This window comes from Helicobacter pametensis ATCC 51478, assembly GCF_000518225.1.
Classification (GTDB): Bacteria; Campylobacterota; Campylobacteria; order Campylobacterales; family Helicobacteraceae; genus Helicobacter_G; species Helicobacter_G pametensis.
In genome coordinates, this window is the sequence record NZ_JADE01000007.1 from 57,672 (window position 1) to 112,351 (window position 54,680).

Genomic DNA, 54,680 nt, shown 5'->3' on the forward strand with positions numbered 1-54,680 from the left:
TGACTGGAGATACGCTTTGTTCTGAAAAAGATCCTGTGATTTTGGAGAGAATGGAATTCCCTGAGCCTGTGATTCACATTGCAGTCGAGCCAAAAACAAAAGCAGATCAAGAGAAAATGGCTGTGGCTCTTGGAAAGTTGGCTGAAGAGGATCCAAGCTTTAGAGTAAGTACACATGAGGAAACTGGTCAAACTCTGATCGGAGGAATGGGTGAACTTCATCTTGAGATCATTGTGGATCGCTTGAAGAGAGAATTTAAGGTTGAGGCAGAGATTGGACAGCCTCAAGTTGCATTCCGCGAGACGATTAGAAGTGCCGTTGAACAAGAGTGCAAATATGCTAAGCAATCTGGTGGTCGCGGACAATATGGTCATGTGTTTATTAAACTAGAGCCAAAAGAAGCAGGAAGTGGCTATGAGTTTGTGAATGATATTTCTGGAGGGGTGATTCCAAAAGAATACATTCCTGCAGTTGATAAGGGAATCCAAGAGGCAATGCAAAATGGAGTTTTGGCAGGTTATCCTGTAGTGGATTTCAAAATCACACTTTTTGATGGAAGTTATCATGATGTTGATAGCTCTGAGATGGCATTTAAGATCGCGGGATCAATGGCATTTAAAGATGCTTGTCGCAAAGCTAACCCAGTACTTCTTGAGCCAATGATGAAGGTAGAAGTTGAAGTGCCAGAGGAATATATGGGAGATGTGATTGGAGATCTCAATCGACGAAGAGGACAAATCAACTCAATGGATGATCGAATGGGTCTCAAGATCGTCAATGCTTTTGTTCCACTTGCAGAAATGTTTGGATACTCCACAGATCTTCGATCAGCCACTCAGGGTCGTGGAACATATACGATGGAGTTTGATCATTATGGTGAGGTTCCATCTAATATTGCAAAAGAAATCACGGAGCAAAGAAAAGGGTAACCCCCTTTTCTCTATTTAATCCCTTCTTTTTTAATTTTTCTCATATTCTTTAAATCCCCCCCCCCTTTTTTTTTATAGTCATAATTGCTCACATCATTTTTTCACAAAACCTTGGCTAAATAGATTTTCATTATCTATCTTGATTTTCCATAAAAGAGTGGGAGAGATCCTTGGGATCACTATTTGGTGTTGAGTGTAAATGCATCAGAAAGCGTAGTTTGAGTTTGTATTTATCAAGTGTGATGAGGAGAATTTCTAGACATTGATGATAGAGGGGGGAGATGTCATTGTGTGGGTAATGAAGAGCGCACATCATGAGATTATGCAGGAGATGACAGATGCTCCCATCAAGCAAGATCCCGATACTTGGATGAGTAATGCTTTTGGCCACACAGCTTGCATTGATTGAATCAATGAGATTAAATAGATCTATTTTGGAGTGGATAGGAGAGAGTAGGGTTTGTTTGATTTCTTCGATGAAATGATGAGCATCTTGCAAAAATTGCTTGCAATCGGGGGTGTTGAGTTGAGGAGTGAAACATTGTTTGAGTTGTTTGATGGCTTGTTGTTTGTCTTTGAGTTTAAGATCAAATTCTGATGGTTTGATACTCCTAGCGCCTTGGATGTATGCCCCTTCTCCAAGATTGAGCACAAAATTGGGTTTAAAATGAGAGATGGCTAAACTCATCATCTCTATAGATAGAGCAAAGATTGAGGTGGAATAGACTTTTTTGCTCTGATTTCCTTTGACTTCAAACGCATCCTTTGGGATTTGTGTTCCCTCTTGTCCATAGAAGCTTCCTTTGGCATGCTTACTTTGTCCTTGGATATATCCGCAATCTAGCCCACACAAAATCACATCACTTCCCAAAGCACAAGCAAGTGCTACTCCAGCATTGCCTACAAAAGGAGAACTAAGCTCAAGCACAAAAGAGGGGAGAAGATATGCTCCAGCACTTCCTCCTCGCATAAATAAAAAATGTTCTTTGGCTAGAGAGAATGCTTTGGGATTGAGCATATTGCCTGCAATGAGTGGAGTATCTTTGAGTGGGGCATCCAATAAAACATCATAGAGATAATCAATGCGCTCAATTTCGATCTGAAAATCAGGTAGGATCTCGTGATTTTTGAGTACCTTGAGCGCTGTTCCGCAGCTAAAAATAATCATTTTCTCTTGGTTTTGTCGGATAAATGGTAAGAGAGAATCAAGACTTGATCCATTGCCAACGACGCAAATTGGTATATCAATACGCTTGGGGGATGTGAGTGTGGGCGGTAGAAATGTAAGATTTTTGAGGGTATTTTGAAAGCCAATCATCTCATCTTCAAAACTTCCCCAACCTCTTGAGTTCTGAGCCTGCATCTCATGAATGAGTTGTTTGGCACTCTGGATCTTGGGTGAGGAGTAGAGTGAGAGCTCTAGATTGAGAAAGTTGTTTGTGATCTTGTGAGATTGAAAATAGCTTTTGATGAGATGGCGATGGATTAGATCTTGAACAAAAAGATAGCAAGAGCGCTTGGAGCATCTCTCAAAAAGTAGGGCAAAATCAACAAAAAAACAGGAGATTCTAAAGAAATCCATTTCTTCTTCAAACCACAATAAAGAATGAAAAAACATCCCCTCTTCTAGCAAGAATTGCACAAATAATCCCCCAAGAGCTCCATAAATACAGGTGCTAGGCAAAAAGAAAGAAGGAAGATGAAAGTGTGCCACTCCCCCTAATTGATCTAGCGAGTTAATCATCTGGTTGATGGCTTGACCTGTGATGGGGAAAGTGTTTTCATCCATTTTTTGGAGATAGAGATTGTTGTGTGAGATGCTCCATTTGGGGTTTTGGAGTGGTGAATTTGCGAGATCTTTGTGTGTTTGGATCAAAGTATGCACATCTTGAATCTTGGGATAAACCAAGGATTTGTTTTGTAGGTGAATGAGATTAAGTCCATGTTGATCAAAGAAAAGATTGTATTGTTTGGGGGGAAGGATGAGCTGCTCGTAGAGTTTTGGGTTGAGTGAGGAGAAGAATGAAAGATTGCTTGAAAATCTCTTTTGGAGTGTTTCTTGGATGAGGGAGGGCTCACCTCGTTCCAAAAGATCGATGAGTTTCATAAGCTGATCTCATAGAGCTTTTTACGCTCACTTGAGCTGGCAATATTGAGTTTTTGGCGATATTTTGTGATGGTGCGTCTAACGATTTTGATCCCAAATTTAGATTCGATGAGTTCAAGGATTTTGGAATCACTGAGGGGTTTTTTGCGATTTTCATTTTTGACAAGATCAAGGATAAAATCTTTAATCGCACTATTGCTAATATCCTCATCTAGCGCTGTGGAAAAGAAGCTTTTGATGGGAAAAAGTCCTCGATCACACTCTAGATATTTGTTGGAGATTGCTCTTGAAATTGTGCTTGGAGCATGCCCAAATTCATCAGCCAAGTCTTTTAGTCGCATCGGTTTGATTTCACCCCCATGAAAAAAATCATATTGGTATTCTACGATCATGAGTCCGATTTTTTGAAGAGTAGCCTTGCGCATCTCTAGTGCATCAACCAGTGATCGTGCTTCTTTGAGTTTGGATTTGATGAATTGTTCGGCATTTTTTTGAGTTAGATTGGTTTGGATTGATGAATTGATTTGAATGCTGGGTGAGGCTAGATCATTGAGTTTGACCTCGATTTTGCCCTCATCAAAATAGACAAATAAATCAGGCTTGATGTATTGCTCTTGTGCAAGATAATCAATCGCTGGAGGATTTTTGAAGCTTTTGATGACTTGCATGACTTCTTGATAAAAAGGTGAATGCTTGAATCGAAAATGATTATTGAGGTCATTTAGGATTTGGACTGCTAGGGTGTAGGATTCTTGATTGAGATCGCTTTGTTGGAGCTGAAAGGAAAAGGATTCAAAGCAATCCATCGATGCGATTCCACAGGGTTCAAGATAGGCAAAGCGCTGACGGATCTTTTCTACTTCATTGGGAGAGCAGTCGTGTTCTTGGGCTATTTGATCCAGATTACCATCAAAATATCCTTCTTCATTGAGATTTTCTATGATGCTTTGAGCGATATTTTGAGAGAGGGGAGTAGGAAAAAGAGGGGGAGAGATTTGATCTTGCAATACTTCAAATAAACTACTCTCATAGAGGCAAAAATTTTCAAAACCCTCAGGAGCACCTTTGGATTTTTTGAGAATCTTGCTTTGAGTATTTTGAGAAGTGAAATCTTGCATGGAGTGATTTTGGATCTCAGCATAGGGATTGTCTCCAAGCATTTCACTTAGTGTTTCTTCAAGCTCATCATTGGAGCTTTGCAAAATCGGAAGCCAGCTTTTGAGTGTAGTGGAAAGTTTGGTTTTGGTCGATGAGCGGAGTTTGAGACCTGATTTCATGCTTTGAAATTTTCACCCAAATAGTATTTGCGCACCAGTTCATTGTCATAAATTTCACTTGCTTTGCCACTCGTGAGAAGTGTTCCACTTTTGATCACATAGGCTCGATCGCAAACTGCAAGTGTTTCACGCACATTGTGATCAGTGATTAGCACGCCAATATCCATAGAAACAAGTTTTTCAATAATTTTTTGGATGTCAATCACAGCCAAAGGATCAACCCCAGCAAAAGGTTCATCAAGCAAGACAAATTTAGGACTTTTTACAAGGGCACGAGCGATTTCAACCCGACGCCTTTCCCCACCACTCAAACTCATCCCTTTGCGTGCGCGGATCGGTTCGATATTGAATGCACTTAGCATTTCCTCAATCATATTTTTGCGCTCTTTTTTATCCTTGATTGAGATTTCAGCACTTAGCATTAGATTCTCTTCCACGCTTAATTCTTTAAAAATACTTGATTCTTGAGGAAGATAACCAATCCCAAGATTAGAGCGCTTATGTAGGGGAAAGTGAGAGATTTCAACATCATCAAGATAGACATTTCCACTTGTGGGTTTTAAAAGTCCGCAAATCATATAGAAAGTCGTTGTTTTGCCTGCACCATTTGGTCCCAAAAGTCCGACAACTTCGCCACTTTTGACTTCCACAGAAACATCATTGACAATTTTTGTTTTTTTGATTTGTTTGCTGAGATGGACTGCTTTTAGGGTATTCATTGAGAGATCCTATAGGAGCGAGTGGCTCCAGTTTTTGAAATTGTAATGACAATCATAGCAAAACCACTTTGTTTTAGGAGGTTTTCTAGATGTTCATCCCCCCACTCAACAAAATGCCATCCCAAAGTATCTAGCATCTCAAGCAAACCAAGTTCAAGACATTCCATAAGAGACTTGCGATAGAGATCATAGTGGAAGAGGGTGTGAGTAGAGGAGGGATAGATGTTTTGGATTCCAAATGTTGGGGATGTAACTGGTGCTGAAAGCCCAATTTGTTTGGAAAGCTCTTGGACAAGAGTTGTTTTTCCGCTTGCCAAATCTCCACGCAAAAGAATGATGTGATGAGGTGAGAGCATCGGAATGAGGGCTTCAAGCGTATTTTGGAGAGAGTGGAAAATAGCCATTAGATTTTCCTAGCTGTGGAGAGATCGACTTGGAGATGTTTTTTGAGATTACCTAGAAGTGTTTGGTTTCTAGCTGCAAAATTTAGAGGAGATGGAGATGGAGATGGAGATGGAGATGGAGATGGAGATGGAGATGGAGATGGAGATGGATTGGAATCTTCTATGTGATTGGAGGATGGATTACTTTGAGATTGATCAAATCTGATGTTTGTCTGTGTCCCAAAAACCTGTAGGGCAAAGGATTTGATGAGAGGAAATTGCTCGCGCAACAAGGTTTTGTCTTCGGCACTATGAGCGAGACTTGTGAGAAGAAGAATATGATCTTCAAAGCTGATGAATTTGACATTTTTTTCAAAACATTCACCAAGGGCGTGATTGCGATCATAGAGGAGATCGACTAGGGCTTGAAATGGAGGTTTTGTTGTCTTGGATTCTGTGTGTATTTGAGGGGTATTGGGGGTTTGCAAGATAGCTTGTGAAGAGAGATTATCAGCCAATTGGTTTGGAGGGGTTTGGATATGGGAGAGCTGAGATTGTTCTAGAGATGAGATAAGGCTTTGTACATCTTTGAGCTTTGTGGCCTCCTGCATCTTAAGCAAGCTTAAAAGAAGCACAAATTCTCCATCGCTATTGAGAGAGAGCAGGGTTTTGCTCTGGGCAAGGATAGAGAAAAAGCGATTGAGCAATGTAGTATTGAATTGTTTAGAGAGTGCCTTGGCTTTAAGAAAGAGCAACATCTCATCAATCACCATTTCACATTCATACTCCTGCATAGTGTTCAAAATTTCTTGTGCACCCTGCTCATCTTTTTGCAAAATTGCAGCAAAAAAGAGTTCAAGAAGCTGAGGATCAATGATTCCCAACATCTCTGTGACTTGATTGAGGGTGATTTGATTATTGCCAAAGATGATAGCTTGCTCAAGGAGTGTGAGTGTGTCTCTAAGGCTTCCTGATCCACTGCGCGCGATGATTTGAAGCGCTTCATCTTCAAAAGGAATATTTTCCTTTTGCAAAATATAAATGATGTGCTCCAAAATATTTTTTTGAGGGATTTTTTTGAATCGAAAATGCTGTGTTCGACTTAAAATCGTCGCAGGCATCAATAATGGATCTGTGGTAGCAAGGATAAATTTTACAAATTCTGGCGGTTCTTCAAGAGTTTTAAGCAAAGCATTAAATGCTTCTTTTGTAAGCATATGTACTTCATCGATGATGAAAATCTTATAGCGTCCAAAGCTTGGTTTATATTTGGTTTGCTCAATCAGATCGCGAATATCATCGATCTTGCGATTGGAGGCAGCATCAAGCTCGATGATGTCAATATGTCGCCCCTCAAGGCTTGCTTTGCAGTTATCACAAGTGCCACAAGGAGTGCTTGTAGGCCCATGATCGCATTGTAGGGCACGCGCGAAAATACGCGCAGAGCTTGTCTTCCCACTCCCTCTAAGTCCGCTAAAAAGATAGGCATTGGAAACTTTGTTTTGATCTAGAGCTAGAGAGAGGGTTTGAGAAATGCTGTGCTGTCCGACTAGATCTTGGAATCGAGTGGGGCGATATTTGAGGGCAAGTGTCATTGGGATTCCTATAGTTTTTCTTTTATAGTTTTTCTTTGGCTTCAAAAATAAAAGTCGGAAGTGAAATTTTATACCTAATTGCAATCATTCTAATCAGAAATCCTATGCTGATTGAAATGAGCGTTGCTATCTCCTCTCCAAAAATAGGGAAAGCAAACCAATAGAGCGCACCACAAAGCATCGCGACAAAGGCATAGAGCTCTTTGCGAAAGACAAGAGGCATACTATTGCAAAACAAATCTCTCAAGATTCCACCAAAACTTCCAGTCACAACAGCTGCAATCATGGCAAGCGTGAGGTCATAACCCATCCCAATGATGATCTTGGCACCTATAGTGCTAAAAACGGCCAATCCCAGCGCATCTAGCGTAAGAAAGAGGCGTTCTAAGCGATTGATAAAATAAGCAATGCGCGTAGCAAGCAAAGAAGAAACAAGAACAACCAAGACATAATGGGGAGATTGAACCCATAGAAGTGGATGATGATCAAATAAAACATCTCTGATGCTCCCCCCACCTAAAGCTGTAGCAAAGGAGATGAAAAATACACCAAAGAGATCCATTTTGTGGCGTCCAGCAGCCAGTGCTCCACTCATAGATTCGGCAATGATTCCAATATAGAATAAAATACTAATGATCATAATTTGGCCTATCTTGCAAACTTCAAAAGTGAGTATTTTATGATATTAAAAGATAGAATTCTCACTTTTGAAATCATCAATTCAAGGAATCTAAAATGAGTGTTGTGACAAGGTTTGCTCCATCGCCTACAGGGTATCTCCATATTGGAGGATTGAGGACGGCGTTATTTAATTATTTGTATGCCAAAAACAAGGGGGGGAAATTTTTGCTCCGCATTGAAGATACGGATTTGCAAAGAAATTCTCAAGAGGCTACAGAGGCGATCTTAAAGGCTTTTCAATGGTGTGAGATGAGCCATGATGGAGAGGTGGTCTATCAAAGTCAGCGATTTGATCTCTACAAGCAGTATATCCAGCAGCTATTGGATGAGGGCAAGGCGTATTATTGCTATATGAGTAAAGAAGAGCTTGATGCTTTAAGAGAAGAGCAAAGAGCCAATAAGCTTCCTCCACGCTATGACAATCGCTATCGTGATTTTAAGGGCACCCCTCCAAGTGGGATTGAGCCTGTGGTGAGAATCAAAACTCCACTAGAGGGTGTGATTGCCTTTGAGGATGGAGTAAAGGGGCGCATTGAAATTGCAGCCAAAGAAGTAGATGATTTTATCATTGCAAGAAGTGATGGGAGTCCTACTTATAATTTTGTTGTAGCGATTGATGATGCTTTGATGGGGGTGACTGATGTTATTCGTGGGGATGATCATACGACAAATACTCCTAAGCAAATTGTGGTGTATGAGGCTCTTGGATTTAAGATTCCTAAGTTTTTTCATGTGCCAATGATTCTCAATCCTGAGGGCAAAAAGCTAAGCAAGCGCGATGGTGCTACAGATGTGATGGAATACAAGGCTATGGGATATTTGCATGAGGCATTGCTTAATTTTCTTGTGCGTTTGGGATGGAGTTATGGAGATCAGGAGATTTTTTCGATGCAAGAGATGATCAAGCTTTTTTCTCCCAATGATCTCAATAAATCAGCAAGCTGCTACAATCAATCCAAGCTTGATTGGCTCAATAATCACTATATCCGCCAGATGGACAATCAAGCATTGAAGGCAATGCTTGTTGATTTTGGTTGCAAGATTGAGTTGTGTAGTGAAAAGCTTGAAGTGCTTTTTGAAGCGCTTAAAGAGCGCAACTATACACTTGTGGCATTTGCCAAAGGAGTGCAAGAGGTGCTTCAAACTCCATCAAATTATGATGAAAAGATGTTTTCTAGATTGAATCCCCAAGTTTTGCTCAATGTTGAAACTTTTATCAAAAGCTTGGATTCACATTTGGGTGTGAGTGAGATTGAGGCAAGAAGTAAAGCTTTTATGCATGAGCACAATCTCAAGGCTGGAGAGTTTTTGCAACCCTTGCGCTTAGCGATCTTGGGTAAAGGAGGGGGGATTGGAATGGCAGAAGCGATCTTTGCTGTGGGAGTTGAGGAGTGTCTAAGACGCGTAAATTTTCTTAAAAAATCTTTTCAATCATAAAATTTTATTTATTATTTAAGAATTATTCCTACTATTGTCTTGTGGATTTTTTCCCAAGAACAATAGATAAGGAAGAATTATGAAGAAAACTTTGATTGCCGCAGGGTTAGCGTTGGCTTTGAGTCTTGGAGCCGGTGAGTACAAGGTGGATCCAGCTCACTCAAGTGTTGAATTTAAGGTGAAGCATCTTTTGGTCAGCAATGTTGGGGGAAGTTTTAAGAATTTTGATGGGAAGATTGATCTTGATCCAAAGAGCAAAAAGATCAATTTTTTGGAAGGTGAGATCAATATCGGCTCTATCAATACAGAAAATCAAAAGCGTGATGATCATCTAAGATCCCCTGATTTCTTTGATGCACAAAAAAATCCCAAAGGTCATTTCAAGATGACACAGCAAGATGGTGATAAGATTTATGGAATCTTAACGCTCAATGGTGTAAGTAAGGAAGTTGAGTTTGGTATCGATATAAGTGATGCAATCATTCATCCAAAAACTAAGAAAAATATCGTTGGACTTGAACTTGAGGGTGAGATCAAACGCAAAGACTTTGGAATTGGCGCAAATACTCCAGATAGCATTGTCAGTGATAAAGTAAAAATCTCAATCAATCTTGAGCTGATTGCACAATAAGTGATTAAAAAAAGGGGGTGATATTTCTTGCAAGCTTTTGAGCTTAAAATTCTCCACAAACTTGCCAAATCTTTTGAATCGATAATCAAAAGATAATCTGACTAGAATTAAGCTTGATGTGTGATGGTGAAAAAGAGTCGCCCCCAAATGGAGCGACTTACATTAGTGGAGATCTTTCCAGATTTTTCTCTTCCAAAGGTAGGCTAGGATTGCCATGATGAGTGAGAAGATAATGAGCTTGATTCCTAGAGATTCACGCTCTTGCTTTTTGCTATCAGCAATGCTTTCCATATAGGCTAGCACTTGATCTTCAGCCTGTTGAGTTAGTCCAAGACGAGGCATTGAAGCTCCCGGTAGCATCTTTTGTGGATCATTGATAAAGAGTGAGAGATAGTGCTCACCTTTGCTGCGATACATTGTCGAAAGATCTGGTGCAGGTGCTCCAAGATAGGATTGAACAAGTGGAGCTGGTGTTGCGACCTTGATCCCCTTGATTCCATTGATGCCATCGTATTTGATGTCATGACATCTAGAACATGCATCGATAAAGACTTCACGATCTGTCATACTTTGGGGAGCAATGGATTTAAAATAGGCAACAATATCTGCAATCTCTTGATCATCAAGACTTCCAGCAATTGAGCTCATTTGATATGTATCTTCTTTGCCTTTGAGTTTTTCATGCAGCATAGTGGCTTTGAGGGGATCTTTTAGGAATGCTGTGAGGAATTCTGGAGCATAGAGATATCCCATCGTATCAAGATCTGGTCCCATTACCATCTCTGCATTTCTAGCTTTGAGCTCATTTTCTGGAGTTTTCGCATTGTGACATGCTGAACAATTGTTCTCAACAAGTGTTTTACCTTTCTTTGCATCTCCTGTAAGAGAGACTTGAAGCTCTTTGAGATCAGAGTATTTGTAATCTGCTGGAGCTTTTGGCGGGTTAAATATCGAGTGAGCCAGTGGCTCAACTCCCCAATAAATCACACCAACGATGATGGCCAAAAGCGCCAAAATTTTAATTTCTTTCATTACTTAACTCCTCCTACTTTTTTCTCATTTTTTGTAATAAATGGAAGGATGATAAAAAGTGCGACAAACACGCTTGAGGCAATGAATCCAATCCAAATATTTACCCCCTCTGGTGGAAGTTTCCCATAAATTGTCAAAACAATCATATCAATGAGGAGAATGACAAACCATGCAAAAAATGCTGGTCTCTTGTGGGCTGGAGCAACGACTGGGCTTCGATCAAGGAAAGGCAAAATGAAGAAAATCACATTGGCAAGTCCAAACATTGCAAGCCCAAAATCTGCACTAAAGAAAAAGCCCCTCAAAATTTCATAACTCCACAAGAAATACCACTCAGGATAAATATGTGCTGGAGTTTTGAGATTGTTTGCAGGATCAAAGTTGATTGGATCGAGTGCAAAGTTGAAGTTAAAGCATGCAAGATAGAAAAAGAGTGCTAGGAAACAGAAGACAACAAAAATATCTTTGGAAAGGAAAACTGGCCAAAAAGGAATGACTTTTGATTCTCTTTTTTTGCCCTCAAGATATTTCTGAGCCTCTGCCTCAAAATCCAATTCTTCACCCTCAGCATTATTAACATGAGGAACTCTAAGACTATAGAAATGTAGAGCAATAACAGCAATGATAAGTACAGGAAGCAAGCAGACATGAAGCATAAAAAATCGTGTCAAGGTTGCATCAGCTACACTGTAATCTCCTCTAATCCACTCAACAACATCAGGACCAATGAAGGGGATTCCACCAAAAAGATTTGTGATAACAACAGCAGCCCAATAGCTCATCTGCCCCCATGGAAGCATATAACCACTAAATGCTTCTGCTGAAAAAAGCACAAAAAGAAGCATTCCCGTGATCCAAATCATCTCTCTTCCACGCTTATAAGATCCATAATAGATTCCAACAAACATGTGAATATAGATAATCAAAAACACCATACTCGCACTGACTGCATGGATATTTCTCCAAAGCCATCCATAGGCAACCTCTGTCATAATCGTGTAATTGACACTATCAAAAGCAAGATGAACATCAGGTTTGTAATACATCAGAAGGAATAATCCAGAGACAAAAAGCATCCCAAACAATACAAGTAGAACGACACCCATCGCCCAAAGGAAATTGATGTTTTTGGGAATCCAATATTCTGTCATTAAGACTTTTGTTAGGCTTTTGATTGCAAGTCTTTGATCAAGCCAATCAATTAAGCCGTTTGCTTTTTTGATTTCAGCCATTTCTTACTCCTTCTCACTTAGTTGATTGTATTCTTCACCAGCCTCGCCCAAAAGAAGCTTCTTGCCATTTTCGATGACTTTGAAAGGTGGGATTGTCATAGGTTTTGGAGGAGGGGTGCCCACAGCATTGATTCCAGAAGAGTTGAATTTCCCTCCATGGCATGCACAATGAAATTCTTTTTTGCCCGAATCATATCCGGGGATACATCCAAGGTGAGTGCAGATTTGCACACCAACTGTATAGATAGAATCACCAATCTTAAAATTTCTTTTTCCCAAAAATTTTTGGGCATCTGCATCATCTTGTGCCATTTTTAAGATATAAACAGGTTTCTTTCTCCACTCTGTTGTCATAAGTTCGCCATCTTTGAGTGAGGAAATATCCACTGTTGTGAATCCAGCAGATACGACGCTTGGGAGAGGATCCCAAGTTTTCTTCATGGCTACTAGTGAAGCAATGGCCCCAATAGCCGCTCCTCCACCAAGAGCCATACCGATAAAATCTCTTCTCTTATTCATCTTTGATGCTCCTTTTGTGATGTTTTTGTCTTGAGTGACAAAACCAAAAATTATAGTCAAAAAGCTTGCGAGCTATGGTGTAAAGGTGCAAATTTGACTTTATTGTGTGGAGCTCAATATAATTTGAGCTTTGATCCAAAATTGAGATTAGGAGGAGAGAATTGCGTATCAAGCGGGATTGGAGCAAGGTGAAGGATAGGCTTGTTGGATTTTTGAGAGATGAGGTTGAGAAAAGAGGCTTTGAGCGTGTGGTGCTTGGATTGAGCGGGGGTTTGGATAGTGCAGTTGTTGCTTTTTTGTCTAATGTAGCATTTGGTAAAAGTGCCAAAGCTCTCTTGATGCCATCAACTAAAAGTTCTCCAAAAAATTTAGAGGATGCTTGGAAGCTTGCTGAGATGCTCTGTATGCCTTGTGAATTGATTCCCCTAGAGCCTTATGAGCAGATCTTTGGGTCTTATGAGGGGATGGATCGCGTGCGATATGGCAATTTTTGTGCAAGGATTAGGATGATGCTTTTATATGATGTTTCTCAACGCGAGAGGGCATTGGTGATTGGGACAAGCAATAAGAGTGAGAGAATCTTGGGATATGGCACAATTTATGGGGATATGGCATGTGCAATCAATCCTATTGGAGATTTGTTTAAAAGTGAAATTTTTGAGTTTGCAGCCTATCTTGGAATACCTCAAGCAATCATCTCCAAAAAACCAAGTGCAGATTTGTATGAGGGGCAAAGCGATGAGGATGAGCTAGGCTTTACTTATGAGCAGATTGATGCACTTTTGTGTGAGATTGAAGGTTTTTCATCTCTTGATGAAAAACTTATTCCTCCTCATATTACAGATAGATTCCCTCAAACTTTTTTGAAAGAAATTTTTGCTAGGATAGAGCGAAATCGCTTTAAAACACAGGCTGTAAAGATTTATCAATTGGAGAATGAATAGATGAAGAAAAATATTCCTTTCTATTTAGAATCATTGAAAGAGGAAGATCTTGCATGTTTGACTGAAACAATTCGTGATCGTTCGGTTTTGAGCGAGCATCCTGAGATTATGTTTGGAGATAGAGAAAATTGTGTAGAGCGTTATGAAGATGAAGTGATCAAACTGACAGGAGCTAAGCATGCAGTGGCTGTTCATGCAGATTATGCGGCTTTGCTTATTGCCTTTCGTGTCCTTGGTCTGAAGCGCAATCATCGCGTCATTTGTTCAATTTATTGCCATCCTTTTGTGCCTGCTTGTATTCGCCTCTTTGATGCAGAGCCTTTGTTTGTAGATATTGATCCTCAAACTTTGGCAATGTTGCCTAGGCAATGTGAAGAATTGCTCTCTGGAGGGGAGAGGATTAGAGCGATCGTCGTTTCTCATCTTGGTGGGAATCTTGTTGATATGCGACCCTTTCACGCCTTAAAGGAGCAATATGGGATTGGCGTGATTGAGGATTTGAGTTATTGTTTGGGATTGAGAGATGAGAGGGGGGTGCATGCGGGGATTGATTTTCAAACTGATTTTGCGATCGTGTCTCATTTTGGTGGATTGACAAGAAGACTTTTTGGTATCGGGATGCTTTTAAGCAATAACACAGAATTTGCCAAACGATGTCGGAATCTTAGATATCACTCGATTGTTAAAGAAGCAACCAATAATGGATTTTTCTATGACATAACAGAATTGAGCTCTGATTATAATGCCAATGCCCTCTCTGCCCATATTGCCTTGATCAAAGTCAAAAGGACAGAGCAGATTCTGCGCCGAAGAGAAGAGATTGAGCGATATTGTTTTGAAGAATTGAAAGATTTTGAAAATATAGAGTTTTTAAATCAAGAGAGGGTGAGCACTCATGCACTTTTGCCTATTTTCTTCAAAAAAGATCGTGATAGAATCGCAGATCGTTTGTTTGAGTATGGGATTGAGGCACGCTTACCTTATGTGCCATTTAATCTTTTGAGCTTTCATCAAAACAAAAGTTTTCTCAAAGTCACGCAGTTTCCAAATGCTGTAGGGGTTTATCAGCGTGTGATGTGCTTGCCATGCTATGATGGTTTGAGTGATGAGAGCGTGCAATATATGGTGGATGTGATGAAGCAAATCTTAAATGATGGGATGGATTAGTGCGTTTTATTGAAACTTATTTTTATAAGCCTACATGGTGGCAAAAGATTATTATCTTTTTTCTGCTTCCTCTCTCTTGTTTTTATTGTCTTATTGCGTTTTTGAAAAGAAAGCTTGCCCCACGCATCGATTTTGGATTACCGGTTGTGAGTGTAGGGAATCTTGTCGTGGGAGGGAGTGGAAAAACTCCTTTTATCATTGAAATTGCAAGACTATATCCACATAAAAAAATTGCAGTTGTTTCAAGGGGATATAAGCGCACAAGCAAGGGTTTGATCATCGTCTCTCAAGAGGGCAAAATTTTGTGCTCTCAAGAAGAGGCTGGAGATGAGCCCTATTTGATCGCCAAAAGTCTTCCGTATGTAAGTGTGATTGTAAGCAAGAGACGCAAAGAAGCTATATTGAAGGCTAAGGAGATGGGTTGTGATGCTGTGTTTTTAGATGATGGATTTCGCTTTAGCTTCAAAAAACTCAATATTGTGCTCAAACCCAAGCTTGAGCCCTATTATCCTTTTTGTCTTCCTAGTGGAATGTATCGCGAGTGGAGGGGGTCTTATGGAGAGGCAGATGTGATTGTGCAAGAAGGTGTGGACTATACAAGAGAGGTGAGTATCAGAGATGAGAGTGAGCGGATGTTGCTTCTTACTGCTATTGCCAATCCCTCAAGATTAGATGAGTTTTTGCCATCTGTTGTGGGGAAGGTGTATTATGCTGATCATGCACGCTTTGATCTTTCTGAGCTTAGAGCGAAAATGCAGGAATTTAATGCGACAAGTTTGCTTGTGACTTCTAAGGATTTGGTCAAACTGGAGGGATCTGGGATTCCATTGAGTGTTTTGGAGCTTCGCTTGCAGATTCAAGATGGAATCATCTGTCAAATCAAAGAATATATTGAAGGAGGATGGAATGCTTAGGATTGGAGATCAAGCACCTTGTTTTGTATTGCCAAATCAAGATGGGATTGAGGTGGGACTCAAAGATTTGCTTGGAAGAATTTTGATTCTTTATTTTTATCCTAAGGATAATACCTCAGGTTGCACACTTGAAGCTCAAGACTTTAGTACATTTCATGATGAGTTTGACACTCTTGGAGCCAGTGTGGTGGGGATAAGTCCAGATAGTATTAAAAGTCATAAGAATTTTATAGAGAAGAAGAAGTTGAGTTTGATGCTTTTAAGCGATGCAGATAAAGTGGTGGCTTCAAAATATGGAGCATTTGGTGAGAAAAAACTTTATGGAAAGCTTTATCAAGGAATCATCCGATCAACTTTTGTGATCAATCCTTATGGAGAGATTGTGCAGGCTTTTTATAATGTCAAAGCAAGGGGGCATGCTCAGAAAGTTTTGGAGTTTTTGCAAGGTTACAAGGTATGAAATAAAAAGAGAATGGGGGGGGGTTAGAGTATGACCCCTCCACCAAGCACACAATCTCCCTGATAGATGACAAGTGCTTGTCCTTTGGCTACACCAAAAACATCTTCATCTAGCATAGCAGTGATCATTCCATCTTGGAGAGTAACCTTTGCTTTGGTTTTATTGCTGCGATATCTGATCTTGACTTCATATTCACCATCTTGAAAATGATCCAAGCTCTTATTGAGTGCTTTGACTTCCTTGATCGCAAGCTGATCTTTGGTTCCTACAGTGATTTCATTTTTTTGTGGATTGATTCCTAGGACATAGTGAGGTTCTAGGGCACCTTTGATGCTAAAGCCCTTGCGCTTACCAATTGTGTATTGCATATAGCCTTTGTGTTGGCCAATTGCATTGCCTTCTAGATCGCGAACGATGCCAGTTTGATCGACTTGAAGTGTTTTTTTGAGGATATCAATATAGCTTGTTTCTACAAAGCAGATTTCTTGTGATTCTTTGTAAGTCTCAAGACTTCCAAGCCAAGGCATGGCTTCAAAAGCTTCTTTTTTGACATCATTTTTGAAATAATCCCCTAGTGGAAAGATGAGCGAATCAATTGCCTGCTGTGAGATGGCATACAAGAAATAACTCTGATCCTTGCTGGGATCCTTGGCTTCTCTAATGCGTTTGATGCCATTTATTTCTTGGATGCGAGCATAGTGACCTGTTGCGATTTTTTCACATCCAAGTTCAAGTGCTTTTTGTAGTGCAAGTCCAAATTTCATCAAAGGATTGCAAAGTGCGCAAGGATTGGGTGTCTCACCCCTTTGATAAGAGAGAATAAATTCATCATAAACTTTTTCTTTGAATTCTTTTTGGGCATCAATGACTTGAAATTCAAACCCAAGATTTTGAGAAACTTTGATGCAGTTTTGGATAAAGATTTGATGTTTTTCTTCTTTGTCGTGAAGTTTGAGATAGATTCCAAGGACTTCATGTCCAGCTTGTTTAAGCAAATAAGCGCAATATGAGCTATCCACCCCTCCACTCATTAGTAGTGCAATTTTCATAGTGATTGATCCTTCATGTTTTTTGGAGTTAAAATTTCTTTAACTCCAAATTCTACAAATAAAACCCCCAATCATGCAAGTGATTATTTTATAATCGTGGGTTTGATTCGTATTTTAGCATCAAGGATAAATTATGGCGGATTTGGTTGTAGGGCTACAGTGGGGAGATGAGGGGAAAGGAAAAGTTGTTGATCTTTTGGCAAAGCATTATGACATTGTCGTGCGCTATCAGGGGGGACACAATGCTGGACATACAATTGTGGTAGATGGCAAAAAGATTGCTTTGCACTTACTTCCCTCAGGTGTGCTCTATCCGCATTGTCAAAATGTGATTGGAAATGGCGTGGTGATTGAGCCACATTCATTGATGAGGGAAATTGAGCAATTTGGAGCAGATTCGCTTAAGGGGCGATTATTTATCAGTGATCGTGCACATGTGATTTTACCTCTTCATGCTAGATTGGATGTATTGCGTGAAAAGCTAAAGGGCAAAGAGGCAATCGGAACAACAGGCAAGGGGATAGGCCCAAGTTATGCAGATAAAGTTTCAAGGATTGGGGTTAGGATGGGGGAGTTGAAGGATTTTTCTCAACTCAAAAACAAAATGCAATTTGCCTATAAAGAATTGCAGATTCTAGCTCAAGCGATGGGGGAAGAGATTGAAAGTTTGGATGAGGTAGTTGGCTCACTTTATGAGGTGAGTCAAACATTGCTCCCATTTGTGTGCGATAGTGTGCATTTTTTGTGGGAAGCACAAAATCAGAAAAAAAAGATTTTGCTTGAGGGTGCTCAAGGAAGTATGCTTGATTTAGATCATGGGACCTATCCCTTTGTGACAAGTTCGACAACAATTAGTGCTGGAGCTTGTAGTGGAACTGGAATCAATGTCAGAGAGATTGGAGAAGTGATTGGGATTGCTAAGGCTTACTGCACACGCGTAGGGAATGGACCCTTTCCGAGTGAAGAATTTGGAGATGTGGGAACTTTGATCCAAAACAAAGGTGGAGAGTTTGGCACAACAACTGGGCGCTCTAGACGCTGTGGGTGGTTTGATGCGGTTGCTTTGCGTTATGCGTGTAAACTCAATGGTTGCACGCAGATTGCCTTAATGAAGCTTGATGTATTGGATGGATTTGAAGAAATCAAGGTTTGTACGCATTATGAATATCGTGGAGAAAAGATTGATTATATTCCTTATGATTATCAAGAGGTTAAGCCTATCTATCAGAGTTTTAAGGGATGGAGTCAGACCTATGGTGTTCGCAGCAGAGATGCACTCCCTCAAGAAGCAAAAGATTATATTGAAGCTTTGGAGCATTTGGTGGGTGTGAGAATCTCAATCATTTCCACAAGTCCAGATCGTGAGGATGCGATTCTTTGAAAACAAAATTTGATGATTTGATCAAGGTGAGTGAGCAAAAGATCAGGTTAGCCGATCAGATGATCGCAGCTTTGATGCAAAGGATTGCAGAGTGTGAGGAAAGGGTTGCTGATTTGTTGCATCAAATGCAGGAAATTGATCTGCCAAAAGAGGGGAGCTTGGCATTGTTTTGTGAGTTTAATCAGAAAAAAAAGTCTTGCCTAGATTGGATTGAAATGATTTATGAAGAGATTGCCACGATTAAGCAAGAAAAGAAACAGAGGGAAGCGGAGCGTATGGGTTATCAAATTGAGTTAGAGAAATTGCGCTTTTTGCAACAAAAAGAACTCAAAGCAGTGTTGGAAACCCTCAAAAAGAAAGAGCAAAGAGTGCTTGATGAAATCGCGTCTGTGCGGGCTTATCAAATCAAAGGAGAAAGCATTTGAAAAAAATTGGATTGATTCTGGTAGCTAGTGTGTTGCTTATAGGTCAAGAGGTCAAAGATCAGGGACTTGATGATGATAAAAGCCTTGAGTGTAATTTGATTTTTGAATCAAGAAAAGAAGAAATTGCTGCCGAACTTCGCAAGCTTGAAGAGCAGCAACAGTCTTTGATGATTTTGCAGAATGCGACTGAGGGCGTGCTCAAAGAGCGACAAGAGGCACTTGAAGAGAAATATCAAGAGTTTGAGGCTCAAAAAAAGGCCTTTGAAGAACAAGAAAAAGAGCGACAAGAAGAGTGGAAAAAGCAAGAGGATGCACTTCAGCAAGAACATGAGAAAAAGAAAAAAGAGCTTACTGATCTCATTCAAAAAAATGAAGAAATCCTTCAAGAGATTCGTGGTGAGAGGAAAAATAAGCTTGCAGAAACCTATAGCAAAATGCGAGATTCTAAGGCTGCTCAGATTTTGGAATCAATGCCTATTGCTGATGCTGTGGAGATTCTGGGTAGTATGGAGACAAAGGTTGTGGGTAAGATTTTGGCCAAAATGGATGCACAAAAGGCTGGTGAAATCACCTTGGCAATCCAAAGGGGGGAGAAAGAAGATGCGTTACCTCAAGCTCCAAAACAGTGAATGTGTTATAATTGACAAAACCTCACAACAAAGGAAGTAAAATGAAAGTTTTAGTGATTCAAGGTCCAAATCTCAATATTCTTGGACATCGCGATCCTCGCATTTATGGAAATGTTACATTAGAGCAAATTCATCAAAATATGCAAGAAATGGCAAAGCAAAATGAGGTGGAGCTTGAGTTTTTTCAAAGTAATTTTGAAGGTGAGATTATTGATAAGTTGCAAGAGTGTATTGGAGGGGAATATCAAGGGGTGATTATCAATCCAGCAGCATATGCTCATACTTCTATTGCGATTGCAGATGCAATGGCCTCTTGTGGAGTTCCTTGTGTGGAAGTGCATTTGAGCAATGTGTTTGCAAGAGAAGATTATCGAAGTAAAAGCTATACGGGTGCTGCCAGTGCTGGAGTGATTTCAGGTTTTGGTGCTTTTGGCTATCACTTGGCACTCATTTCGCTCTTTCAAATCATGAAAGAGATCAAAGCTTTGGCTGATGCACAGCAGAAACAACAAGCTTAATTCTCCATATTTTTTCAGCACAAGGAGCGCTCGATATGGTGAGTGCTCCTTTTTATGTAATGATTCTCTGATAAGGATGATTGATCAAACTAATGGGGATAAATATTCTTTATTCCTAGCTGTTGGCATAAATTTTTGGCTACAAACAAAGAAAGGGCTTTGTATCCAAATCCACAGATTTGTGTGTGAGTTGGGTCTTGTATTGAGTTTGAAGTGTCTTGGTGTATCTGGAGAAATAAAATGCAATAATCAAAGAGTTGGAGCAAAATGAGGAAGCTAGTCTTAACGCGCTTTTTTCCTTATACGACTTCTTCACCTAAGCGATTAAGAAATTGTTTTATGCTTGGCATTGGGGGGAATCTTGGAGATTGTCTGAAGCGTTTTGAATCATTGTTTTGTAAAATTATTAAAGATTCTCGCTTTGTTGTTCTCTCCACATCTCCCATTTATCGTAATCCTGCCTTTGGCTATGTTCATCAGGAAGATTTTTGGAATGCTACAATGCAGGTATCCACCAATTGTGGGGTGGTTGAGGTGTTTAGGATGATTTTTTATTGGGAGAGATGTTTTGGACGCGGAAGAAAGAGAGAGTTTAAAAATGCGCCACGCACATTGGATGTGGATTTGTTGTGGTTTAATGAAATGAGACTTGAGCGTAGATATCTAAATTTGCCCCATCCTCAATGGAGCAAAAGGGAATCGGTTTTGATTCCATTGCAGTATCAAAACATTCTTTAGGAGGAGAGATGAAGCTTTTTACTTACACAGGAGAAACGCCTGATGAGGCTTTGAGACAGGCAAAAAGTGTGCATGGATCAGATCCTTTTATCTTGAAATCTCGTGAGATTCGCAAGAAAACTTTGTCTCAGAAAGGACTCTATGAAATCGTGATTGCTGTAGAGGAAGAAGAGGAGCCAAAGCAAGAAAATACGATCAAGAAACGCCTTGATGAAATCGCGCAAAAAAACTTTGAGAAAAAGAAGCAAGACAAGATTAGTCTAAGTCAAGAGATGAATGAAACAATCCGCCAAATTTCTGAGATCGCTGGTGTTAAAGGTGGCGCAAATCCTTATATCACTCAAAAACCAAAAACTCAAATCAATGATCAAGAGGAGCTCAAAGCAATCAAAAAGGAGATTGAGCAAATCGATGATCGTTTAAAGTTGATTCAGAGCATGTTTTGGGATGAAAAGCGTCCAATGCGCTCAAGCCCCAATATCCCTCAAGAATTTGCAGAAATTTATAGGATTGCCAAAAATAGTGGGATTGATCGAGAAAGACTTGATGCATTGATGGAGCTAACTTTGGAGTTGATGCCATTGCAGATGAGATCCAATTCGATTACAGTGAAGAGATATTTTCGAGAAGTTTTGCGCAAAATGATTGCATGCCGTAGTGAAAATCTTTCAAGAGCAACAAAAAATATTTTGATGTTTGTGGGACCCACAGGCGTGGGCAAAACGACGACTTTGGCTAAACTCGCTGCGCGCTATTCTTTGATGCTTGATAAGCGCCATAAGGTGGGGGTAATCACTCTTGATTCTTATAAAATTGCAGCCATGGAGCAGCTTATGACCTATGCAAGAATGATGCGTTTGGGGATTGAGCGTGTGGATGATCCAAGCGAACTTGAGGGAGCAATCGAGCGTCTTAAATATTGTGATTTTATTTTGATTGACACAGCAGGTCATTCCCAATATGACAAACAAAAGCTTGAGATGCTCAAATCCTATGTGCAGAATGATTTTCATATTGAAGTCAGTTTGGTGCTTTCTGCTGGGACTAAATATGAAGATCTTAAGGATATTTATCATTCTTTTAGTGCTGTAGAGATTGATAATCTTATTTTTAGCAAGTTGGATGAGAGTCGTAGTTTTGGGAACATTTTTTCCTTAGCATGTGATATCAAAAAACCAATTAGCTATTTTTCAATCGGACAAAGTGTGCCAAATGATTTGCTTGTTGCAAGCAATGATTTTTTGGTGGATTGTCTGCTTGATGGGTTTAAGAAACCACAAAAGGATAACAAGTGAAGAATCAGGCAACAGAACTTATTGAGCTTATTGGCCAACAAGGGAGCAAAAAGAATACAGAGATCATTGCAATCACAAGTGGAAAGGGAGGAGTAGGCAAATCTAGCATCAGTGCTAACCTATCCTATACCCTATGCAAGATGGGCTATAAGGTCGCTGTGTTTGATGCGGATATTGGCTTGGCTAATCTTGATTTGATTTTTGGTGTGAAGGCACACAAAACAATTCTCAATGTTCTCAAAGGAGAATGTGAGCTCAAAAATATAATCATCCCCATTGAGAGCGGACTGTATCTTATCCCTGGAGATAGTGGGGATGAGATTTTTAATTATATTTCTGAAGATTCTGTGGCAAGACTTGTGGGAGAGAGCGAGATTTTGAGTGATTTGGATTTTTTGATCATTGATACAGGTGCAGGGATTGGAGGTATCACACAAAAATTCTTAGAATCAAGTGATACTTTGATTGTTGTCACGATGCCTGATCCTAGCGCGATTACTGATGCCTATGCAGCAATCAAAGTCAATGCCAAAACACGCAATCAAATTTATATGATTCTTAATATGGTGAAAACTTCAAAAGAGGCAGAAAATGTCTATCTCAAGATGAAACAAATTGCCTATAAAAATATGGAAAATCTATCACTTGAGCTTTTGGGATATGTGCCACTTTCATCTAGTATCTCATCAGCTACACGCGGACGCACATTGTTTGCTAGAGTGGATCCAGGAGATGGGGCTTCATCTCAGCTTCGAAATATTGCAAATAAGATTCTCCAAAAGAGGGAACGAAAAGTGCTGTCAAGTAAAGAAAGTGGTTTTGGAAGTTTCTTTCAAAGGTTGTTGAAATATCTATAAGGATGGTGGATGACATCAGAGAATTTTATTGGATTATCAGTTGTATCAGGTTTCTTTGTGGGGTTGATTTTCGCACTCATTGGAATCAACGAGCCTGAATTTATTATCCTTTTTACACTTGTTGTCACCGCTGTGTTTTATTTGATCGTGATCTCTGGAATCTCGCTTTTCAATTGGTTTGTTGGTTTTGAAAATCGGAGATTTAATAAAAATCAGCTAGAGGATAATCTAGAGTATTATGTCTCACAGTTCAAAAAGAGAGAAGAAGAGCTTGTTCGCGTTCTAGACTACATTAAGCGCATTGAGCTTGGACAGGAAGAGAAGGAGAAGCAATCTCTATCATGAAGCACGCGCAAAATGGCTATAGTCAAAACTTGAAATATTCTCAAGATGAGCTTGCATTGCAGTATTTGCCCGCTGTGAGGGCTATGGCTCATCGCCTCAAGGAGCGTTTGCCAAGTTCTGTTGATTTTGTGGATTTGGTTTCAATTGGAGCTGAAGAACTTATCAAAGTGGCGAGGCGTTATGATAGCAGTATCAATGATTCATTTTGGGGATTTGCCAAGATTCGCATCAATGGAGCGATGTTGGATTATTTGCGCAATCTTGATGTGCTATCCCGCTCTTCTAGAAAGCTTATTAAAGCAATCGATGCGGAAGTGAGCAAATATCTCAATGAGTATGATGAGGAGCCAAGTGATGAGTATTTGGCTGAGATTTTGGGTGAAGATATAGAAAAAATTAGAGAAGCTAAAATCGCATCTGATATCTATACACTGGTTCCTATTGATGAGCAATATAATGCAATTCAATCCGATAGTGTTTCGCTAAGAATTGAGAAAGAAGATTTGATAGAGCAGATTGAGAAGGTGTTATCTACTCTTTCAGAAAGAGAGCAGTTGATTGTCCAGCTTTATTATTTTGAAGAGCTAAGCTTGGGAGAAATCTCAGAGATTTTAAACATCACCGAATCTCGAATCTCACAAATCAATAAAGAGGTGATCAAAAAAGTGCGCTTAAGGTTGGGAGAAGTCCATGGCTGATATTTTGAGTCAAGAAGAAATTGATGCCCTGCTGGCTGTTGTCGATGGAGAAGAAGAGCAAGAGATCAAGCCCAAATATGACAATGTGATTCTGTATGATTTCAAACGACCCAATCGTGTTAGCAAAGAGCAATTGAGGGCTTTTAGAGGGATTCATGACAAACTTGCTCGATCGCTTTCTTCACAAATTTCTTCTGTGATGCGCTCAATTGTAGAGATCAGTTTGCACAGTGTTGATCAAATGACTTATGGCGAGTTTTTGATGAGCTTACCCAATCCGACAAGCTTTAATGTGTTTTCTATGAGACCTCTTGATGGGACAGGTGTGCTTGAGATCAATCCAAGTATTGCGTTTCCTATGATTGATCGGCTTTTGGGGGGGCGTGGAGATCCTTACAATAGTCAGCGCGAATTTAGTGGAATTGAGCTTAATTTACTTGATTCAATTCTCTATCAAGTGATTCAGAATCTCAAAGATGCATGGGCTCCTGTGACTGAAATTTATCCTGCGATTGATACCAAGGAGACAAGTGCATCCGTTGTGCAGATTGTTGCTCAAAATGAGATTGTGATCATGGTTGTGATGGAGATTGTGATTGGAGATTCGCGTGGGATGATGAATCTATGTTATCCCGTTATCTCGCTTGAGACGATTTTATCAAGGCTTGGTAGTCGTGATTTGATGCTAAGTGATACAAACACAAAAAAGAGTCGCAATAAAGAATTGCAAGCATTGATTGGGGGTTCTGGTGTCATGGTGAGTGTTGGGCTAGGCAATGCGACATTGGATCTTAAGCAGATGATAGACTTAAAGGTTGGGGATATTATTAGGCTTGATCGCCCAGCTAATGATGAGGTTGTGGTCAGTATTGATGGGCGTGAAAAATATCTTGCAGAGATCGGATTACAACGCTATCGCAAAACCGTTAAAATAAAAGAAGTGATTCGCACAGAAAAAGATGAAGTCAAGGAGATGCTTGAGCTTTTAGAAGAACAGCGCAAGATTCGTGCTGTTCAGACAAATGAAGAGGAGTAGGGAATGATGTCAGAGGAAATGAGGTTGTTTAATAGACTCTTTGTCCAAGAGAGTAGCTCAACACTGGAGGGCTTACTTGGAATCCGTCCAGAAATCTCATATGAGGATGTGGTTGGGATTGCTCAGGCTTTGCCTTATATTTTGGTGCGTATTGGTTGCAAGAGAGAGGGAGGATTAGAGGGGGAGGCTGGGCTTGCAATCCCAAGTATGCTCGCTGCACATCTTTCTGATTTGATGGTTGGAGAGGAACCCAAGGAGCGTTCTGATCTCACAGAAAATGATATAGATGCGACCAAAGAGATCGTCAATAATATTTTGGGAGCGCTATCCACGGGATTGAATGCAGATAAATTGCTTCCTTCAATACGCTTTGAGATTTTGAGTATAGAGGAGATCAAAGAAAATATTGAGCTCTCAGATTTTGTGCATGCATGGAAATATGCAATTTCGCTCAATGGGTTGCAATCTGACTTTGTGTATTTTGGTTCTTCTGCATTTTTGAGTTTGTTTGAAAAAAAAATAGAGTTGCAGACTGAAGAGGCGCAGATAGAAAATAGCGCACAAGTTGCTTCAAATGAGGAATTGAAAAATATTGAGATGCTCTTGGATGTCAAAATCAATATTCATGTACGGATTGGACAAAAAAAGATGCTTCTCAAAGATGTGATTGCGATGGATATTGGAAGTGTGATTGAGCTCAATCAGCTTGCCAATGAGCCTCTTGAGGTTTTGGTGGATAATAAGGTCATCGCTCATGGAGAAGTTGTGATTGTAGATGGAAATTTCGGAATCCAGATCACAGATATTGGAACAAAAAAAGAACGATTAGAACAAATTAAAGTTTGATAAAGGGAATTTGATGCGAAAAATGAGTCTAAGTGATATGTTATTGAAGCTACAAAATTATTGGAAGGAGCAGGGGTGCCTTGTGCTTCAGCCTTATGATATCCCAGCAGGGGCTGGGACCTTCCATCCTGCGACACTGCTTAGGAGTTTGGATAGCAAGCCATGGAGTGTGGCATATGTGGCACCAAGTCGAAGACCCACTGATGGACGCTATGGAGAGAATCCAAATCGTTTAGGGAGTTATTATCAGTTTCAAGTTTTGATTAAACCAAGCCCTGAAAATATCCAAGAGCTGTATTTGAAATCTCTTGATGTATTGGGGATTGATCGCTCTAGACATGATATTCGTTTTGTTGAAGATAATTGGGAGTCTCCAACTCTTGGGGCTTGGGGACTTGGATGGGAAGTGTGGCTTGATGGAATGGAAGTGACACAATTTACATATTTTCAGCAAGTGGGTGGACTCCCTTGTGATCCTGTAGCTGTTGAGATTACTTATGGGGTTGAGAGGCTTGCGATGTATATTCAGGGTGTAGATAATATTTTTGATATTGAATATGCCAATGATTTAGAGGTTGTGCATTATAGAGATGTGCATCTTCAGGGAGAATATGAGTTTTCCAAATATAATTTTGAGATTGCTGATGTGGAGACATTGTTTTTGATGTTTGAGCGCTCTCAAGATGAAGCAAGACGATGCTTGGATGCTGGAGTGCCTTTGCCAGCCTATGATTACACGATGCTCTCAAGTCATTTCTTTAATGTCTTAGATGCGCGCAAAGCCATCTCTGTCGCTCAAAGACAAAACTATATTTTAAAGATTCGGGATCTAGCCAAAAGATGCGCTTTGCTTTATAAAGAGCAAGAAAGTCAGAGGGAAAATAGGCTCAAAGCCTAAAACTTCTTGTATAATGCGCTCTTTGTTTCGGAGTATGGCGCAGCCTGATTAGCGCGCACCCTTGGGGTGGGTGAGGTCGTGGGTTTGAATCCCGCTACTCCGACCATCTTCTATCAATCTTCTTATGAATGACTTAGCCAGTTAAGAATATTTTGCATATTGTGTGAAGGAAAAAATTTGGAGCAATACTTAAAAATCTCCATGCATGTTTGTGCATCTGCATAAGCTCGATGAGCAATGGGTGTGTGAATACCAAGAGATTCATTGAGAAATGCTAGATTGTATTTTGGGGATTGGAGAGTTTTTTGAGCTATTTTGAGTGTGCAGAGTGTTTGATTGTATAGTCCGATTTTGAAGTATTTGAGATAAAGAAAATCCAAAAAATTGTAATCAAAATTGACATTGTGTGCCACAAGAATGCTTGTCCCCACAAAAGATCGAAATTCTTGTAAGACATGCTGGATTGGTGGGGCGTATTTAACATCATCGACTTGGATTCCTGTGATTTCTGAGATGAATGGTGGGATGTCGGTATTGTGTACCAATTGCTCAAACCGCCCCAAGATTTCACCCCTTCCATTGCATAAAATTGCTCCAATTTCAAGCAAATTACCTTTTTGAGGCAGGGCATGAGTTGTTTCAATATCAACAAAACAAAATATTTGCTCTTGCCATGTGCGATCTTTGGATCCTAGATATAGGAGAGAATTTTGGATTTGAAGATCTAGTCCAAAGCACAAAAGAAAATCAAGACAATGTTCATCCAAAGAGAGATCTTTAAGAATTTCATCTTGGCTACAAAGATTGAGAAAATGCTGAATCTCTAGAGTTTTGTTAGCAAGATTGGAAACAAAGCGTTTGCTTGGACTAGGGGGGAGTTTGGATTTGGTAGGTTTGGGCTTGAGGGATGGATCTTGGATGATGGGATGCATTAGACTTTGAGGGATTGGATGGCTTTTGCATAGTCTTTGCTTCCAAAGATATAGCTTCCAGCGACTAAAATATCGGCTCCAGCTTCTTTGAGAAGTACTGCATTGGCTTGATTGACCCCACCATCTACTTGGATGAGACATGAGGGATTGATCTGATTGATTTTTTCTTTGAGTTTTTTGATTTTCTCAAGACTTTGAGGGATGAAGCTTTGTCCGCCAAATCCAGGATTGACGCTCATGACAAGCACCATATCTAGATCTTGCAAGATAAAATCTAGAGTTTCAAGAGGGGTGTGGGGATTGAGAACTACAGAGGGTGAGATTCCCTTGCTTTTGATATAGGAGATCATACGGTGGGCATGTGGTTCTTCTTCGATATGAAAGCTCAAAAATTTTGGTTTATAAGGCACAAATAAATCCACAAAGAATCCAAGATTTTTGACCATAAGATGAATGTCTAGAGGTAAGGTTGAGATTGATGCGATTTTTTCAAGAATAATAGGTCCAAATGTAAGATTTGGCACAAAATGACCATCCATAATATCTAGATGCAAGAGATCAGCTCCAGATTTCCCAATCTTATCCAATTCTCTTTGAAGGTGCAAGAAGTCAGCGGCCAGTAAGCTTGGTGCGATTTTCATATTTTCTCCGATATTCATTGTGAGAGTAAAAGTTATAATTTTACAATTTAAGCTTAAGTGGAGGATATGAAATGCAACAAATAATCGATTGTTTTTTTTCTTTGGCGCCAAAGATTCAAGAAATGATTGCTTGTGGGGAGACTTCTTATACTTCAGAGTGCAATGCTAGTGGAGATGTTCAGCTTGCATTAGATGTGCAAAGTGATGTATTGATTGGAGAAGAGTTGGCTTCTTTGGAGTGTGTGCATTCTGTATTTTCTGAAGAGCAGAACGAGATTAGAGATGCGCATATGGGGGGAGAATTTTGCGTTGCTTATGATCCTATCGATGGATCCTCGCTGCTTGGTTCAAATCTAAGTGTTGGGACGATTTTTGGAATCTATCACAAAAGTTTTGAGGCACATCATTTGGTCGCGAGTGGTTATATCGTCTATGGACCAAGATTGGAGCTTGTACTGGCAAAGCGAGGGGAGAGTGGGGTGCGTCATTTTTGTTTTGATCCAAAAAAGAGAGAGTGGAAAGATCAGGAGATTTTGATGCTTGAAAAAAGTGGGAAGATCAATGCTACTGGGGGGACACAGAAATATTGGAGCATACAGCATAAGGCTATGGTGGAATCATTATTTGCTCAAGGATATCGCTTGAGATATTCTGGTGGAATGGTTCCTGATTTGCATCAGATATTGATCAAAAAAGGAGGGCTCTTTAGCTATCCAGCGACACAAGATGCTCCTTGTGGTAAATTGCGCAAGCTTTTTGAAGTATTTCCATTTGCCTTGATTTTTGAATGTGCTGGAGGTGAGGCGATTGATGGAAGTAAGCGATTGTTGGATCTTCCAATCTTAACATCTCATGAGAGTTGCCCCTGTTATTTTGGAAGCAAGGATGAAATCTCTCTTGTCAAAGAAAGTTTGAGGAATCTCTGATGGAAGAGCTTGAGAGATTGTTTGAAGAGAGTGGGCAAAAAGTTTTAGAGTGTCAGAAGGGGCGATTGATTGATTCTTGTTTGAAATGTCCAGAAGTTCTTGAGTGCAAAGAAAGAAAAGATTATGTGCGCAATACTTATAGGTTTTTGAATGGTGGGCAAGAGGAAGGTGGGTTTGATTTTTAGACTTTTTGTGGTGTTGATCTTTTTGATGGGGTGCAAAGATTCATATCAGTATGGCTTCTTACTATATGAAAAAGGTGAATATATCGAGGCGCTGCCTTATTTGGAGGGGGCTTGTCTGACATCAAGTTTGAAAGCTTGTATGATGACAGCCTCTGTGTATGCGCGTTTAGAGCCTAATGATATGGGTCGTCTTAAGGCTCTTAAGGCTTTAGAGCAAGCTTGTTTGTATGGTGAAAGTAGGGCTTGTGAGATTGTTGTGCATACGCATCAAAAGAAGGGCGATGCTATATTGAGGTGGCTTGATCAAGGGTGTCAGAGTGGGAATCCAAAGTTATGTTTTGAACTTGGCAAAGCTTATGTCTTGGGTCATTTTGGATCCAAAGAATCTACTTTGGCACTGAAATTTTTTGGTAAGTCATGCTATGGAGGGAATCTTGGAGGATGTCAGGCAGCACTTGAGATCCTCAAACAGGACAATCCCTACTCTCCAGAGATTGCCAAGTTTCAATCTCTCAAAGAGAAGCTTGAAGAAAAGTAATTATTGCTTGATCCCTAAGAGTGTATCAATCATTTTATCAATAGTGCTGACGACTTTTGCATTGGCAGCATAACCACTTTGAAATTTGATGAGATTGACCATTTCTTCATCCACACTGACTTGAGAGATACTCTGATGCTCTTGTTTGGCCGCTGCAAAGAGAGCAGTTTTTGTGTCAAGTGTTGTTTGGATGGCTTGTGTGTCTGTGGAGATTTCTCCTCCTAGGAGTTGATAATATTGGGTGAGTTGCATCTCTTGGAATGAATTCTTCCCTGTCTGAAAGACTAGGTCATCATATTGCATCTGCTGTATCATATTGGCAACATCTGTGTTCCCAGATGATGGGGCACCCCAAGCTCTTAGCTTTGTTGGATCTTGGACATAGCTTTCATTGATGCTGATGTTTTTGGAATTATTTCCATCAAAGAAGCGATTGATGCCAAGGGATCCTGCGAAATTGGTCCCTTTGTCTCTAATTCCGATATAAACACTATCTTGATTCTTGGCAATGATTTGGAATTTACCTGTTTGAGAGTTGAAATTGGCACTGAAATAATCATCAATATCATTGAGTGAATTTTGATCAGCATTGTCATCTGTATTGGAATTGATTTGCTGGACAACATCCTCGATGGATGTTGTGGGTGAGATTGTGATTGTTTTGACGCCAATCTCCTCTCCATCTGAATCATAAATGACGATATCAAAGCTACCTTTACGGATATTGTATTGACTATTGATGAGGGACTGATCGCGTGAGAGCTCTACAGAATTGCTCTCGATATTTTTTGTAGCGCTTTGCGCATAGATATTGTTGGTCGTCTCAATAAAAGTTCTTGCAAATGTATCGAGCATATCGATATATTTTTGCATTTTTCCTGGAGTTGTGCCATCAATTCCATCAGCATAAAGCTTGATAAGTCCTCCAATTTTTCCATCCAATAAATAGTTGGTGATATCAACAGGGTGATGATCTTGATTTTTGAAATAGACATGATTAAGTCCATTGCCTTTGTGGGATTCTTTGACTGTGAGTGGATGGAAGTTGATGCCATCGACGATATTGAATCCTCCTGCGACATTGAGAACATAGTTTTCTCCATAGTCGATATTTCTTGAGTTGATTCCAATGTCGGATTTGAGATTGGATTTGAAAACACTTCCACCAATAAGTTCTTTGAGTTGAAATTCAAGCTTATCTCTTTGGTCACGCAAATCATTCGCCTTGATAAGATCGACTTTTGATTCTTTGATACCGAGTTGTTTGTTGATATTGGCAATCTGCTCTCCGATGCGATTGACTTCTTCGATTCTTAGTGCAAGTTCTTGGCTTGTTTTTTTCTGCATACCTGCAAGATTGTCATATGCAGAATGAATACTGCGCATTAATGTCTGTGTCGCTTGGATGAGGATTTGTTTTTGTGCTGGATCACTTGTATTTTTGGAGAGATCTTTCCAGGCATTGAAGTATTGCTGTAAATCTTCATAGATTCCAACACCTTCAAGATCTGGGAAGAGAGAAGAGGTTTCTCTGAGTTTGTCAAACTGGGTTTGATAAAACTCTTTTTCTTGCGCAGCACGACCATATCGCTGGAAAATAAATTCATCATGAGCGCGCATAATGCTCTCAATTTGCACTCCACTCCCAAGATGATAAGTCCCTTTATCTAGTGGAGTTTGGGGTTTGAGAATGACCTTTTGCCTTGAGTAAAACTCATCATTGGCATTGGCAATATTATTGCCCGTTGTATCAACCATTGCTTGATGAGCTTGTAACCCCGTGTAGGATGTGTTAAGAGAAGTAAGGATCCCGCCCATTGTCAAACCTGAATAGCAAGAAAGTTTTGCTGGGGTTTGGCATAGCCGCCATATCCATTATTTTCATGCGGCACAATACGCCTAAGAAGTGAAGTGTAAAATTCACTTACAGCATGCACACTTCTAGCATATCCATTATTGAGTTCTTTGAGTTCTTTGAGTGATGTTTTGAGTGTGCTAAGAAGATCCAAAATCTCATCTTCAAGCAATGAAGAGAGTTCTTGGTCTGGATGCTGATTTTTGAGTTGAAGCATATGAGAATCGATAAGATTTTTACTCTGCTCAAATTCTTTGATCAAAGCTTCTTTGAGCGGGAGTCTTTGAAAGATTTGTTCATTTTGAGCATTGGATAGAGATTGGATATCCAATTTTGTTATATCAATGAGTTTTGAGAGTTTGCAAATAGCTTCTTTTAAATAACTAGAAAGCATCAATTTTAACCTTATTATAAAGAAATGCTTGCCTCTACTTGAGAGGACAAGTTTTCTATAGGCCAAGCAAATTAAGTGCCATTTTTTCAGATGTTTTCTTTAAATCAACCTTGTATGATCCAGATTGGATCTGATCACGAATCTCACTAATACGATCTGAGGCGACTTTTTCTTCTTTATGAGTTTCACTTATCTTTGTATCCCCAGTCTTCTCACTCTTGGGTCGAAGATAGAGATTTTTAAGTTCCACAGATCGCTCTAAGTTGTTTCTAATCATTTCTCCACCTTTAATTTTGATTGGGTCTATAATCGACATTCTTTTGATCATCTTAATGATGAATTGATTGCATTTTGAAGATTTTCGATATTTGTCACATGTTGGCTCATTTGTTCTGATGAGTTTGGGGTATGGATGCCAAGTTTTGGATCATATGCAAAAACCGCCACAACAATCATCGTGAGTACAAAACAGCAAAAGCCAATGATGGGAATCACCCATGCTTTTTGACTACTCATCGTAAATCCTTGGATTAAAGTCCCTTTCTAGACTGATTGATATAGTATCACATTGACCCAAATTTTAAATGTTTTGTAGTAAGCTTTTGACTTCAAATTGCCCTAATGGTGTGAGAATCTAGGATTTGGGATATCTAAAGAGGATGAAAAAAGTTATTTTCTTGCTTATGTTGTCTCTTCAATTGTGCTTGAGTGCAGTAGGTGAGAATCGCATCTGGCAAAGGGGTTATACCTTTTTAAATTTTTTAGAGGATTATCAAATCCCTCTACGCCTTTATTACAACCTCCCCTCTGGAGATAAGGAGCTGACAGCAGAGATCAATGCTGGAGTTGAGTATCAAATCCTCAAAGATTCTGAAGGCAAGCTGGTGCAGGCTCTTATCCCTATTGATGAGGAGATACAGATTCATATCTATAGAGATCATTATAAATATAAAATGACCTTCACTCCCATCAAAACCTTCCAAAAAGAGCAAACTCTTGCTCTTGAGATTATGGATTCGCCCCATCAAGATATTTTTAGGTTTTCTAAGGATTTGGCATTAGCAAATGAATTTCTCAATACCTATAAAAATAGTATCAATTTCAAGAGGGAGGTAATCAAGGGGGATAGATTGGCGATTATTTACACAAGAAAATATCGCTTTGGTCAATTTTTTGGAACACCTTCAATTTTGGCTTCAATGGTTGAGACAAACAAAAAACAAAATTTTCTTATCTCTTATAATGGTGGGCGTTTTTATAACCTAGAGGGCAAGGAAGTTGCTGGATTTTTATTACAGATGCCTTTGGCAAAGATTTATATCACTTCTAAATTCTCAAAAGCAAGACGCCATCCTGTGCTGAAAACGATTATCAGACCTCATTTTGGTGTGGATTTTAGAGCCAAGATTGGAACCCCAGTTTATGCTGCGGGCAGTGGTCGTGTCATCAGTGCTGGGTGGAAGGGAGGATATGGGAAGGCTGTTGAGATTTTGCATGAGGGGGGATTGAGGACATTGTATGCTCATTTGAGCAAGATTGATAGAAAAATGCGTCCAGGAATTTATGTCAGGCAGGGACAGATGATCGCAAGGAGTGGGAATACAGGATTGAGTTCTGGTCCGCATTTACATTTTGGACTCTATAAAAATAATCGCCCCATCGATCCATTGGGAAGTATTAAAACAACGCGTAGTAAGTTAGAGGGCAAGAAAAAACAAGAATTCCTTAAAAATATGCAAAGATACAAAAAACAGATTCAAGATGAGCTTGAGCAGCTAAACTCCAAAACTAGGAGCATTCAAACTCAAGGCGGAGCCGTTGAGGACACTTCTTTAGAAGATCGTTAATCAAATAAGCCATAGCAGGGAGAAGAGTGATGAAAAGATTGTTGTGTATCTTATTGTTGCCATTTTTTATTTTTGCTTTTGATGTATCCACTCTGAAGCTGACAATTACAAATGTAGATAAAAAGAAGCAAACTTTGATTTTAAAGCCAAATGATGGAGTTTTGGTTGGTGAAACGGGGATTATTGTGCATAAAATTGGACCAGGATTGATCTCAAATCTCATCACAATCACAGATGTTTCATCAGATGCGATTCATGCAACTTATGAGCGATTTAAACTTTTGGAGCAAAAATATCTTCCCACACCGATTATGGAGCCTAGGGTGGGAGATGAAGTGATTATGAGGAGTTTTTATTCGAGAGGCTTTATTGTTGCACCCAACCAAAAGCTTTATGAAGAGATCAAAGCACGCTTTCCAAAGATTCATTTTGTGAGTTCGGATTTGATGATTGCTGATGTGGGCGATAAAGGAATTGTTGATCCAAGCAAGAAAGGGTTTGGAGAGATTTGTCGTATTTATAGTGTTGGGGTATTGATGATTTATGCATCCAATGGTCTAAATATTTTGGATTGTCAAAGTTTTAAAGTGCTAGAAACTCAAGAGATGGAGAATCCAGATCCATCTAGCAAGCAATATCCTTTCTTTGCAAGAGTTGAAGCCAAGAGTTTTTGGGATTTTTTGAGGCGTAAAAAAGAATACTTTAGTGAATATAATAAGCTTTTGAATCAATGAAACATTTTTCTTGTCTTGAAGAAATTGTAGGAGTTGGTGGGGTCTATTGTGATGAAGCGCATTTGTCAGTTTATGGATTTGATAGCACGCGCTTGGAGAAGCGACCAAGTTATGTTGTTTTCCCTCAAAATGAGAATCAAATCGCACAAATTCTTAGCTATGCCAATGCCCATCTGATCCCTGTAACGCCTAGAGGTGCGGGCAGTGGTATGAGTGGGGGATGTATCAATGAGGGGATTATCTTGGCGATGCAAAAATATTTTTCTTCAATTATTCATATTGATTTGGAGAATCTTTGTGTTACTTTGCAGCCTGGTGTTATCAATGGCTATCTCAATAAGATTCTTGAGCCTCATCATTTGTTCTTTCCTCCAGATCCAGCTAGCAGTGCTTTTAGCAGTGTGGGAGGCAATATCGCAGAAAATGCTGGAGGTATGAATGCTGTGCGTTATGGGGTGAGTAAAAATCATATCTTATCTATGCGTGTTGTGTTGGGGAGTGGAGAGATTTTGCAATTGGGACATAAAACCTATAAAGATGTGGCTGGCTATGATCTTGTGGGCTTGATGTGTGGAAGTGAGGGAACACTAGGGGTGATCACAGAGATGACTTTAAAGCTTGCTCCAAAACCCAAGCATATAACTTCGGTGTTGATTTGCTTTGATGGAATCAAGGCTTTGGCTGAGGCATCTTGTGCAATTCTTGCAAGTGGTCTTTCTCCTTATGCGATGGAATTTTTGGATTCACTAATGGTTGCAGCTCTCAATCATAAATATCAGATCTATCCTGAGCAAGCCAAAGCTGTTTTGATCATCAAGTTGATGGCCAATCATTTAGATAGTTTGGAGCGAGATGTTTTGGAGCTCAGGGAGATTGCTGCGAGATTTTCACCTCTTTTGTTTATGCGCGCACAAAATCAAGATGAGGAAGAACGGATATGGTTTGGTCGCAAAAATGCCTCTCAAGCAAGTAATTTTTATGGAGTAAAAAAGCTCAACGAAGACATCACAGTGCCAAGAGGCAGTGTGGCAAAGTTTTTGCATAGAGTGGAAAAAATCAGTCAGAAATATGGCCTGACTATTGCATGCTTTGGGCATATTGGAGATGGAAATATTCACACAAATGTAATGCTTAAAAATGAGAGTGAACTTGATGTAGGGAAACAGGCTGTGAGAGAACTGTTTGCTCAAGCTATTGAGATGGGAGGGACATTGAGTGGGGAACATGGGATTGGATTGAGTAAATCATCTTTTATGCCCATGGCTTTTGGAGATTTGGAGATGAGAATTTTTAGGGAAATCAAAAAGGTCTTTGATCCAAATGGGATTTTAAATCCTCACAAAATGGGACTTTAATCCTAGAGATTATTGTAGGGCTTAGAAGAAGAATTTTTGAATCTTCAATATTTTTTCCAAGCTTCTTGTGTGATTTTTGATTTGGGGTGGTGTGAGAGAGGCATTGGAGTGTTTGAGGGTTTGTAAGATTTGAGGCTGTTTTTGATCTTATTTAAAAGATGTTTTGGGTATAATCAGCCCCTTGTTTTTGCTTAGAGACAAACTAAGAAAAAGCGAAAATTTTAGATGAAGGAAGCGCGAATGTATGCGATTTTTAAGAATGGAGGCAAGCAATACAAGGTCCAAGAAGGCAATATCGTTCTTCTTGATAAAATGAGCCTTGAGCCAAAGTCAAAAATTACTTTTGAAGAAGTATTGATTCTCGTTGATGGTGAAAATAGCAAGATTGGGACACCCTTTGTAAGTGGTGCAAAGATCGAGGCTGAAGTCATCAATGAGGGAAGAGCGAAGAAAGTTGTGACTTTTAAGAAAAGAAGAAGAAAAGACAGCAAAGTAAAGCGTGGTTTTAGACGAGATTTTACACGCGTGCGAATTTTAAAAATTGTAGGATAAGGAGAAGAGATGGCTCACAAGAAAGGTCAGGGTAGTACACAGAATAATAGAGATTCTGCTGGTCGTCGTTTAGGTGTCAAGAAATTTGGTTCTCAGTTTGTGAGAGCTGGAAATATTCTCATTCGACAAAGGGGAACGAAGGTTCATCCTGGGAATAATGTCGGAATGGGGAAAGATCATACGATTTATGCACTCATTGATGGAGTAGTAAAATTTGAACAAAAAAATAAAGACAGAAAAAAGGTTTCTGTTTATCCTGCGTAATTTATGACTTATCGCTGGCCAAAGGTTTCGGAACTTTATGGGGGGGTTGGCCAACGACGGGGGTTTGATTCTAAGCTTTATTTTTTGCGTCAGGCATTGCGATTTTGGGCGAGGTCTTTCCTTGCACGCAAGCAAATTTCTCAATTTGTTGCGCAAATTAATCAAGATCACAGATTGATTGAATTCTTTCTGGTTAATCGCGGGGGGGACTATCGCATTGTTTGTATTGATTTTGCCAATCAGAATCTCTCCAGAGCCCAAAGAATGGAACTTATCTGGGAAAATTGCCTAATTCTTTTGAAGTTTGATCACTCTATTTTTCAAAAACTAATCCAACATCAAGAAATTTTGCTTTTTTCACATGAGGATGTGCAGATTGTTTTTAAAGTGAATGGCACATTTGAAGAGGGATTTTTGGCAGTAGAGATGCAATGCAATCATCAGAGAATCTATGGTGCATCTTTTTGTATCGATCCTTCAAAGCAGGCTTTGATCATTGCTTCTATTCAGGGATTGATACAGGGAGATGAGGCACGAGAAAAGATTAAGATAATGACAAAAAAGTGTTATGGGTTAAGACCTCAAATTTGCCTTATTGAGGCTATGCGGTATATGATGGCATTTTTTGATTGTCGTATTTTATGGGGGATCTCTCAATCTGCACAGGTGCGTTTTTCTTCACGCAAGAGAGGGTATTTTGCAGATTATGATCAGTTGTGGGATGAAGTAGGCGGTGTGAGATGTGGAGATTATTTTGATATCACACAAACACAGCGTAAGGAATTAGATGAGATTCCAAGTCAGAAGCGATCGATGTATAAGAAACGCTTCGCACTTTTGGATGAGATGAGAGATGCAATTGAGCGAAAATTTGATGCGATGAGGTAGTGTATGTTTGTAGATTGTGTGGATATTTTTGTTTCTTCTGGAAAGGGCGGAGCTGGAGCAGTGAGCTTTAGAAGAGAAAAATTTGTAATCCAAGGGGGACCTGATGGTGGAGATGGAGGACGAGGGGGGAGTGTATTTTTTGAGGTTGATCCCAATAGTGACACTCTATCTCGCTTCCGTGGTGCTAAGCATTACAAGGCAGAAAATGGGCGTCCTGGAGAAGGAAAAAATAAAACTGGACGAAGTGGAGAGGATCTGATCATCAAAGTACCTGCTGGGACTCAGGTATTTGATGAGGAGAGTGGAGAGCTTTTGCTAGATCTTAAAGAGGGGAGACATCTACTTTTTGAGGGGGGTAAGGGGGGTGCTGGCAATGCAAAGTTTAAAAACTCAGTCAATCAGCGTCCCACATATGCTCAACCTGGAATTCAGGGAATCAAAGCCCATCTGCGCTTGGAGCTTAAATTAATCGCTGATGTAGGACTTGTGGGGTTTCCCAATGTGGGAAAATCAACACTCATTTCTGTATTGTCCAATGCACGCCCAGAGATTGCCAATTATGAGTTCACAACACTTGTGCCAAATTTGGGTGTTGTAGATGTTGGTGATTTTGATAGTTTTGTAATGGCTGATATTCCAGGAATTATTGATGGAGCAAGCGAGGGGCGAGGATTGGGAATTGAGTTTTTGCGTCATATTGAGAGGACAAAACTACTCTTATTTGTATTGGATCTATGTAGTTATCGATCTTTGGGTGAGCAATATGACAAATTACGCAATGAATTGAGATTGTTTTCAGATCTGCTTGCAAGCAAGCCCTTTGGGATCGCACTCAGCAAAACTGATATCGCAGTAGATTCTGCAGCACTTATGGATCAATTCTTAAAAGAGCAAGGGTTGGATAAGGTTTTGAATCTGCATCAGGGGATCTACATTCAAGAAGGGCTAACGATAGGGTATGGTCTTCAGACTTTGGAACCTTTGTTTGTGCTGCCCATTGCTTCAGCAACACAGTTCCACACACAAGAGCTCAAGACACTTCTCTCACAGGGGCTTAAATTGTGATGCGCAAAAGGATTGTGATCAAGGTTGGCACTTCTAATCTAAGCAATGGAGAAGTAATTCAGGAAAAAGAAATGTGCAAGATCGTGGAGACAATTGTCCATCTTCAAGATCGTTTTGATGTGATTTTGGTTAGCTCTGGAGCTGTTGCTAGTGGATATACACAGATTGATTTGGATAAATCTATTCTTGCTCATAAGCAAGCCCTAGCAAGTATTGGTCAACCCCTTCTTCTTGAAACATATCGCAAACTTTTTTCAAAATATGGGGTTTTAGTTGCTCAGATTTTGCTTGCAGGTCATGATTTTGATTCTAGAAAAGCGACACAAAATGTGCAAGATACAATTGATGTGCTTTTGAGCAATAAAATTGTGCCAATTATCAATGAAAATGATGCGATTGCAACGACAGAACTTGTATTTGGTGATAATGATCGATTGAGTGCACATATTGCCTATTATTTGGGTGCTGAACTTTTGGTGATCTTGAGTGATATTGATGGCTATTTTGATAAAGATCCTCATCAATGTGCTGATGCAAAACTAATCGCACATATCTCTTCTATCCCTCAAGAAAAACTTCAGGCTACCTATGATCCACATGGTCATTTTGCAACAGGTGGGATTGTGACCAAACTGATCGCTGCTGATTTTTTGATCCAGCGTGGCAGGGCGATGTTTTTGTGTAATGGTGATAAGTTGGATCATCTTGAGAGTTTCTTGCTACAAAGAATCAAAAAAAGCGGCACTTTATTTGGAGAGTTTGATGGCTAGGGTTGTGTTTTTTGGGACACCGCGCTTTGCACAAGAGGTGTTGCATATTGTTGCCTCTTCTCATGAGGTTGTATGTGTGGTTACCCAGCCTGATAAGCCATTTGGACGCAAACAAGAACTCAAAAAATCAGAGGTCAAAGAATATGCGCTTGAGCAAGGTTTGCCTATTTTGCAACCCCAAATTCTTGATGTTTCGATTCTTAAACAGCTGGAAGTATTTCAAGCAGATTTCTTTCTTGTCGTTGCATTTGGCCAAATATTTCCAAAAAGCTTTTTGGATTTTGTGCCATGCATCAATATCCATGCATCAATCTTGCCTCATTTAAGAGGTGCTTCTCCGCTCCAAGAGATGATCTTAGAAGATCAAAAATATTTTGGTGTGACGGCGATGAGGATGGAGCAGGGATTGGATTGTGGAGATATTTTGGGAATCCAGTTTTTGGAAACACAAGTTGATCTAGGATTGCATGGTTTGTCTTCAAAGCTTGCGCAAATGGGGGGAGAGCTTGCAAGTGCCGTGCTAGATTCTTATCATTTACTATCCCCGATTAGACAAAATCATTGCGATGCAAGCGTATGTAAGAAGATCAAAAAAGAGCAAGGTCTTGTGAGTTTTGTGAGTGCGCGTGAAATTTTTGTGAAATTTTTAGCTTTTTCCACTTGGCCTAGTATTTTTTTGGAAAATGGCTTGAAGCTTGTGCGTATCGAGTTGGTGGAAAAAGATGGGATATTTAGATCCGGAGAGATTTTGGATGTTTTAGATGATGGGGTGTTAGTGGGATGTCAGAGGGGAAAAATCAAGATTTTAGAAGTTCAGCCTCCATCTAAGATGAAAATGCTTGCTAAGGATTATTTGCATGGCAAAAGATTGAAGATAGGGGATCTTTTTTGTTGAATTTTTTTTGTTTCAAAGAGCTTGTTTCGACACAAACATGGCTTGTTGATCAAGTCAAGAATCAAGTTTTTACCCTTCCTGCCTGCGTGATGAGTGAGCGTCAAATCAAAGGGGTTGGGAGTAGGAATAATTCTTGGGAGAGTGTAGAGAATGCATTGCTTTTTTCATTTGCCTTTAAAAAAGCAATATTGCCCTCAGATCTTCCTTTGCAGTCTATTTCAATTTATGTGGGATATCTTTTTAAGGAATGGTTAAATTATGAGGGGCTTTGGCTTAAGTGGCCCAATGATTTATATTTGGGAGATTTCAAAGTGGGAGGGGTTCTTACACAAAGCTTGGGAGATCAGTTTGTCTGTGGAGTTGGATTGAATCTCTATGCTTCTTCTTATGCTTCTCTTTCTCTTGATTGGGATTTTCAAATCAAGCAGGAAAAACTTAGAGAGTTTTTGGATTTTTTTTTCAGATTGCCAAGTTGGGATGATATTTTTTGGAATTACAAGCTAGAATTTCATAAGAATTTTGGCTTTACTTTTCATTTCAATGATCAAGAGATGAGCTTTTGCAATGCTTCTTTGTGCGAGGATGGCTCTCTGCTTGTAGGAAATCAAAAAATTTATAGTTTAAGATAGTTTGGAGAAAGAGCATGGGTGAAATTATTGCGATTGCCAACCAGAAGGGGGGTGTGGGCAAGACGACAACGGCTGTGAATCTCTCTGCTTCTTTGGCGGATTTAAATAAGCGTGTATTGCTTATTGATTTTGATCCTCAAGCAAATGCAACAACTAGTTTGGGATTTCGTCGCAATGAAGTGGAATTTGATATCTATCATGTTCTCATAGGAAGTAAAAAACTCTCACAAATCATTCATCCTACAGATATGAATAATCTCTTTCTTGCCCCATCTAATATCGGACTTGTAGGCTTTGAGAAGGAGTTCTATAGCAAAAGAACCTCTGGTCGAGAACTTCTTTTGAAGTGTAAAGTCGAGGAGATTCAAAACCAATATGATTTTATTGTGATTGACTCACCCCCTGCTCTTGGGCCACTGACAATCAACGCCTTGAGTGCTGCTCATTCTGTGATTATTCCCATTCAGTGTGAGTTTTTTGCCCTTGAGGGTTTGGCTCAGTTGCTTAGCACAATCAAAGCTTTGCGCACAACAAGTAACCCTAGCTTATTTATACGAGGATTTTTGCCCACGATGTATTCATCGCAAAATAATCTCTCCAAGCAAGTTTTGGCAGATTTGATTCAGCATTTTGATCAAGAGTTATTCAAAAAGTCTCAAAAGGGGGATTGTGTGATGGTTCCAAGAAGTGTCAAACTTGCAGAATCTCCAAGCTTTGGAAAACCAATTTTGCTTTATGACAAAAAATCTAATGGAAGTCTTGCCTATCAAGAGCTTGCTCAGGCAATTCTTGGAGGCGTGAGCTGATGAGCAAAAAGCAAGTCTTGGGTAGGGGTTTAAGTGAGATCTTGGGCGAGGTGAGCAAGGCTTATGAGAATAATATGGGTGATCCTGCAACACAGGAGCGTGTGGTTGAAATTGGACTTGATCAGATCATTCCCAACCCCTATCAGCCACGCAAATACTTTGATCCTCTAGCATTGCAAGAATTGGCTGATTCTATTAGGGAGCATGGTCTGCTTCAGCCTATTTTGGTTTATGAAGATGGAGGGCAATATGTCTTGATCGCTGGAGAGCGCCGTTTGCGAGCCTCTAAGCTTTGTAAAAATCAAACGATCAAAGCGATCGTAGCTGAGATTGATCTTTCGCGTTTGCGTGAGGTAGCCTTGATTGAAAATATTCAGAGGGAAGATCTCAACCCTATTGAGCTAGCGCATGCTTATGAAGAATTGCTCAAAACTTACAAAATCACGCATGAGGGGCTTGCAGAGCGTATCCAAAAATCAAGAACTCAGATCACAAACACATTGCGCCTTCTTCAGCTTGGTGCAAATGTCCAAAAACTTCTTGTAGAGGGAAAGATCACACAGGGTCATGCCAAGGCTTTGGTCGGTTTGGAGAGTGGTAAGCAAGAAAAAATTGCTCATACGATTATTGGACGCAAGCTTTCTGTAAGAGAAGTTGAGAATCTTGTCAAAAATACAAAAACAACTAATCTCCCAAAAGAACATAAAATCGATCTTGCAGATCCAGAGGACATTCAAAAAATTGAAGAGATTCTCAAAAAAAATCAAATTTCCTTTCAATTTAAGAAACTTAGAAATTCAATCTCGATATCTCTAAAGAATTCAGAAGAGATTCGGCGTTTCTTGGGGCTGATTGCACAAGAGATCTGCTAAAATGCGGCTTTCGCAATCGGTTTAGAAGTAGGAGAGGAAATTGAGCTTAACATTGAATCCATATTTGATGCTTTTGGTTTTTGTTGTCTTTATGGCATTGATTTTTTTCTTAAATCTTATGCTGTATCGCCCAATTTTGGAATTTTTAGAAAAGAGAAGTCAATCTTTGAAACAAGGATTTTTAAATGCCAGCGGGGATCGGCAAAGAATAGAAGAGATTGATCTTGAGATTCGCAATATCTTAGAATCTGCTAAGAGAGAAGCCAAGGAGATCAAGGCCTTAGCACTTCAGGATGCACAAAAAAAATATGATGAAGGTTTTGAGCGCGCTAGATCTGAGCTTGAGTCTCGATTTTTGGAGAACAAAAAAGGGTTGATTGAGCAGAATGCATTGCTTCAAGCTAAACTCTGTGAGGAAAGAGAAGGTTTTGTTGTCGCAATTGAGCAGAAAATCAACCAATTAAGGAGTGCCCAATGAGATTGTTGTCTGTGATTTTGCTTTTCTCACATGTTGCGTTTTCTGCAGAAGTGACATTGGCTCAGAGTGATTTTATCGAGAGGATAATCAATTTTTTGCTGTTCTTTTTGATCGTTTGGTATCTTGGATCAGACAAGGTAAAGCAGATTTTTGCTCAAAGGAAGATGAAAATCTCTGAACAATTTGAGCATCTGCAAAATCAAGAAAAAGAACTCAAAAAAGAAATTGAGCGCAATGAACAGCATCTTATGGATGCACAGAACAAAGCAAAAGAGATTGTTGCTAATGCTAAGCGTGAGGCATTTTTACTCACTCAACAATTTGATTCTCGTCTAGATCAAGATATCAAAACCTTAGCTACATCGTTTGATGAAAAACTCAAACAAGAAGAGAAGCAACTCTTTTATCAGAGTGTGTCCAAAATTGTTGATCAGTCACTAGAGAGTGTTCAGGTATCTCAAGATGCTTGTATGCAGATTTTGACAAGGGGGATCAGATGAGAAGAGGTCTTGCTAGAAAATATGCAAAAATCCTAAAAGAGAGCTTTGATTCTAAAGTTTTGCTAGATCTTGTGGATCAAAAACCTCTGATACAAGAATGTTTCCAAAACTCCGAATTTCAGAAAATTTTGAGTAATCCATTCATTCTGGCTTTGACTAAGGTTGGCTTTGTGGATTCTTGTTTGGATTTTTCACATCAAGGGATGAGGGAATTTGTCAGGATGATGGCAGATTCTCAAACTTTGCATTTATTGTTAGAGGTTGTGGAGGAGTTGGAAAGTTCTTTGAGACTTGATCAAAAGCAATGTTGTGCCATTTTGTCTTCTTCTGATAAATTGGATCAAAATTTGATCGAATTATTTAAAAAACAGTTGGAAGAAAAAACTGGATATCAAATTATGGTGAAGGAGGCTTCGTGGAATAAAGAGGAAGTCGGATGCTACATTGAAGAGCTTGATTTGGAAGTTTCATTTTCTAAGGAAAAATTTGACAGAGATTTGAAGAATTTTATTTTAGTTTCATTTATGCAAGGAGTTCAGATTGAAGAATAAAATAGGAGAGATTGGTTCAATCATTAAAGAAAAAATTAGTCAGTTTGAGTTGGATCTTAAGATTGAAGAGGTTGGAAAGGTTTCAACTTATGCTGATGGTGTTGCCAAGGTTTATGGTCTCAAGAATGTCATGTATTATGAGATGGTAGAGTTTGAGAGTGGGGATATCGGTCTTGCTTCAAGTCTTGAAGAAGATTTCGTTGGTGTGGTTGTGCTTGGAAGCGGCAAACAAATCCAAGAAGGGATGAGCGTCAAGCGCTTGCATCGTTTGATGAAAGTACCTGTGGGTGAGTGCGTTGTCGGACGGATTTTGAATGCACTTGGAGAGCCAATTGATGGGAAGGGGCCTTTGAATGCTCAAGAATTCCGTTTTGTTGAGGAGAAGGCACCAGGGATTATGGATCGAAAATCAGTTCACGAGCCTCTTCAGACTGGAATCAAAGCGATTGATGCACTTGTGCCAATTGGTCGAGGACAGAGAGAATTAATCATTGGAGATCGTCAGACGGGAAAAACAACAGTTGCGATTGATACCATCATCAATCAAAAGGGGCAAGGGGTTGTTTGTATTTATGTTGCTATTGGTCAAAAGGAATCAACAGTTGCCCAAGTTGTTAGACGCTTAGAAGAGCATGGAGCAATGGAATACACTGTAGTGATCAATGCCCCAGCATCTGTTTCTGCTGCGATGCAATTTTTGGCACCTTATACGGGTGTGACGATGGGAGAGTATTTTAGAGACAATGCCAAACATGCTTTGATTGTATATGATGATTTGAGCAAGCATGCTGTGGCTTATAGGGAGATGTCTTTGATTTTGAGAAGACCTCCTGGACGAGAAGCTTTCCCAGGAGATGTGTTCTATCTGCATTCTAGACTTTTAGAAAGAGCTGCCAAGGTAAGCGATGAGCTAGGGGCTGGATCTTTGACAGCATTACCAATTATTGAAACTCAAGCCGGCGATGTTTCAGCCTATATCCCTACCAATGTGATTTCAATCACGGATGGACAGATTTTTCTTGAAACTGATTTGTTTTATTCTGGAATTAGACCTGCGATCAATGTTGGTCTCTCTGTATCAAGAGTTGGTGGAGCTGCACAGATTAAAGCAACTAAGCAAGTGTCTGGAACACTTAGATTGGATTTGGCTCAGTATCGCGAACTTCAAGCTTTTGCTCAATTTGCCTCAAATCTCGATGAAACAAGTAAAAAACAGCTTGAGCGAGGTCAGAGAATGGTCGAAGTACTCAAGCAACCTCCTTATGCTCCACTTCCAATTGAAAAACAAATTGTGATGATTTATGCTGGAGCAAAGGGATATCTTGATGATATAGCTGTCTCTCAGATCACAAGGTTTGAAAGTGAGCTTTATCCATTTATTGAGGATAAGTATTTAAATATTCTAACCTCTATTCGTGAGAAGAAGGCTTTGGATGAGAATATTGAAGCTGAACTCAAAAAAGCCTTAGATGCCTTTAGAGCATCCTTTTTGAGCTAGGGGCGCAATAATGGGAGGTAATTTAAAAGAGATCCGCAGAAAGATTGCGAGTGTTCAAAATACACAGAAAACGACTAAAGCAATGAAGCTTGTCTCTGCCTCCAAGCTCAAAAAGGCTGAGGAGGTGGCGAGAGCATCTAAAGTCTTTGCTCAAAAACTCAATGATGTTTTTCAAGAAATAGTTCAAAGAATCGAGCCTGTTGGCTTTGAGAATGTGACTGCGCCAATGTTTCATGCATCCTTTAAGCGAGATGTAAAAGTAGCAGATGTTATTTTTGTTACAGCTGAGAAGGGGCTTTGTGGAGCTTTTAATCAAATGACCATTAAAGAAGTCACAAGTCACATCGCTGAGTATCGTAGGCGGGGTGTTACAGTAAGATTGCGAGGTGTGGGCAAAAAGGGAATCTCATATTTTTCTTATAATGGTGTGGAATTACTTGATGAATTGGAGGGCTTGAGTTCTAGTCCTGATTATCAGATTTCCTCTGAGTTTTTAAAGCGCTCTGTGGATGATTTTATCGAAGGTAAAACGGATGAAGTTGTGATTATTTACAATGGTTTTAAATCAATGATTTCACAAGAAGTTAAGACAAAAAAGATTCTGCCCTTTGTGATTGAGAATCTCAAAGAAAAACAGCAAGAAGAAATGCTTAGCATTGAACCTGTTGAAAATGAAGAGCAAATTTTGGAAGAATTGGCCAAAAAATATGTGGATTACAATTTTTACTATGCACTGCTTGATTCGCTTGTAGCTGAGCATAGTGCTAGGGTGCAAGCTATGGAAGCAGCGACAAGCAATGCAGGTAATTTGGTGAAGAGTTTGACGATTTCATATAACAAAGCACGACAAGAGGCGATCACAACAGAGCTTGTTGAGATCAATGCCGGTGTTGAGGCGATGAAGTAAGGAGGAAAATGTGAATAAACTAGGAAAAATCGTTCAGGTGATGGGGCCTGTTGTAGATGTGAGATTTGAAGATTATCTCCCAACAATCAATGAGGCTCTTGATGTGAGTTATGAAGTTGAGGGTGTCAAAAAAACTCTTGTTCTTGAGGTGGCAGCAGAGATTGGAGATCGTGTTGTGCGAACTATTGCCATGGATATGACAGAGGGATTGGTGCGTGGTCAAGAGGTTGTGGCTAGGGGCAAGATGATTGAGGTGCCTGTCGGTGAAGCAGTCCTTGGAAGGATTTTCAATGTCACGGGAGATGTGATTGATGGAGGGACTCCACTAGAAGATGCCCAAAAGTGGGAGATTCATAGAAGTGCCCCTAGCTTTGAGGAGCAAAGCACAAAGACTGAGATGTTTGAGACAGGAATTAAGGTTGTAGATTTGCTTGCACCATATCTTAAAGGTGGAAAAGTTGGTCTCTTTGGGGGTGCTGGTGTTGGAAAAACTGTCGTGATTATGGAACTTATCCACAATGTAGCTTATAAGCACAGTGGATATTCTGTCTTTGCAGGAGTTGGAGAGAGAACAAGAGAGGGGAATGATCTCTATCATGAAATGAAAGAGGGGGGAGTACTCGACAAAGTTGCTTTATGCTATGGGCAAATGAATGAGCCACCAGGGGCGAGAAATCGAATTGCTTTCACAGGTCTGACAATGGCTGAGTATTTTAGAGATGAAAAAGGACTTGATGTGTTGATGTTTATTGATAACATCTTTAGATATGCTCAATCTGGTGCTGAGATGTCAGCACTTCTTGGGCGTATTCCTTCAGCTGTTGGATATCAACCTACTCTTGCAAGTGAGATGGGAAAACTCCAAGAGAGAATCACATCGACAAAGAAAGGTTCTATCACCTCAGTTCAGGCTGTATATGTGCCTGCTGATGATTTGACGGATCCAGCCCCAGCATCTGTTTTCTCTCATCTTGATGCCAAAACAGTTTTGAATAGAAAGATTGCAGAGAAAGGAATCTATCCTGCGGTTGATCCTCTTGATTCAACTTCAAGAGTTTTGGATCCTCAAATTGTTGGGATGGAGCATTATGCAATTGCGACTGGAGTTCAGCAAGTATTGCAAAAGTATAAAGATCTTCAAGACATTATTGCATTGCTTGGAATGGATGAGCTTAGCGAAGAAGACAAAAAGATCGTTGAGCGCGCAAGAAAGATCGAAAAATTCCTCTCTCAACCATTCTTTGTGGCAGAAGTTTTCACAGGAAGTCCAGGAAAATATGTAACTCTTGAGGAAACCCTTGAAGGATTTAAGGGGATTTTGGAAGGTAAATATGATGATATTCCTGAGAATGCATTCTATATGGTCGGAAATATCAATGAGGTGATCGAAAAAGCTGAAAAAATGAGAGCTGAGACAAAGTAGGATAAAAGATGGAAGAGATTAGAGTATCAATTGTGACTCCAGAGGGGTTGATTTTTGATGGAAATGTGTCAAGTGTCACGCTACCTGGATCTGATGGAGAGTTCGGTGTGTATCCCAACCATTGCTCCCTGATCTCTCTTCTTCGAGCTGGAGTGATTGAGATCATCACAAATCAGCATACAAAAGAATATGTGGCGATTGATTGGGGGTATGCGAGGGTAGAAACTGATCGAGTTGATATTCTTGCAAATGGTGCAGTGAGTATCAATGATGGAGAAATTGCAAAAAATCTAGAAAAAGCCAAAGTTCTTCTTAAAAAAGCTTCAGTGGGTGATGCTCTACTTGCTGCGTCATTTTACAAACTTGAGTGTTTGGCAGAGAGATAAAAATGCTTGAGTTGTTTTTAAATTTTGTGCAGTCAAGTTCTCTTATAAGCCTTGTGGTTTTGGCTTGGCTTGCACTTTATATGTTGATGACATTGTGGGTATTTTTTTATCGCTTTGCTGCAATTAACTCGCTTTGTCAAGATGAGAATCGCTCACTTGGGATGCTTGTCTCTGGTGAGCTTTCTCATCCTTCTTCGATCAAAGCGATTCGAGGCATTGTTGAAAATGGTGTCAATAGAGAGCTTCTTGGAATCTGGAAACATCAGATTCTTCAAAAAGCGTCACGCGGTTTAACGCTTTTGGCGATTGTCGCTTCGACAGCTCCATTTATTGGACTTTTTGGGACAGTGATTGAGATTTTGGAGGCATTTTTTCAATTAGGTGGAGGGGGGCAAGTCTCATTTGATCTTGTGGCACCAATCATTTCTAAAGCTTTGATTGCGACAGCAGCTGGAATCTTGACAGCTATCCCTGCCTATAGTTTCCATCTTGTTCTCAAAAGAAAACTATATGATCTTGGTGTTGTGTTGCAAATGGAGCTTGACTTGATGCTTTCTCGTCAAGATCAGAATCAAATTAGGTTTTAGATATGAATGACTTCTTTGAGGATACACCAGAGCTCAATATCACACCTCTCGTGGATATTATGCTCGTTTTGTTGGCGATTTTGATGGTCACGATCCCAACTGTTAATTATCGTGAAGATATTGCCCTGCCTCAAGGATCTAGATCAAGCAAGCTCCAAGATGAAGCGATGCTTGAGATACAGATCACTAAAGCAAGAGAGGTGCGTATGCGAGGAAAGGTGTATCCTTTCAATACTTTTGCTGATGATTTTTTACTCTTTTCTCGCTCAATAGATAAAAAAACACCAGTTTATATTTCTGCGGATAAGACTTTGATTTATGATGATGTGATTTATATTTTGAAAACAGTCAAAGAAGCAGGTTTCTCTAGGGCCTCTTTGATCACAAGCGGCTAGGATATGAATAAGCGTATTTTCTTGAGTGGAGTTCTTGCACTCACGATAGAATGCGCACTCTTGGCATTGATTTTTGTTGCACTGATTCCAAAAATCCAAAAACAATATACTTTCAAAGAAAAAACAGCTCTTGAATTTATCCAGATTGAAGAAGTGTTGGATAAGAAGCCCCAAACTCCCAAAGAATCTAAAGTCAAGGATCAAAAACCCAAACAAGAAAAACCAAAACCAAAGGAAATGCCAGCCAAACAAAAGGCTTCACCCGCACCTTCTCCCAAAGTAGGGACTGATATCAGAAAATTATTTGAAAAAATTGATAGTTCAAATCCCCCAGTGCGTGAAGAACGCATCGAAGATGATCGTCCTTTGTTTTCTGCAAATGTGATCAAGAAAAAGGAATATTCATTTGATCAAAATAATTCGCAAATTAAAGAGGAATCTTCTAAAATTCAGAGTGCATTTGATTCGCTTTGGGAAAATGAGCTTGAGGTGACGACTCCTCAACGACAGGATATCAGCGATGGGGAATATGATGAATGGTTTGCAAAAATTAAAGAGATTTTATATGCAAAATGGACCAATTCATTTTATAAAAGTGTCTCGCTAACTGTGAGCATTACAATCGAATCTGATGGGAGATTGCATTATAGGATTTTGCGCTATTCCAACAACAGATCTTATAATGCTTACATGAAAAATTTGCTTGATGAACTTATGAATGAGGAGTTCCCACCATATCCCAAAGGGCGGATTACACTAGAAGTTATTTTCAAAACTAAGGAGCATGAGAATGGCTAGAGTTATTGTTTATTGTTTGTTGTTGATTGGGGGAGTGTGCTTTGGTGCTGATGCACGACTTGAAATCATCAAGGGATCAAAGCAGCTTCCTCTTGTTGCTGTGTATTTATCTGGAGGGGATTTGGATAAAAAAGTCTCTAAGCTACTTGCTAAAGATTTGGAAGTAAGTGGAAATTTTAGAGTGTCTTCTTCTGAGCGTAAAAGAGAACAAAAACCAAACTTTACATTTTATCAAGCCAAGCAAATTGATCTTTTTGTGTTTGTTTATCAGAATAGAGGTCAGATTGGATTTGATTTATTTGATACCAATCTTCAAAAGCGTGTACTAAGCAAGGAATTGCCTCTTAAATCTTTGAAAGAGTATCCATTTGTAGCGCATAAGATTGCTAATCAGATCAATGATTATCTTGGTGCGCCTAGTATTGCATGGATGGAAAGGAAGGTGATTTTTTCCAAATTGATCGCTCCATCTAAGAGTTCGATTGTGGTTGCGGACTACACACTCTCTTATCAGGAAACCTTAATTGATGATGGGTTGAATATCTTTCCAAAATGGGCTGATTCTACTCAGGAAAGTTTCTTTTTTACAAAATATCTGGATCAGCCTACAATCTTAAAATACGATATCAAAGCAAAAAAATTCCAAAAGATTTTAAGTTCTCAGGGAATGGCTGTTGTCTCTGATGTGAGTGCAGATTTTAAGAGAATTTTGATCAGTATGGCGCCAATTACTCAGGCAGATGTATATCTCTATGATTTAGATACAAAGCACACAAAGCGCTTGACGAACTATCCAGGCATTGATGTGGGCGCAAACTTTGTCGAACAACAAAAGAAGATTCTTTTTATCTCTGATCGCTTGGGGTATCCCAATGTATTTTTGATGGATGAAAATGGAGGAAATGTGGAGCAAGCCATTTTTCATGGAAGAAATAATTCATCAGCAACATCCAGTGGAAGCTATATTGTTTATTCAAGTCGAGAGGAGAAAAATGAGTTTGGCTCAAGTGTTTTCAATCTCTATTTGGTTAATACTGAAGGAGATATTTTTCAGAGATTGACACTCAATGGAGCCAATCAAATGCCACGCTTTTCAAAGGATGGAGAGAATGTGATGTTTCTTAAAAATACAAAATCTCAAAGCGCTTTGGGCATTGTAAGATTGAGATATAATAAAACCCATTTGTTCCCTCTTGGAGGCGTGAAACTGCAGTCATTTGATTGGTAGAGGAGTAAAAGATAATGTGGCGTTTAATATGTATTGTATTACCTTGTTTGTTTTTTGTAGCCTGTGGTGATAAACAAGCTGATGTGATTCAGGGTGGAGGCTCTGAGATGGTTGCACCACAGCAAGAAGAGATTTTTTCTCAAGAAGTTTCCCCACAAGAGGTTTCTCCTCAAGAAGAGGAAAGTGGGATTATTGATAAGTATGAGGCTCCCAAAAGTGAGCTCAAAGCTGAGCAATTTGGGATCGTGTATTTTGCTTTTGATTCATTTGTACTTTCTAAAGATATGTTTAAAGTTGTTGATCAAAACGCAGAGCTACTAAAGCAACATCCTAATCAAGTGGTGACTTTGGAGGGTAATACCGATGCGTATGGGAGTGATGAATATAATTTTGCACTAGGCAACAAAAGAGCATTAGCCGTCAAAGAAGCTTTGATTGTGCGAGGGATCAAAAAAGATCGCATTAAAATTGTGAGCTTTGGAGAGACAAAGCCTGTTTGCACAAAAGATAACAGTGAGGGATGTAGGCAAGAAAATAGGAGAGTGGATTTTGTTGTTGAGGAGAATTAGTCCTTATTTATTATCTTGTGTGTCCTGTGTCTTGCTTTTGGCAGAACCATCAGCATTTGAAAGTCAGAGTGGGGCGACCAAAAAAGATATTCGCAATCTCAAAGATAGTAGTCTTAACCTCTCATCTATCATAGTGGATATTCAAGGCAGGCTTGAGACACTTGAACAAGTGCAATATGGGTTGCAAAGCCTTTATGATAGTCAAAATCAAAAATTACAAAATATTCTAGGTGATCTTGAAAAACATTCATTGACTTCTCAAGAAACAAGAGCTCAAGTGGATTTGCTCAAAGAAAATTATGATCGCTTGAGTCAAGATCAAAAAAAGCTTGAAGTCGAGCAAAAAAAGTTTTTGGAAATGATTGAGGGGATTGAAAAAAAGATTCGTGAACTTACAGAGATTGGAGCTAATCTCAATGCACTTGTATTGAAAGAGTTTGAGAATGTTAAAACTGAGTTAAAAAAGCAAGCAGAAGTAATTTTGACAAATCAAGATAATGTCCAAAAGCTTAGCCTTGAGCTTGAAAAATTTGCTCTTGATCAAAAGAAAGAGAGAGAAAAGAGTGCTTTTAAATTTTATGAAAAAAAATCAGATGTCCTCAAAGAAGCGAAGCGAATGTTTTGGGATAAGAAATTTAATGAGGCACGCGATAGGTTTTCATGGCTTGTTAGTCAAAATTATCAAAAAGCCGAGTCTAATTATTTTTTGGGACAGATTGCTTATCGTCAAAAGCGCTATGAAGATGCAATTTTTTATTATCGAGAGAGTGCGACTATCGATGATAAGGCAAGTTATATGCCTCTTTTGATGCTCAACACAGCAAAATCATTTGAAGCGATTAAAGACTTGAAAAATACACTAAAATTCGCCGAAACGCTTTTGAGCCTATATCCTAAATCAAAAGAGGCTATTGAGGCAAAAAAGATTCAAAATAAATTAAAAGGAGAAAAAAAGGATGGAAAATAAACAAGTCATTGCGATGGAATATCTTGTCAGGGAAGAGGGCAAAGAGGAGATCTTGGATCAGAGTCAAGATGGTGAGCCACTAGAGTTTATTTTGGGTGCTTCTCAGGTTATTGCAGGACTTGAAAATGCATTGAATGGTGTTCAAAAGGGAGAAAGCAAGACAGTGGTAGTCAAGCCAGAGGATGCCTATGGAGAGTATCGAGTAGATTTTATCCAAGAGGTTCCAATCGATCAATTTGAAGGAATTGAGCTCAAAGAGGGGATGACACTTTTTGGGCAGGGTGAAGATGGTCGCAGTGTGCAAGTCACTGTCAAAAGTTTCAATGATCAAATTGTAATGATTGATTACAATCATCCTTTAGCAGGAAAAACTCTCGTTTTTGATGTGAAAGTTTTAGATGTGCGTCAGGCAACAGAAGAAGATCTACTAGCTTTGGGTGGAGGAGGTTGCTGCAGTAGTGGAGGGCATCATCATGAAGAAGATGGTGGGGGTTGTTGTAGTGGAGGAGGTTGCTGTGGTGGAGGGCATCACCACTAATCCCCCCCCCCTATGGATTTAGCTGATTCTTAGTAAGCTCGATTGCGAACACATTGAATCTCGATTTTGGATGCTGTGAGCATATCTCCAGAATAAAATAGATCCAGTTCGACAATATCACCCACTCTCAAATCAGCAAATTTTTTTGAAATATCCCATGCAAGCCAGCATGAATCTTCTTCGATTTTTGTATTGGGCAAAACTTTGATCAAGGATCCATTGACAGTGATTGTTTTGTTTTGATGATCAATGCTTTCAATCACTCCCTTTTGATCAGCGATCACAAGACTTCCCAACAATAGAAATAGTGCAAGTTTTTTCATCTTAACTCTCTTGAGATATATGGGATATATGCTTGAAGTTTTGGGTTTGAATGGCGTTCAATCCCTGATCTCCCACCCCCTTTAGATGATGTACTAACTCAATAAGCACGATTTTGCATACATTTAATCTCAATCTCTTCAGCAACAGGTTGATTGTTATTGTAAATGAGATCAACATCAACAAGATCACCTTGTTTTAGATCAGCAAATTTTTTAGGAGAATCCCATCCCATTCCACATGCATCTTGCTCAATCTTTGTATAAGGCATCACACCAATCACTGTCCCATTGATAGTGATTGTTTTTTGAGCATTGTCGATAGATTGGATAATTCCCTTGATATCAGCAGCCATTCCGATACTCATTCCAAGTGTTAGTAAGACTAATAGTTGTTTTTTCATTTTTACTCCTTTTTGTGCGCTTTAAGCGCATATGTTGTGATTGATGAGTTTTATCAAGGAAGCTACAAAAGCGCCTTGATTTACTCTAATGTCTCCAAAGAGATGTGAGTATGATAGATAGAGAAAATAAAATTTATCTAAAATCAAAAAATAATCGTTTTGTTTTGAAAAACAAATACACGATCTTCCAAGACTAGATTTAGCCCTCGTGCCAAGACAACCTTTTCTACATCGCGTCCAG

67 protein-coding genes and 1 tRNA gene (2 of these 68 cut by a window edge) are annotated in these 54,680 nt (G+C 39.5%); 49 read left to right on the forward strand and 19 right to left on the reverse strand.

The window, feature by feature from the left end; all coding sequences use genetic code 11:
* Positions 1-929, forward strand: partial view of an elongation factor G gene (gene fusA, locus T391_RS0101330; RefSeq protein ID WP_027326827.1) — the end only. The gene continues 1,150 nt to the left of window position 1, outside the view; 929 of the gene's 2,079 nt are visible here — the last part of the coding sequence; its start codon lies beyond the left edge, outside the window; its stop codon occupies positions 927-929.
* Positions 930-1,059: 130 nt separating this feature from the next.
* Here the strand turns inward: fusA and T391_RS07550 are convergent, their stop codons facing one another.
* Genes T391_RS07550 through T391_RS0101360 form a run of 6 tightly spaced genes read right to left on the reverse strand, consistent with a single transcriptional unit; the run spans position 1,060 to position 7,650 of the window.
* A complete protein-coding gene (locus tag T391_RS07550; protein ID WP_084340081.1) occupies positions 1,060-3,036 on the reverse strand; it encodes a motility associated factor glycosyltransferase family protein in 1,977 nt (658 codons plus the stop codon).
* Positions 3,033-4,313: an RNA polymerase factor sigma-54 gene (locus T391_RS0101340; RefSeq protein ID WP_027326828.1), complete on the reverse strand. Its 1,281-nt coding sequence runs from the start codon at positions 4,311-4,313 to the stop codon at positions 3,033-3,035. Before T391_RS0101340 ends, T391_RS07550 begins: the two co-directional genes overlap by 4 nt.
* Entirely contained in the window at positions 4,310-5,032 is a 723-nt protein-coding gene (gene lptB / locus T391_RS0101345; protein WP_027326829.1) for an LPS export ABC transporter ATP-binding protein, read from the reverse strand. Before lptB ends, T391_RS0101340 begins: the two co-directional genes overlap by 4 nt.
* Complete coding sequence (gene tsaE, locus T391_RS07555; RefSeq protein ID WP_051420513.1) at positions 5,029-5,436, reverse strand: tRNA (adenosine(37)-N6)-threonylcarbamoyltransferase complex ATPase subunit type 1 TsaE; 408 nt, start codon at positions 5,434-5,436, stop codon at positions 5,029-5,031. Before tsaE ends, lptB begins: the two co-directional genes overlap by 4 nt.
* Entirely contained in the window at positions 5,436-7,010 is a 1,575-nt protein-coding gene (locus T391_RS0101355) for a DNA polymerase III subunit gamma/tau (RefSeq protein WP_027326830.1), read from the reverse strand. Before T391_RS0101355 ends, tsaE begins: the two co-directional genes overlap by 1 nt.
* A gap of 22 nt (positions 7,011-7,032) precedes the next feature.
* Positions 7,033-7,650 carry a trimeric intracellular cation channel family protein gene (locus tag T391_RS0101360; RefSeq protein ID WP_027326831.1) on the reverse strand — a complete coding sequence of 206 codons (618 nt, stop codon included), beginning with the start codon at positions 7,648-7,650 and terminating at the stop codon, positions 7,033-7,035.
* A gap of 95 nt (positions 7,651-7,745) precedes the next feature.
* Between T391_RS0101360 and gltX the strand changes: the two genes are divergently transcribed.
* Positions 7,746-9,128 carry a glutamate--tRNA ligase gene (gene gltX / locus T391_RS0101370; protein ID WP_027326832.1) on the forward strand — a complete coding sequence of 461 codons (1,383 nt, stop codon included), beginning with the start codon at positions 7,746-7,748 and terminating at the stop codon, positions 9,126-9,128.
* Positions 9,129-9,207: 79 nt separating this feature from the next.
* Complete coding sequence (locus T391_RS0101375) at positions 9,208-9,759, forward strand: YceI family protein (protein ID WP_027326833.1); 552 nt, start codon at positions 9,208-9,210, stop codon at positions 9,757-9,759.
* A 162-nt stretch (positions 9,760-9,921) separates the two neighbouring features.
* On the opposite strand, the gene T391_RS0101380 is transcribed toward T391_RS0101375, so the two are convergent.
* The 3 genes from T391_RS0101380 to petA are packed head-to-tail and all read right to left on the reverse strand — an operon-like array spanning position 9,922 to position 12,542.
* Complete coding sequence (locus T391_RS0101380; protein ID WP_027326834.1) at positions 9,922-10,791, reverse strand: c-type cytochrome; 870 nt, start codon at positions 10,789-10,791, stop codon at positions 9,922-9,924.
* Positions 10,791-12,023: a cytochrome b gene (locus T391_RS0101385; RefSeq protein WP_027326835.1), complete on the reverse strand. Its 1,233-nt coding sequence runs from the start codon at positions 12,021-12,023 to the stop codon at positions 10,791-10,793. Before T391_RS0101385 ends, T391_RS0101380 begins: the two co-directional genes overlap by 1 nt.
* 3 nt (positions 12,024-12,026) lie before the next feature.
* The gene (petA, locus tag T391_RS0101390) at positions 12,027-12,542 is read right to left on the reverse strand and encodes a ubiquinol-cytochrome c reductase iron-sulfur subunit (RefSeq protein WP_034583385.1); all 516 of its coding nucleotides are present in this window, start codon (positions 12,540-12,542) and stop codon (positions 12,027-12,029) included.
* A gap of 161 nt (positions 12,543-12,703) precedes the next feature.
* Here petA and T391_RS0101395 point away from each other — a divergent pair, with 161 nt between their 5' ends.
* From T391_RS0101395 to bcp, 4 genes are read left to right on the forward strand one after another with little or no spacing between them, the layout of a single operon-like run.
* Positions 12,704-13,486, forward strand: a complete 783-nt coding sequence (locus T391_RS0101395) for an NAD+ synthase (protein ID WP_233709541.1) — start codon at positions 12,704-12,706, stop codon at positions 13,484-13,486.
* Complete coding sequence (locus tag T391_RS0101400; RefSeq protein WP_027326838.1) at positions 13,487-14,653, forward strand: DegT/DnrJ/EryC1/StrS family aminotransferase; 1,167 nt, start codon at positions 13,487-13,489, stop codon at positions 14,651-14,653.
* Positions 14,653-15,567, forward strand: a complete 915-nt coding sequence (locus T391_RS0101405; RefSeq protein ID WP_027326839.1) for a tetraacyldisaccharide 4'-kinase — start codon at positions 14,653-14,655, stop codon at positions 15,565-15,567. Before T391_RS0101400 ends, T391_RS0101405 begins: the two co-directional genes overlap by 1 nt.
* Positions 15,560-16,027, forward strand: coding sequence for a thioredoxin-dependent thiol peroxidase (gene bcp, locus T391_RS0101410; protein ID WP_027326840.1), 468 nt, complete (start codon positions 15,560-15,562; stop codon positions 16,025-16,027). The genes T391_RS0101405 and bcp overlap by 8 nt, the downstream gene beginning before the upstream one ends.
* Before the next feature lie 23 nt (positions 16,028-16,050).
* On the opposite strand, the gene mnmA is transcribed toward bcp, so the two are convergent.
* Positions 16,051-17,076, reverse strand: a complete 1,026-nt coding sequence (gene mnmA, locus T391_RS0101415; protein ID WP_027326841.1) for a tRNA 2-thiouridine(34) synthase MnmA — start codon at positions 17,074-17,076, stop codon at positions 16,051-16,053.
* 133 nt (positions 17,077-17,209) lie between these two features.
* Here mnmA and T391_RS0101420 point away from each other — a divergent pair, with 133 nt between their 5' ends.
* The 13 genes from T391_RS0101420 to T391_RS0101485 all read left to right on the forward strand — a co-directional run bounded on the left by T391_RS0101420 (position 17,210) and on the right by T391_RS0101485 (position 26,848).
* On the forward strand, positions 17,210-18,457 hold the full coding sequence (locus tag T391_RS0101420; protein WP_027326842.1) for an adenylosuccinate synthase: 1,248 nt from the start codon (positions 17,210-17,212) through the stop codon (positions 18,455-18,457).
* Positions 18,454-18,882, forward strand: a complete 429-nt coding sequence (locus T391_RS0101425) for a flagellar FliJ family protein (protein WP_027326843.1) — start codon at positions 18,454-18,456, stop codon at positions 18,880-18,882. Before T391_RS0101420 ends, T391_RS0101425 begins: the two co-directional genes overlap by 4 nt.
* Positions 18,879-19,511, forward strand: a complete 633-nt coding sequence (locus T391_RS07560; protein WP_051420514.1) for a MotE family protein — start codon at positions 18,879-18,881, stop codon at positions 19,509-19,511. The genes T391_RS0101425 and T391_RS07560 overlap by 4 nt, the downstream gene beginning before the upstream one ends.
* Before the next feature lie 41 nt (positions 19,512-19,552).
* Positions 19,553-20,029, forward strand: coding sequence for a type II 3-dehydroquinate dehydratase (gene aroQ, locus T391_RS0101435; protein ID WP_027326844.1), 477 nt, complete (start codon positions 19,553-19,555; stop codon positions 20,027-20,029).
* Between the two features lie 267 nt (positions 20,030-20,296).
* A complete protein-coding gene (folK, locus tag T391_RS0101445) occupies positions 20,297-20,767 on the forward strand; it encodes a 2-amino-4-hydroxy-6-hydroxymethyldihydropteridine diphosphokinase (RefSeq protein WP_027326846.1) in 471 nt (156 codons plus the stop codon).
* Positions 20,768-20,775: 8 nt separating this feature from the next.
* Positions 20,776-22,062, forward strand: coding sequence for a flagellar biosynthesis GTPase FlhF (flhF, locus tag T391_RS0101450; RefSeq protein ID WP_027326847.1), 1,287 nt, complete (start codon positions 20,776-20,778; stop codon positions 22,060-22,062).
* Positions 22,059-22,919, forward strand: a complete 861-nt coding sequence (locus T391_RS0101455; RefSeq protein ID WP_027326848.1) for a MinD/ParA family protein — start codon at positions 22,059-22,061, stop codon at positions 22,917-22,919. Before flhF ends, T391_RS0101455 begins: the two co-directional genes overlap by 4 nt.
* Before the next feature lie 9 nt (positions 22,920-22,928).
* A complete protein-coding gene (locus tag T391_RS0101460) occupies positions 22,929-23,264 on the forward strand; it encodes a hypothetical protein (RefSeq protein WP_027326849.1) in 336 nt (111 codons plus the stop codon).
* Complete coding sequence (locus T391_RS0101465; RefSeq protein WP_027326850.1) at positions 23,261-23,962, forward strand: RNA polymerase sigma factor FliA; 702 nt, start codon at positions 23,261-23,263, stop codon at positions 23,960-23,962. Before T391_RS0101460 ends, T391_RS0101465 begins: the two co-directional genes overlap by 4 nt.
* Positions 23,955-24,998 carry a flagellar motor switch protein FliM gene (gene fliM, locus T391_RS0101470; RefSeq protein ID WP_027326851.1) on the forward strand — a complete coding sequence of 348 codons (1,044 nt, stop codon included), beginning with the start codon at positions 23,955-23,957 and terminating at the stop codon, positions 24,996-24,998. The genes T391_RS0101465 and fliM overlap by 8 nt, the downstream gene beginning before the upstream one ends.
* A 3-nt stretch (positions 24,999-25,001) precedes the next feature.
* Positions 25,002-25,844 (forward strand): flagellar motor switch protein FliY, encoded by an 843-nt coding sequence (fliY, locus tag T391_RS0101475; RefSeq protein ID WP_051420515.1) that lies wholly within the window; start codon positions 25,002-25,004, stop codon positions 25,842-25,844.
* A 22-nt stretch (positions 25,845-25,866) separates the two neighbouring features.
* Positions 25,867-26,742 carry a glycine--tRNA ligase subunit alpha gene (gene glyQ, locus T391_RS0101480; protein WP_034583449.1) on the forward strand — a complete coding sequence of 292 codons (876 nt, stop codon included), beginning with the start codon at positions 25,867-25,869 and terminating at the stop codon, positions 26,740-26,742.
* A gap of 28 nt (positions 26,743-26,770) precedes the next feature.
* Positions 26,771-26,848: transfer RNA gene (locus T391_RS0101485), tRNA-Pro, on the forward strand.
* Positions 26,849-26,864: 16 nt separating this feature from the next.
* Here T391_RS0101485 and T391_RS07565 read toward each other — a convergent pair.
* Positions 26,865-27,674: an exonuclease domain-containing protein gene (locus T391_RS07565; RefSeq protein ID WP_051420516.1), complete on the reverse strand. Its 810-nt coding sequence runs from the start codon at positions 27,672-27,674 to the stop codon at positions 26,865-26,867.
* Complete coding sequence (gene rpe / locus T391_RS0101495; RefSeq protein WP_027326854.1) at positions 27,674-28,315, reverse strand: ribulose-phosphate 3-epimerase; 642 nt, start codon at positions 28,313-28,315, stop codon at positions 27,674-27,676. Before rpe ends, T391_RS07565 begins: the two co-directional genes overlap by 1 nt.
* A gap of 71 nt (positions 28,316-28,386) precedes the next feature.
* Here rpe and T391_RS0101500 point away from each other — a divergent pair, with 71 nt between their 5' ends.
* The 3 genes from T391_RS0101500 to T391_RS0101510 are packed head-to-tail and all read left to right on the forward strand — an operon-like array spanning position 28,387 to position 29,964.
* Positions 28,387-29,241, forward strand: coding sequence for a class 1 fructose-bisphosphatase (locus T391_RS0101500; protein ID WP_027326855.1), 855 nt, complete (start codon positions 28,387-28,389; stop codon positions 29,239-29,241).
* Entirely contained in the window at positions 29,241-29,426 is a 186-nt protein-coding gene (locus T391_RS0101505; protein ID WP_027326856.1) for a hypothetical protein, read from the forward strand. Before T391_RS0101500 ends, T391_RS0101505 begins: the two co-directional genes overlap by 1 nt.
* Positions 29,416-29,964, forward strand: coding sequence for an SEL1-like repeat protein (locus T391_RS0101510; protein WP_027326857.1), 549 nt, complete (start codon positions 29,416-29,418; stop codon positions 29,962-29,964). The genes T391_RS0101505 and T391_RS0101510 overlap by 11 nt, the downstream gene beginning before the upstream one ends.
* Here the strand turns inward: T391_RS0101510 and flgK are convergent, their stop codons facing one another.
* From flgK to T391_RS0101530, 4 genes are read right to left on the reverse strand one after another with little or no spacing between them, the layout of a single operon-like run.
* The gene (gene flgK, locus T391_RS0101515; RefSeq protein WP_027326858.1) at positions 29,965-31,782 is read right to left on the reverse strand and encodes a flagellar hook-associated protein FlgK; all 1,818 of its coding nucleotides are present in this window, start codon (positions 31,780-31,782) and stop codon (positions 29,965-29,967) included.
* A 2-nt stretch (positions 31,783-31,784) separates the two neighbouring features.
* A complete protein-coding gene (locus tag T391_RS07570) occupies positions 31,785-32,213 on the reverse strand; it encodes a hypothetical protein (RefSeq protein ID WP_034583390.1) in 429 nt (142 codons plus the stop codon).
* A 55-nt stretch (positions 32,214-32,268) separates the two neighbouring features.
* Positions 32,269-32,490 carry a flagellar biosynthesis anti-sigma factor FlgM gene (locus T391_RS07575; RefSeq protein WP_034583391.1) on the reverse strand — a complete coding sequence of 74 codons (222 nt, stop codon included), beginning with the start codon at positions 32,488-32,490 and terminating at the stop codon, positions 32,269-32,271.
* 47 nt (positions 32,491-32,537) lie between these two features.
* A complete protein-coding gene (locus T391_RS0101530) occupies positions 32,538-32,729 on the reverse strand; it encodes a hypothetical protein (protein WP_027326859.1) in 192 nt (63 codons plus the stop codon).
* 143 nt (positions 32,730-32,872) lie between these two features.
* Between T391_RS0101530 and T391_RS07580 the strand changes: the two genes are divergently transcribed.
* The 26 genes from T391_RS07580 (at position 32,873) to T391_RS0101665 (ending at position 53,715) form a co-directional block, all read left to right on the forward strand.
* Positions 32,873-34,060, forward strand: coding sequence for a peptidoglycan DD-metalloendopeptidase family protein (locus T391_RS07580; protein WP_051420517.1), 1,188 nt, complete (start codon positions 32,873-32,875; stop codon positions 34,058-34,060).
* Positions 34,061-34,089: 29 nt separating this feature from the next.
* The gene (locus T391_RS0101540; protein ID WP_027326860.1) at positions 34,090-34,794 is read left to right on the forward strand and encodes a plasminogen-binding N-terminal domain-containing protein; all 705 of its coding nucleotides are present in this window, start codon (positions 34,090-34,092) and stop codon (positions 34,792-34,794) included.
* The gene (locus tag T391_RS0101545; protein WP_027326861.1) at positions 34,791-36,149 is read left to right on the forward strand and encodes an FAD-binding oxidoreductase; all 1,359 of its coding nucleotides are present in this window, start codon (positions 34,791-34,793) and stop codon (positions 36,147-36,149) included. The genes T391_RS0101540 and T391_RS0101545 overlap by 4 nt, the downstream gene beginning before the upstream one ends.
* 240 nt (positions 36,150-36,389) lie before the next feature.
* Positions 36,390-36,701: a 50S ribosomal protein L21 gene (rplU, locus tag T391_RS0101555; protein ID WP_027326862.1), complete on the forward strand. Its 312-nt coding sequence runs from the start codon at positions 36,390-36,392 to the stop codon at positions 36,699-36,701.
* Between the two features lie 9 nt (positions 36,702-36,710).
* On the forward strand, positions 36,711-36,965 hold the full coding sequence (rpmA, locus tag T391_RS0101560; RefSeq protein ID WP_027326863.1) for a 50S ribosomal protein L27: 255 nt from the start codon (positions 36,711-36,713) through the stop codon (positions 36,963-36,965).
* A gap of 3 nt (positions 36,966-36,968) precedes the next feature.
* Positions 36,969-37,853: a DUF535 family protein gene (locus T391_RS0101565; RefSeq protein WP_027326864.1), complete on the forward strand. Its 885-nt coding sequence runs from the start codon at positions 36,969-36,971 to the stop codon at positions 37,851-37,853.
* Between the two features lie 3 nt (positions 37,854-37,856).
* Positions 37,857-38,918 (forward strand): GTPase ObgE, encoded by a 1,062-nt coding sequence (gene obgE / locus T391_RS0101570; RefSeq protein ID WP_027326865.1) that lies wholly within the window; start codon positions 37,857-37,859, stop codon positions 38,916-38,918.
* Positions 38,915-39,688 (forward strand): glutamate 5-kinase, encoded by a 774-nt coding sequence (gene proB / locus T391_RS0101575; RefSeq protein WP_027326866.1) that lies wholly within the window; start codon positions 38,915-38,917, stop codon positions 39,686-39,688. The genes obgE and proB overlap by 4 nt, the downstream gene beginning before the upstream one ends.
* Positions 39,681-40,583 (forward strand): methionyl-tRNA formyltransferase, encoded by a 903-nt coding sequence (gene fmt / locus T391_RS0101580; protein ID WP_034583393.1) that lies wholly within the window; start codon positions 39,681-39,683, stop codon positions 40,581-40,583. Before proB ends, fmt begins: the two co-directional genes overlap by 8 nt.
* Positions 40,577-41,212, forward strand: a complete 636-nt coding sequence (locus T391_RS0101585) for a biotin--[acetyl-CoA-carboxylase] ligase (RefSeq protein WP_051420519.1) — start codon at positions 40,577-40,579, stop codon at positions 41,210-41,212. Before fmt ends, T391_RS0101585 begins: the two co-directional genes overlap by 7 nt.
* A 14-nt stretch (positions 41,213-41,226) precedes the next feature.
* The gene (locus tag T391_RS0101590) at positions 41,227-42,018 is read left to right on the forward strand and encodes a ParA family protein (protein WP_027326869.1); all 792 of its coding nucleotides are present in this window, start codon (positions 41,227-41,229) and stop codon (positions 42,016-42,018) included.
* Positions 42,018-42,890, forward strand: coding sequence for a ParB/RepB/Spo0J family partition protein (locus T391_RS0101595; protein WP_027326870.1), 873 nt, complete (start codon positions 42,018-42,020; stop codon positions 42,888-42,890). Before T391_RS0101590 ends, T391_RS0101595 begins: the two co-directional genes overlap by 1 nt.
* Before the next feature lie 40 nt (positions 42,891-42,930).
* Positions 42,931-43,368: a F0F1 ATP synthase subunit B family protein gene (locus T391_RS0101600; protein WP_027326871.1), complete on the forward strand. Its 438-nt coding sequence runs from the start codon at positions 42,931-42,933 to the stop codon at positions 43,366-43,368.
* Positions 43,365-43,868, forward strand: a complete 504-nt coding sequence (locus T391_RS0101605) for a F0F1 ATP synthase subunit B family protein (protein WP_027326872.1) — start codon at positions 43,365-43,367, stop codon at positions 43,866-43,868. The genes T391_RS0101600 and T391_RS0101605 overlap by 4 nt, the downstream gene beginning before the upstream one ends.
* Entirely contained in the window at positions 43,865-44,419 is a 555-nt protein-coding gene (locus T391_RS0101610) for a F0F1 ATP synthase subunit delta (RefSeq protein WP_027326873.1), read from the forward strand. Before T391_RS0101605 ends, T391_RS0101610 begins: the two co-directional genes overlap by 4 nt.
* Complete coding sequence (gene atpA, locus T391_RS0101615; RefSeq protein WP_027326874.1) at positions 44,409-45,917, forward strand: F0F1 ATP synthase subunit alpha; 1,509 nt, start codon at positions 44,409-44,411, stop codon at positions 45,915-45,917. Before T391_RS0101610 ends, atpA begins: the two co-directional genes overlap by 11 nt.
* Positions 45,918-45,927: 10 nt before the next feature.
* Positions 45,928-46,824: an ATP synthase F1 subunit gamma gene (atpG, locus tag T391_RS0101620; protein ID WP_027326875.1), complete on the forward strand. Its 897-nt coding sequence runs from the start codon at positions 45,928-45,930 to the stop codon at positions 46,822-46,824.
* Positions 46,825-46,834: 10 nt separating this feature from the next.
* The gene (gene atpD, locus T391_RS0101625) at positions 46,835-48,247 is read left to right on the forward strand and encodes a F0F1 ATP synthase subunit beta (RefSeq protein ID WP_027326876.1); all 1,413 of its coding nucleotides are present in this window, start codon (positions 46,835-46,837) and stop codon (positions 48,245-48,247) included.
* An 8-nt stretch (positions 48,248-48,255) separates the two neighbouring features.
* Positions 48,256-48,633 (forward strand): ATP synthase F1 subunit epsilon, encoded by a 378-nt coding sequence (atpC, locus tag T391_RS0101630; RefSeq protein ID WP_027326877.1) that lies wholly within the window; start codon positions 48,256-48,258, stop codon positions 48,631-48,633.
* Positions 48,634-48,635: 2 nt separating this feature from the next.
* A complete protein-coding gene (locus T391_RS0101635; protein WP_027326878.1) occupies positions 48,636-49,220 on the forward strand; it encodes a MotA/TolQ/ExbB proton channel family protein in 585 nt (194 codons plus the stop codon).
* 2 nt (positions 49,221-49,222) lie between these two features.
* On the forward strand, positions 49,223-49,615 hold the full coding sequence (locus tag T391_RS0101640; RefSeq protein ID WP_027326879.1) for a biopolymer transporter ExbD: 393 nt from the start codon (positions 49,223-49,225) through the stop codon (positions 49,613-49,615).
* A 3-nt stretch (positions 49,616-49,618) separates the two neighbouring features.
* The gene (locus T391_RS0101645) at positions 49,619-50,413 is read left to right on the forward strand and encodes a TonB C-terminal domain-containing protein (RefSeq protein WP_027326880.1); all 795 of its coding nucleotides are present in this window, start codon (positions 49,619-49,621) and stop codon (positions 50,411-50,413) included.
* The gene (gene tolB / locus T391_RS0101650; RefSeq protein ID WP_051420520.1) at positions 50,406-51,641 is read left to right on the forward strand and encodes a Tol-Pal system protein TolB; all 1,236 of its coding nucleotides are present in this window, start codon (positions 50,406-50,408) and stop codon (positions 51,639-51,641) included. The genes T391_RS0101645 and tolB overlap by 8 nt, the downstream gene beginning before the upstream one ends.
* 14 nt (positions 51,642-51,655) lie before the next feature.
* A complete protein-coding gene (locus tag T391_RS07585; RefSeq protein ID WP_084340084.1) occupies positions 51,656-52,210 on the forward strand; it encodes an OmpA family protein in 555 nt (184 codons plus the stop codon).
* The gene (locus T391_RS0101660) at positions 52,197-53,177 is read left to right on the forward strand and encodes a tetratricopeptide repeat protein (protein ID WP_156923046.1); all 981 of its coding nucleotides are present in this window, start codon (positions 52,197-52,199) and stop codon (positions 53,175-53,177) included. Before T391_RS07585 ends, T391_RS0101660 begins: the two co-directional genes overlap by 14 nt.
* Positions 53,167-53,715: an FKBP-type peptidyl-prolyl cis-trans isomerase gene (locus T391_RS0101665; RefSeq protein ID WP_027326883.1), complete on the forward strand. Its 549-nt coding sequence runs from the start codon at positions 53,167-53,169 to the stop codon at positions 53,713-53,715. The genes T391_RS0101660 and T391_RS0101665 overlap by 11 nt, the downstream gene beginning before the upstream one ends.
* A gap of 29 nt (positions 53,716-53,744) precedes the next feature.
* Here T391_RS0101665 and T391_RS0101670 read toward each other — a convergent pair whose 3' ends face one another.
* From T391_RS0101670 to purU, 3 genes are all read right to left on the reverse strand, one after another.
* Positions 53,745-54,038 (reverse strand): DUF5666 domain-containing protein, encoded by a 294-nt coding sequence (locus T391_RS0101670; protein WP_027326884.1) that lies wholly within the window; start codon positions 54,036-54,038, stop codon positions 53,745-53,747.
* Positions 54,039-54,136: 98 nt separating this feature from the next.
* Positions 54,137-54,439 carry a DUF5666 domain-containing protein gene (locus T391_RS0101675; RefSeq protein WP_027326885.1) on the reverse strand — a complete coding sequence of 101 codons (303 nt, stop codon included), beginning with the start codon at positions 54,437-54,439 and terminating at the stop codon, positions 54,137-54,139.
* Positions 54,440-54,582: 143 nt separating this feature from the next.
* On the reverse strand, positions 54,583-54,680 hold the final stretch of the coding sequence (gene purU / locus T391_RS0101680; protein WP_027326886.1) for a formyltetrahydrofolate deformylase. It continues 733 nt past the right edge of the window; the window shows 98 of its 831 coding nt (coding positions 734-831); its start codon lies beyond the right edge, outside the window — the gene reads right to left on this strand; the stop codon is at positions 54,583-54,585.

What these genes read in the sequence shown, in the direction of transcription:
- T391_RS0101590 (WP_027326869.1), top strand. Translation starts at nt 41,227, where the DNA reads ATGGGTGAAATTATTGCGATTGCCAACCAGAAGGGGGGTGTGGGCAAG.
- T391_RS0101565 (WP_027326864.1), top strand. Translation starts at nt 36,969, where the DNA reads ATGACTTATCGCTGGCCAAAGGTTTCGGAACTTTATGGGGGGGTTGGC.
- T391_RS0101635 (WP_027326878.1), top strand. Translation starts at nt 48,636, where the DNA reads ATGCTTGAGTTGTTTTTAAATTTTGTGCAGTCAAGTTCTCTTATAAGC.
- T391_RS0101385 (WP_027326835.1), bottom strand. Translation starts at nt 12,023, where the DNA reads ATGGCTGAAATCAAAAAAGCAAACGGCTTAATTGATTGGCTTGATCAA.
- atpG (WP_027326875.1), top strand. Translation starts at nt 45,928, where the DNA reads ATGGGAGGTAATTTAAAAGAGATCCGCAGAAAGATTGCGAGTGTTCAA.
- T391_RS0101400 (WP_027326838.1), top strand. Translation starts at nt 13,487, where the DNA reads ATGAAGAAAAATATTCCTTTCTATTTAGAATCATTGAAAGAGGAAGAT.
- T391_RS0101375 (WP_027326833.1), top strand. Translation starts at nt 9,208, where the DNA reads ATGAAGAAAACTTTGATTGCCGCAGGGTTAGCGTTGGCTTTGAGTCTT.
- atpC (WP_027326877.1), top strand. Translation starts at nt 48,256, where the DNA reads ATGGAAGAGATTAGAGTATCAATTGTGACTCCAGAGGGGTTGATTTTT.
- T391_RS0101500 (WP_027326855.1), top strand. Translation starts at nt 28,387, where the DNA reads ATGCAACAAATAATCGATTGTTTTTTTTCTTTGGCGCCAAAGATTCAA.
- rpe (WP_027326854.1), bottom strand. Translation starts at nt 28,315, where the DNA reads ATGAAAATCGCACCAAGCTTACTGGCCGCTGACTTCTTGCACCTTCAA.
- fliY (WP_051420515.1), top strand. Translation starts at nt 25,002, where the DNA reads ATGATGTCAGAGGAAATGAGGTTGTTTAATAGACTCTTTGTCCAAGAG.
- T391_RS0101460 (WP_027326849.1), top strand. Translation starts at nt 22,929, where the DNA reads ATGACATCAGAGAATTTTATTGGATTATCAGTTGTATCAGGTTTCTTT.
- T391_RS0101595 (WP_027326870.1), top strand. Translation starts at nt 42,018, where the DNA reads ATGAGCAAAAAGCAAGTCTTGGGTAGGGGTTTAAGTGAGATCTTGGGC.
- aroQ (WP_027326844.1), top strand. Translation starts at nt 19,553, where the DNA reads ATGAAAGTTTTAGTGATTCAAGGTCCAAATCTCAATATTCTTGGACAT.
- T391_RS0101380 (WP_027326834.1), bottom strand. Translation starts at nt 10,791, where the DNA reads ATGAAAGAAATTAAAATTTTGGCGCTTTTGGCCATCATCGTTGGTGTG.
- T391_RS0101540 (WP_027326860.1), top strand. Translation starts at nt 34,090, where the DNA reads ATGAAAAGATTGTTGTGTATCTTATTGTTGCCATTTTTTATTTTTGCT.
- petA (WP_034583385.1), bottom strand. Translation starts at nt 12,542, where the DNA reads ATGAATAAGAGAAGAGATTTTATCGGTATGGCTCTTGGTGGAGGAGCG.
- T391_RS07585 (WP_084340084.1), top strand. Translation starts at nt 51,656, where the DNA reads ATGTGGCGTTTAATATGTATTGTATTACCTTGTTTGTTTTTTGTAGCC.
- T391_RS0101340 (WP_027326828.1), bottom strand. Translation starts at nt 4,313, where the DNA reads ATGAAATCAGGTCTCAAACTCCGCTCATCGACCAAAACCAAACTTTCC.
- T391_RS0101420 (WP_027326842.1), top strand. Translation starts at nt 17,210, where the DNA reads ATGGCGGATTTGGTTGTAGGGCTACAGTGGGGAGATGAGGGGAAAGGA.
- folK (WP_027326846.1), top strand. Translation starts at nt 20,297, where the DNA reads ATGAGGAAGCTAGTCTTAACGCGCTTTTTTCCTTATACGACTTCTTCA.
- bcp (WP_027326840.1), top strand. Translation starts at nt 15,560, where the DNA reads ATGCTTAGGATTGGAGATCAAGCACCTTGTTTTGTATTGCCAAATCAA.
- T391_RS0101465 (WP_027326850.1), top strand. Translation starts at nt 23,261, where the DNA reads ATGAAGCACGCGCAAAATGGCTATAGTCAAAACTTGAAATATTCTCAA.
- glyQ (WP_034583449.1), top strand. Translation starts at nt 25,867, where the DNA reads ATGAGTCTAAGTGATATGTTATTGAAGCTACAAAATTATTGGAAGGAG.
- rplU (WP_027326862.1), top strand. Translation starts at nt 36,390, where the DNA reads ATGTATGCGATTTTTAAGAATGGAGGCAAGCAATACAAGGTCCAAGAA.
- T391_RS0101675 (WP_027326885.1), bottom strand. Translation starts at nt 54,439, where the DNA reads ATGAAAAAACAACTATTAGTCTTACTAACACTTGGAATGAGTATCGGA.
- rpmA (WP_027326863.1), top strand. Translation starts at nt 36,711, where the DNA reads ATGGCTCACAAGAAAGGTCAGGGTAGTACACAGAATAATAGAGATTCT.
- flgK (WP_027326858.1), bottom strand. Translation starts at nt 31,782, where the DNA reads ATGGGCGGGATCCTTACTTCTCTTAACACATCCTACACGGGGTTACAA.
- T391_RS0101670 (WP_027326884.1), bottom strand. Translation starts at nt 54,038, where the DNA reads ATGAAAAAACTTGCACTATTTCTATTGTTGGGAAGTCTTGTGATCGCT.
- T391_RS07575 (WP_034583391.1), bottom strand. Translation starts at nt 32,490, where the DNA reads ATGATTAGAAACAACTTAGAGCGATCTGTGGAACTTAAAAATCTCTAT.
- tsaE (WP_051420513.1), bottom strand. Translation starts at nt 5,436, where the DNA reads ATGGCTATTTTCCACTCTCTCCAAAATACGCTTGAAGCCCTCATTCCG.
- T391_RS0101605 (WP_027326872.1), top strand. Translation starts at nt 43,365, where the DNA reads ATGAGATTGTTGTCTGTGATTTTGCTTTTCTCACATGTTGCGTTTTCT.
- T391_RS07570 (WP_034583390.1), bottom strand. Translation starts at nt 32,213, where the DNA reads ATGCTTTCTAGTTATTTAAAAGAAGCTATTTGCAAACTCTCAAAACTC.
- T391_RS0101640 (WP_027326879.1), top strand. Translation starts at nt 49,223, where the DNA reads ATGAATGACTTCTTTGAGGATACACCAGAGCTCAATATCACACCTCTC.
- gltX (WP_027326832.1), top strand. Translation starts at nt 7,746, where the DNA reads ATGAGTGTTGTGACAAGGTTTGCTCCATCGCCTACAGGGTATCTCCAT.
- T391_RS0101545 (WP_027326861.1), top strand. Translation starts at nt 34,791, where the DNA reads ATGAAACATTTTTCTTGTCTTGAAGAAATTGTAGGAGTTGGTGGGGTC.
- T391_RS0101355 (WP_027326830.1), bottom strand. Translation starts at nt 7,010, where the DNA reads ATGACACTTGCCCTCAAATATCGCCCCACTCGATTCCAAGATCTAGTC.
- obgE (WP_027326865.1), top strand. Translation starts at nt 37,857, where the DNA reads ATGTTTGTAGATTGTGTGGATATTTTTGTTTCTTCTGGAAAGGGCGGA.
- tolB (WP_051420520.1), top strand. Translation starts at nt 50,406, where the DNA reads ATGGCTAGAGTTATTGTTTATTGTTTGTTGTTGATTGGGGGAGTGTGC.
- T391_RS0101665 (WP_027326883.1), top strand. Translation starts at nt 53,167, where the DNA reads ATGGAAAATAAACAAGTCATTGCGATGGAATATCTTGTCAGGGAAGAG.
- T391_RS0101360 (WP_027326831.1), bottom strand. Translation starts at nt 7,650, where the DNA reads ATGATCATTAGTATTTTATTCTATATTGGAATCATTGCCGAATCTATG.
- T391_RS0101610 (WP_027326873.1), top strand. Translation starts at nt 43,865, where the DNA reads ATGAGAAGAGGTCTTGCTAGAAAATATGCAAAAATCCTAAAAGAGAGC.
- T391_RS07550 (WP_084340081.1), bottom strand. Translation starts at nt 3,036, where the DNA reads ATGAAACTCATCGATCTTTTGGAACGAGGTGAGCCCTCCCTCATCCAA.
- fliM (WP_027326851.1), top strand. Translation starts at nt 23,955, where the DNA reads ATGGCTGATATTTTGAGTCAAGAAGAAATTGATGCCCTGCTGGCTGTT.
- fmt (WP_034583393.1), top strand. Translation starts at nt 39,681, where the DNA reads ATGGCTAGGGTTGTGTTTTTTGGGACACCGCGCTTTGCACAAGAGGTG.
- T391_RS07580 (WP_051420517.1), top strand. Translation starts at nt 32,873, where the DNA reads ATGAAAAAAGTTATTTTCTTGCTTATGTTGTCTCTTCAATTGTGCTTG.
- lptB (WP_027326829.1), bottom strand. Translation starts at nt 5,032, where the DNA reads ATGAATACCCTAAAAGCAGTCCATCTCAGCAAACAAATCAAAAAAACA.
- T391_RS07565 (WP_051420516.1), bottom strand. Translation starts at nt 27,674, where the DNA reads ATGCATCCCATCATCCAAGATCCATCCCTCAAGCCCAAACCTACCAAA.
- mnmA (WP_027326841.1), bottom strand. Translation starts at nt 17,076, where the DNA reads ATGAAAATTGCACTACTAATGAGTGGAGGGGTGGATAGCTCATATTGC.
- T391_RS0101645 (WP_027326880.1), top strand. Translation starts at nt 49,619, where the DNA reads ATGAATAAGCGTATTTTCTTGAGTGGAGTTCTTGCACTCACGATAGAA.
- flhF (WP_027326847.1), top strand. Translation starts at nt 20,776, where the DNA reads ATGAAGCTTTTTACTTACACAGGAGAAACGCCTGATGAGGCTTTGAGA.
- T391_RS0101505 (WP_027326856.1), top strand. Translation starts at nt 29,241, where the DNA reads ATGGAAGAGCTTGAGAGATTGTTTGAAGAGAGTGGGCAAAAAGTTTTA.
- T391_RS0101530 (WP_027326859.1), bottom strand. Translation starts at nt 32,729, where the DNA reads ATGAGTAGTCAAAAAGCATGGGTGATTCCCATCATTGGCTTTTGCTGT.